General features: G+C 63.5%; 42 protein-coding genes and 1 pseudogene. 15 read left to right on the forward strand and 28 right to left on the reverse strand.

The annotated features are described in order from the left end of the window. The first annotated feature begins 252 nt into the window (after nucleotides 1-252). Complete coding sequence (locus FJ980_RS13720) at nucleotides 253-528, forward strand: DUF1153 domain-containing protein (RefSeq protein WP_006203587.1); 276 nt, start codon at nucleotides 253-255, stop codon at nucleotides 526-528. Nucleotides 529-593: 65 nt separating this feature from the next. Here the strand turns inward: FJ980_RS13720 and FJ980_RS13725 are convergent, their stop codons facing one another. Next, nucleotides 594-1,520, reverse strand: a complete 927-nt coding sequence (locus FJ980_RS13725) for an NADP-dependent oxidoreductase (RefSeq protein ID WP_140543489.1) — start codon at nucleotides 1,518-1,520, stop codon at nucleotides 594-596. A 92-nt stretch (nucleotides 1,521-1,612) separates the two neighbouring features. On the opposite strand from FJ980_RS13725, the gene FJ980_RS13730 reads away from it, so the two are divergent. Then, a complete protein-coding gene (locus FJ980_RS13730) occupies nucleotides 1,613-2,014 on the forward strand; it encodes a helix-turn-helix domain-containing protein (protein ID WP_140543491.1) in 402 nt (133 codons plus the stop codon). An 82-nt stretch (nucleotides 2,015-2,096) separates the two neighbouring features. On the opposite strand, the gene FJ980_RS13735 is transcribed toward FJ980_RS13730, so the two are convergent. Further along, the gene (locus tag FJ980_RS13735) at nucleotides 2,097-2,474 is read right to left on the reverse strand and encodes a flagellar export protein FliJ (RefSeq protein WP_040989842.1); all 378 of its coding nucleotides are present in this window, start codon (nucleotides 2,472-2,474) and stop codon (nucleotides 2,097-2,099) included. A 433-nt stretch (nucleotides 2,475-2,907) separates the two neighbouring features. Between FJ980_RS13735 and ctrA the strand changes: the two genes are divergently transcribed. Continuing rightward, on the forward strand, nucleotides 2,908-3,603 hold the full coding sequence (gene ctrA / locus FJ980_RS13740) for a cell cycle two-component system response regulator CtrA (protein WP_006203583.1): 696 nt from the start codon (nucleotides 2,908-2,910) through the stop codon (nucleotides 3,601-3,603). 132 nt (nucleotides 3,604-3,735) lie between these two features. Here the strand turns inward: ctrA and FJ980_RS13745 are convergent, their stop codons facing one another. Together FJ980_RS13745 and FJ980_RS13750 are read right to left on the reverse strand one after the other, a co-directional pair. Then, the gene (locus FJ980_RS13745) at nucleotides 3,736-4,104 is read right to left on the reverse strand and encodes a response regulator (protein WP_140543493.1); all 369 of its coding nucleotides are present in this window, start codon (nucleotides 4,102-4,104) and stop codon (nucleotides 3,736-3,738) included. Between the two features lie 222 nt (nucleotides 4,105-4,326). After that, nucleotides 4,327-4,956: a histidine phosphotransferase family protein gene (locus tag FJ980_RS13750; RefSeq protein ID WP_095766435.1), complete on the reverse strand. Its 630-nt coding sequence runs from the start codon at nucleotides 4,954-4,956 to the stop codon at nucleotides 4,327-4,329. Between the two features lie 383 nt (nucleotides 4,957-5,339). Here FJ980_RS13750 and FJ980_RS13755 point away from each other — a divergent pair, with 383 nt between their 5' ends. Then, a complete protein-coding gene (locus FJ980_RS13755) occupies nucleotides 5,340-5,876 on the forward strand; it encodes an EipA family protein (protein ID WP_224514585.1) in 537 nt (178 codons plus the stop codon). Between the two features lie 134 nt (nucleotides 5,877-6,010). Continuing rightward, complete coding sequence (locus FJ980_RS13760) at nucleotides 6,011-7,153, forward strand: hypothetical protein (RefSeq protein WP_140543494.1); 1,143 nt, start codon at nucleotides 6,011-6,013, stop codon at nucleotides 7,151-7,153. Between the two features lie 16 nt (nucleotides 7,154-7,169). Here the strand turns inward: FJ980_RS13760 and FJ980_RS13765 are convergent, their stop codons facing one another. The 6 genes and pseudogenes from FJ980_RS13765 to FJ980_RS13790 all read right to left on the reverse strand — a co-directional run bounded on the left by FJ980_RS13765 (nucleotide 7,170) and on the right by FJ980_RS13790 (nucleotide 11,933). Then, a complete protein-coding gene (locus FJ980_RS13765) occupies nucleotides 7,170-7,985 on the reverse strand; it encodes an RNA methyltransferase (protein ID WP_140543496.1) in 816 nt (271 codons plus the stop codon). 54 nt (nucleotides 7,986-8,039) lie between these two features. Further along, the gene (locus FJ980_RS13770; protein ID WP_095766438.1) at nucleotides 8,040-8,378 is read right to left on the reverse strand and encodes a metalloregulator ArsR/SmtB family transcription factor; all 339 of its coding nucleotides are present in this window, start codon (nucleotides 8,376-8,378) and stop codon (nucleotides 8,040-8,042) included. 158 nt (nucleotides 8,379-8,536) lie between these two features. Next, nucleotides 8,537-9,308, reverse strand: a pseudogene (locus FJ980_RS13775) (HugZ family protein). A 37-nt stretch (nucleotides 9,309-9,345) separates the two neighbouring features. After that, nucleotides 9,346-10,533, reverse strand: a complete 1,188-nt coding sequence (locus tag FJ980_RS13780; protein ID WP_140543498.1) for a CaiB/BaiF CoA-transferase family protein — start codon at nucleotides 10,531-10,533, stop codon at nucleotides 9,346-9,348. A 6-nt stretch (nucleotides 10,534-10,539) separates the two neighbouring features. Continuing rightward, nucleotides 10,540-11,301, reverse strand: coding sequence for a 3-hydroxyacyl-CoA dehydrogenase (locus tag FJ980_RS13785; RefSeq protein WP_140543500.1), 762 nt, complete (start codon nucleotides 11,299-11,301; stop codon nucleotides 10,540-10,542). A 26-nt stretch (nucleotides 11,302-11,327) separates the two neighbouring features. Beyond that, the gene (locus FJ980_RS13790) at nucleotides 11,328-11,933 is read right to left on the reverse strand and encodes an N-acetyltransferase (protein ID WP_140543502.1); all 606 of its coding nucleotides are present in this window, start codon (nucleotides 11,931-11,933) and stop codon (nucleotides 11,328-11,330) included. 326 nt (nucleotides 11,934-12,259) lie between these two features. Here FJ980_RS13790 and FJ980_RS13795 point away from each other — a divergent pair, with 326 nt between their 5' ends. Then, nucleotides 12,260-13,246 (forward strand): glutathione S-transferase family protein, encoded by a 987-nt coding sequence (locus FJ980_RS13795; protein WP_140543504.1) that lies wholly within the window; start codon nucleotides 12,260-12,262, stop codon nucleotides 13,244-13,246. Here the strand turns inward: FJ980_RS13795 and FJ980_RS13800 are convergent, their stop codons facing one another. Next, nucleotides 13,247-13,750: an NUDIX domain-containing protein gene (locus tag FJ980_RS13800; protein ID WP_140543506.1), complete on the reverse strand. Its 504-nt coding sequence runs from the start codon at nucleotides 13,748-13,750 to the stop codon at nucleotides 13,247-13,249. It abuts the gene before it with no gap. 170 nt (nucleotides 13,751-13,920) lie between these two features. Between FJ980_RS13800 and FJ980_RS13805 the strand changes: the two genes are divergently transcribed. Further along, entirely contained in the window at nucleotides 13,921-14,856 is a 936-nt protein-coding gene (locus tag FJ980_RS13805; protein ID WP_140543508.1) for a metallophosphoesterase, read from the forward strand. Here FJ980_RS13805 and FJ980_RS13810 read toward each other — a convergent pair. The 4 genes from FJ980_RS13810 to leuA all read right to left on the reverse strand — a co-directional run bounded on the left by FJ980_RS13810 (nucleotide 14,846) and on the right by leuA (nucleotide 20,447). Further along, complete coding sequence (locus tag FJ980_RS13810) at nucleotides 14,846-15,463, reverse strand: hypothetical protein (protein ID WP_140543510.1); 618 nt, start codon at nucleotides 15,461-15,463, stop codon at nucleotides 14,846-14,848. The genes FJ980_RS13805 and FJ980_RS13810 overlap by 11 nt on opposite strands. Before the next feature lie 133 nt (nucleotides 15,464-15,596). Next, entirely contained in the window at nucleotides 15,597-16,400 is an 804-nt protein-coding gene (locus tag FJ980_RS13815) for an alpha/beta fold hydrolase (protein ID WP_140543558.1), read from the reverse strand. Between the two features lie 204 nt (nucleotides 16,401-16,604). Continuing rightward, on the reverse strand, nucleotides 16,605-18,392 hold the full coding sequence (locus tag FJ980_RS13820) for a hypothetical protein (RefSeq protein WP_140543512.1): 1,788 nt from the start codon (nucleotides 18,390-18,392) through the stop codon (nucleotides 16,605-16,607). Between the two features lie 324 nt (nucleotides 18,393-18,716). Continuing rightward, complete coding sequence (gene leuA / locus FJ980_RS13825) at nucleotides 18,717-20,447, reverse strand: 2-isopropylmalate synthase (RefSeq protein ID WP_140543514.1); 1,731 nt, start codon at nucleotides 20,445-20,447, stop codon at nucleotides 18,717-18,719. Between the two features lie 453 nt (nucleotides 20,448-20,900). On the opposite strand from leuA, the gene FJ980_RS13835 reads away from it, so the two are divergent. Together FJ980_RS13835 and FJ980_RS13840 are read left to right on the forward strand one after the other, a co-directional pair. Beyond that, nucleotides 20,901-22,067: an ATP-grasp domain-containing protein gene (locus tag FJ980_RS13835; RefSeq protein ID WP_140543516.1), complete on the forward strand. Its 1,167-nt coding sequence runs from the start codon at nucleotides 20,901-20,903 to the stop codon at nucleotides 22,065-22,067. A 4-nt stretch (nucleotides 22,068-22,071) separates the two neighbouring features. Then, nucleotides 22,072-22,848 (forward strand): alpha/beta hydrolase-fold protein, encoded by a 777-nt coding sequence (locus FJ980_RS13840; protein WP_140543518.1) that lies wholly within the window; start codon nucleotides 22,072-22,074, stop codon nucleotides 22,846-22,848. A 50-nt stretch (nucleotides 22,849-22,898) separates the two neighbouring features. On the opposite strand, the gene FJ980_RS13845 is transcribed toward FJ980_RS13840, so the two are convergent. Further along, a complete protein-coding gene (locus tag FJ980_RS13845) occupies nucleotides 22,899-24,434 on the reverse strand; it encodes an MFS transporter (protein WP_140543520.1) in 1,536 nt (511 codons plus the stop codon). A gap of 146 nt (nucleotides 24,435-24,580) precedes the next feature. On the opposite strand from FJ980_RS13845, the gene FJ980_RS13850 reads away from it, so the two are divergent. Continuing rightward, the gene (locus FJ980_RS13850; protein ID WP_140543522.1) at nucleotides 24,581-25,468 is read left to right on the forward strand and encodes a LysR family transcriptional regulator; all 888 of its coding nucleotides are present in this window, start codon (nucleotides 24,581-24,583) and stop codon (nucleotides 25,466-25,468) included. Between the two features lie 110 nt (nucleotides 25,469-25,578). Here FJ980_RS13850 and FJ980_RS13855 read toward each other — a convergent pair whose 3' ends face one another. From FJ980_RS13855 to FJ980_RS13865, 3 genes are all read right to left on the reverse strand, one after another. Further along, nucleotides 25,579-25,890 carry a putative quinol monooxygenase gene (locus FJ980_RS13855; RefSeq protein WP_140543524.1) on the reverse strand — a complete coding sequence of 104 codons (312 nt, stop codon included), beginning with the start codon at nucleotides 25,888-25,890 and terminating at the stop codon, nucleotides 25,579-25,581. A gap of 51 nt (nucleotides 25,891-25,941) precedes the next feature. Continuing rightward, on the reverse strand, nucleotides 25,942-26,715 hold the full coding sequence (locus FJ980_RS13860) for an SDR family oxidoreductase (RefSeq protein ID WP_181181197.1): 774 nt from the start codon (nucleotides 26,713-26,715) through the stop codon (nucleotides 25,942-25,944). 81 nt (nucleotides 26,716-26,796) lie between these two features. Further along, nucleotides 26,797-27,231 carry a DsrE family protein gene (locus FJ980_RS13865; protein WP_140543528.1) on the reverse strand — a complete coding sequence of 145 codons (435 nt, stop codon included), beginning with the start codon at nucleotides 27,229-27,231 and terminating at the stop codon, nucleotides 26,797-26,799. Between the two features lie 98 nt (nucleotides 27,232-27,329). Between FJ980_RS13865 and FJ980_RS13870 the strand changes: the two genes are divergently transcribed. Further along, nucleotides 27,330-28,427 carry a hypothetical protein gene (locus FJ980_RS13870; RefSeq protein ID WP_140543530.1) on the forward strand — a complete coding sequence of 366 codons (1,098 nt, stop codon included), beginning with the start codon at nucleotides 27,330-27,332 and terminating at the stop codon, nucleotides 28,425-28,427. Between the two features lie 235 nt (nucleotides 28,428-28,662). Here FJ980_RS13870 and FJ980_RS13875 read toward each other — a convergent pair whose 3' ends face one another. From FJ980_RS13875 to FJ980_RS13895, 5 genes are all read right to left on the reverse strand, one after another. Then, nucleotides 28,663-29,610, reverse strand: a complete 948-nt coding sequence (locus FJ980_RS13875) for a cation diffusion facilitator family transporter (RefSeq protein WP_140543532.1) — start codon at nucleotides 29,608-29,610, stop codon at nucleotides 28,663-28,665. Nucleotides 29,611-29,615: 5 nt separating this feature from the next. Further along, nucleotides 29,616-31,805: an anthranilate synthase gene (locus FJ980_RS13880; RefSeq protein WP_140543534.1), complete on the reverse strand. Its 2,190-nt coding sequence runs from the start codon at nucleotides 31,803-31,805 to the stop codon at nucleotides 29,616-29,618. A gap of 238 nt (nucleotides 31,806-32,043) precedes the next feature. Next, complete coding sequence (locus tag FJ980_RS13885) at nucleotides 32,044-33,099, reverse strand: succinylglutamate desuccinylase/aspartoacylase family protein (RefSeq protein WP_140543536.1); 1,056 nt, start codon at nucleotides 33,097-33,099, stop codon at nucleotides 32,044-32,046. A gap of 160 nt (nucleotides 33,100-33,259) precedes the next feature. Continuing rightward, nucleotides 33,260-34,636, reverse strand: a complete 1,377-nt coding sequence (locus FJ980_RS13890) for an FAD-containing oxidoreductase (RefSeq protein WP_140543538.1) — start codon at nucleotides 34,634-34,636, stop codon at nucleotides 33,260-33,262. After that, on the reverse strand, nucleotides 34,633-35,094 hold the full coding sequence (locus FJ980_RS13895) for a DUF4126 domain-containing protein (RefSeq protein ID WP_140543540.1): 462 nt from the start codon (nucleotides 35,092-35,094) through the stop codon (nucleotides 34,633-34,635). Before FJ980_RS13895 ends, FJ980_RS13890 begins: the two co-directional genes overlap by 4 nt. A gap of 133 nt (nucleotides 35,095-35,227) precedes the next feature. On the opposite strand from FJ980_RS13895, the gene FJ980_RS13900 reads away from it, so the two are divergent. Continuing rightward, nucleotides 35,228-35,785, forward strand: coding sequence for a sugar O-acetyltransferase (locus tag FJ980_RS13900; RefSeq protein WP_140543542.1), 558 nt, complete (start codon nucleotides 35,228-35,230; stop codon nucleotides 35,783-35,785). On the opposite strand, the gene FJ980_RS13905 is transcribed toward FJ980_RS13900, so the two are convergent. After that, nucleotides 35,772-36,758 carry a helix-turn-helix domain-containing protein gene (locus tag FJ980_RS13905; RefSeq protein ID WP_140543544.1) on the reverse strand — a complete coding sequence of 329 codons (987 nt, stop codon included), beginning with the start codon at nucleotides 36,756-36,758 and terminating at the stop codon, nucleotides 35,772-35,774. The genes FJ980_RS13900 and FJ980_RS13905 overlap by 14 nt on opposite strands. A gap of 126 nt (nucleotides 36,759-36,884) precedes the next feature. Between FJ980_RS13905 and FJ980_RS13910 the strand changes: the two genes are divergently transcribed. The 3 genes from FJ980_RS13910 (at nucleotide 36,885) to FJ980_RS13920 (ending at nucleotide 39,219) form a co-directional block, all read left to right on the forward strand. Continuing rightward, entirely contained in the window at nucleotides 36,885-37,526 is a 642-nt protein-coding gene (locus FJ980_RS13910; protein ID WP_140543546.1) for a cysteine hydrolase family protein, read from the forward strand. Nucleotides 37,527-37,683: 157 nt separating this feature from the next. Next, nucleotides 37,684-37,899, forward strand: a complete 216-nt coding sequence (locus FJ980_RS13915) for a hypothetical protein (RefSeq protein WP_140543548.1) — start codon at nucleotides 37,684-37,686, stop codon at nucleotides 37,897-37,899. 15 nt (nucleotides 37,900-37,914) lie between these two features. Continuing rightward, nucleotides 37,915-39,219, forward strand: coding sequence for a hypothetical protein (locus FJ980_RS13920; RefSeq protein WP_140543550.1), 1,305 nt, complete (start codon nucleotides 37,915-37,917; stop codon nucleotides 39,217-39,219). A 62-nt stretch (nucleotides 39,220-39,281) separates the two neighbouring features. Here FJ980_RS13920 and FJ980_RS13925 read toward each other — a convergent pair whose 3' ends face one another. From FJ980_RS13925 to FJ980_RS13935, 3 genes are all read right to left on the reverse strand, one after another. After that, nucleotides 39,282-40,961 (reverse strand): formate--tetrahydrofolate ligase, encoded by a 1,680-nt coding sequence (locus FJ980_RS13925; RefSeq protein ID WP_140543552.1) that lies wholly within the window; start codon nucleotides 40,959-40,961, stop codon nucleotides 39,282-39,284. Between the two features lie 314 nt (nucleotides 40,962-41,275). Beyond that, nucleotides 41,276-42,400 carry a DUF2333 family protein gene (locus FJ980_RS13930; RefSeq protein ID WP_140543554.1) on the reverse strand — a complete coding sequence of 375 codons (1,125 nt, stop codon included), beginning with the start codon at nucleotides 42,398-42,400 and terminating at the stop codon, nucleotides 41,276-41,278. A gap of 102 nt (nucleotides 42,401-42,502) precedes the next feature. Beyond that, on the reverse strand, nucleotides 42,503-43,807 hold the full coding sequence (locus FJ980_RS13935) for a DUF6638 family protein (protein WP_140543556.1): 1,305 nt from the start codon (nucleotides 43,805-43,807) through the stop codon (nucleotides 42,503-42,505). Nucleotides 43,808-43,943 lie beyond the last annotated feature (136 nt).

The following is a 43,943-nucleotide window of genomic DNA, read 5'->3' on the forward strand; positions in this document are numbered from 1 at the left end:
TGCTTTCACTGTGCGGCGCTCAATGCCAATGGCCGGAATATAGGTCAAGCGCCACGCATGCGCCAGCTTGCGGCCAAGACGAGTTCACCGGCAAAAATCAAAGCCCGGAGGCCGGTGTTTCAAATTCTAAATGAAATCCTAACCGGGCGTTCACGATCCTTACCTAGTCATTAGGGTTCGCTTAGGCAATTTTTAAAGCTGTGACGGTACTGTGGCGGGGATTGGGTCTTTGAGTTTTTAGTAGAGAGTACGATGACCGATCTGGTTAGACCTAGAGTCAAGTATGTTATTGGGCCCGACGGCAGCCCTCTTACGATCGCCGATCTGCCGCCGACAAACACGCGGCGCTGGGTTATCCGGCGCAAGGCGGAAGTGGTCGCCGCTGTGCGCGGCGGCCTGCTCAGCCTTGAGGAAGCCTGCCAGCGCTACAAGCTCACCACCGAAGAATTTCTCTCCTGGCAGGCATCGATCGACGAATACGGCCTTGCCGGGCTGCGCACCACGCGAATCCAGCAATACCGGCATTAAGCTGCCGGCCGAAACGAGCAAGGGCGCGGGACTCCGCGCCCTTCGCTTTTGAAGCGGCCTTTCATTCAAACAGTCAGCACGACCTTTCCGATGGGTCGGGTCGCAAGGAAGGCATGGGCGGCCGCCGCCTGGTCGAGCGGGAAAGCTTTGGCCACATGCGGCATCAGCTTTTTGGCATCGACCAGCCTGGCGAGTTCGGCAAGGCCCTCGCGATCTGGCACTACAGACATGCGTTCAATGCGGATGTTCCGCTCCTTGGCCTTCGCCCTGGTGGCGTCGTGTACGTCGAGCAGCGACACCAGAACGCCGCCGTCACGCAGCACTTCCAGCGACTTATCTGCGTGGTCGCCGCCGATCGGGTCCAGCACCAGATCGACATTGCCGACCTTCCCGGTGAAATCGTCCCTGGTGTAGTCGATCACCTCGTCGGCGCCGATCGAGCGGACATAGTCGGTTTTGTCCGGACTGGCGGTCGATGCCACCCAGGCGCCGCGCGCCTTAGCGATCTGCACCGCCAGATGGCCGACGCCGCCGGCGCCGGCGTGAACCAGCACGCGTTGTGCTGCCTGCAGGCAACCATGGCGGACGAGGCCTTGCCAGGCCGTCAGCCCGGCCAGCGGCAATGCAGCCGCATGGGCATGGTCGATGGCGGCAGGTTTCGCGACGATCTCGTCCACCGGCGCCGCGGCGAGCTCGGCATAGGCGCCGGCCTGTTTGGGGAAGCGCGGCATGCCGAACACCTCGTCGCCGAGTTTAAAGGCGGTCACGCCGTCTCCGAGCGCCGCGACGGTCCCGGAAATGTCCCAGCCAAGGATGAAAGGCGGTTCGCCGAGCAGCGGATAGAACCCGCCGCGCACGGCGCCGTCGACCGGGTTGAGGCCCGCCGCCTTGACGCGGACGAGCACTTCACCGGGCCCGGGCTCGGGGTCGGGCTGCTCGGCCACGAAAAGGACCTCGGGTCCGCCGACGGAAGTCTGGATAACGGCACGCATGAACGCCTCCTGTTCGAGTGGATGTGCCCGCTATCATTTGGATAGTAATATTCAATTGTCGAGTATGTACCTTTTGTATATATAGGCACCTTATGGATAGCGAAGACAGATCCCCATGCGGCTACGACGCGTTCCGGCGCACCTGTCCGTCGCATACGGTGCTCGAGATGCTAGCCAGCAAATGGGTCTATCTCACCGTCTGCGCGCTGCGGCGCGGCCGGCTGCGCAATGGCGAGCTGGCGCGCAAGCTGGAGGGCATCACGCCCAAAATGCTGGCTCAGACGCTGCGCGTGCTGGAGCGCGACGGTCTCGTGCGGCGCGAGGTGTTCGCGGTAATCCCGCCGCGCGTGGAGTATGAACTGACGGAGCTTGGCTGGAATCTCGCGGGATTGCTCAGCCAGATCCGCTCCTGGGCGGAAGAGCATGCATCCGAAATCAAGGATGCCCGAACCCGGGCGTCGGCCGATCACGGCGAGAAGGCCGCTATGCCGTGAAGACGGCGAAGCCGATTTCTGCCGATTGCCGGTTCTGAAGATGCCGGCAGGTCTCCGGCATGACTGCGACTATGCCCGGCGATCAGCCGATCATGGCGCTGCGGCCGCCCGTTTCGGCCTCGCGGATCTTGGTATCGCGCGATTCCAGCATCTCCGCCTTGGACAGCTCCGCTTCAGCTTCGCCGAGTAATGATTCGGCAGTGCTTCGCTGCTGGGCGAGGTCGCTTTGTGAATTCCTGAGGTTGTCGCGGCGCAAGCGAGCCGCCTTGGCGAAGGTCGGATAGGCGAAATGGTTGATGTCGGTGATGCCGGCTTTTTTCTCTTCGGCGATGATCTGCGCTTCCAGCTCGACGGCCATGCGCTCGAACTCGGCGATCATCATGTCCAGCTGCAAGAGCTGCCGCCGCTTCTCATTCACCTGAAACTGCTTCAGTCGAACGAGGTTTTCACGTGACTTCATGACTCGATACTCCGCAAACGCACACCTGCAATACCGTCCAGTCCGCCCGGAAAGACCTAAGCGCCGCCCGTTTCCCCCGGCTTTCCCCGGGCTATGGGAAACAAAGCCCTAAAGATTTTCGCCGGCGGTAACCATTCGTTTACGGGCATTGTTAATCATACGGGCGAGGACTTAAGGCCGGGTAAAAATTCCGGCTGCGGCGGGAAGCCCGGGCCAGCGAGTCCTTGGAGTCACTTAGGCTGACTTTTTAATGTGGTGCATTAGCGGTTTTGGTCTGTGATTCATTATTAGATTCAAGTGGGTGTAGAAAGGGGTTAAAAAATCTAGTATCGTGGATGGCACGAAATTAGGATTTGTTAACCAGTCGGTGGCACCTTCTGTTCAGGCAATCACTGCTCCGGGTCCCGGTCCGGCAGCAGAAAAGGGGAATGAAATGCGTGTTCTGCTGATTGAAGATGACAGTGCAACCGCACAGAGCATCGAACTGATGCTGAAATCGGAGAGCTTCAACGTCTATACGACCGATCTCGGCGAAGAAGGTGTCGATCTCGGCAAGCTCTACGACTACGACATCATCCTTCTGGACCTCAATCTCCCCGATATGTCGGGCTATGAAGTCCTGCGCACGTTGCGCCTTTCCAAGGTCAAGACGCCGATCCTGATCCTCTCCGGCATGGCCGGCATCGAGGACAAGGTGCGCGGCCTGGGCTTCGGCGCCGACGACTATATGACCAAGCCCTTCCATAAGGACGAGCTGGTGGCGCGCATCCATGCGATCGTGCGCCGCTCCAAGGGCCATGCCCAGTCGGTCATCACCACCGGCGACCTTGTGGTCAATCTCGACGCCAAGACGGTCGAGGTCGGCGGTCAGCGCGTGCACCTGACCGGCAAGGAATATCAGATGCTGGAGCTGCTCTCGCTGCGCAAGGGCACGACGCTCACCAAGGAAATGTTCCTCAATCATCTCTATGGCGGCATGGACGAGCCGGAGCTGAAGATCATCGACGTCTTCATCTGCAAGCTGCGCAAGAAACTCGACGCGGCGTCCGGCGGTCAGAACTACATCGAAACGGTGTGGGGCCGCGGCTATGTGCTGCGCGAGCCGGAAGATATTCGCGTCAGCGCATAAGCGATCCCGGCGATTCGAACGAAAAAAACCCGGCTCAGGCCGGGTTTTTGCTTGAGCGCATAAGCGATCCAGGTGATTCGAACGAAAAACCCGGCTCAGGCCGGGTTTTTGCTTGAAAACGGTTCCGGCGAATCAGGCGGCTATCTTCAGGACGCGAAAGCTTTCGAGCAGTTGCGCACGGTTGAAGGGCTTCAGCAGATAGCCTTGGGCGCCGGCGCGCTTGGCGCGCATGATCGCCGCGACGTCGACCTCGACCAGCGAGACCAGGATCTGCGGCTTGATGGGCGCTTCGATAGCACGGATGCGGCGAATAAGGTCCACGGCCGGGACGTCGGCAAGACCACCGTCGATGACGATGACATCGGGCATGTCGCCGGCGCAAATGTCGGTAGCCTCGATTCCGGTCGAGGCCTCGACGACAATCATGTCCGAGCCGCCAAGAATGCGTTTTGCGACCTTCCTGATGACGCTCGAATCATCGACGAACAGGCAGCGCTTCATGTCCGGGTCCTCTTTGCCATCTGCCGAACCGCAATCTCCGGGTGACCGCAAAGCACCATAGGCCAATCTGGTAAAGAAGCCGAAAAGCCGTTAGGTAAAGTTTTTCCAAACACGGTATCGCGCGGCCTTGGCCCCGCAGCGCGATTACATGGACCGCGGCTGGCATTGCTCAATCGGCGCCGCCAGCAAAAATATCAGCAATAAAAGATACTTCGGTTTTTCTTAGGCAGCCGTCAGCACGATCTCCTCGGCGGTCGCGTGGATCGAGATCGTCATATTGGCCTCGCGCGCCAGAAGCAGCGTATAATAGGGCTGGACCGAATGGGCGTCGATCGGCTCCTCCGGCTTGTGGCCGGAATGCAGTTCGAGGAATTTCGGCGGCACGCGCAGCATCGGGCCACTGGCCGACAGCGAAAAACGCGGCTCGGTTTCGAGACTTTCCAGCGTGACCACAAGCTTGCCGCCGCGCGGTATGGCCGCGTTGGCGACGAGAATGAGGTTGAGCAGCAGCTTGACCTTATTCTTAGGAAGCAGCGCACGGGGGCCGTTCCACAGCAGTTCCGGCTTTTCGTTCTTCAAGAAGGCTATGGCCACGGCCTCGGCATCGCCCGTGTCGATCATCATGCCGGCGGAACCCGCGGCGCCGAAGGCGATGCGGGCAAACTGCAATCGCGCCGAGGCGTTCTTGGCGCTCTGGCGAATGAGCTTCATGGCGTCTTCGTCGGCGCCGCCTTCGTCGAGCAGCTCGAGGCCGTTGTTGATTGCGCCGACCGGCGAAATGATGTCGTGGCAGACACGGCTGCAAAGCAGCGCCGCGAGATCTGGCGCGGAAAGGGTGAAAAGCTCGGCCATCGGCGAAATCCCTGCTTAAGTCATTTGTTCATGGCCGAGCGACCGTCTTCGCGCCTGCCCCCACGAATCACGCTCTTTTCCAAGGCTTTCTGAATACACAGGGCCCGAGCGCGCATCAACAAATCCAAAATCATCGACGGCGAAAATGGTGTGTTCGCGGGAGGAAACCCGCCGCAGCGGCAAAAGCCCAGCCTTCGAACCGCCATCTTCGTGTGGGAGCTTAATGGTTGAAAAAGGATTACGGCATAATTTGCCAGTGATAGCCACCCCGAACGGCCGGCAAGAGCCGCAGGGGTGCGAGGCGTCGGCGAAAGTGCTCCCTGACGGAGATTGGAAGCATGTTTTCCCGATACTACGACCGGACGTTCGTCCGCGTCCTCACCATGACCATCACACTCCTGGCAGCTTTGGTCCTTTCGACCTCGGCATCGCGGGCTCAGCAGTACACCGCTCAGGAAATCGTCGACTCCGGTCATAAATTCTTCGGCGAGACATCCGGCGGCCTGGCCACCGTCGTCGAGAAGATCTTCGCCTCCTACGGCCTGCCCAATGGCTACCTGCTCGGCGAGGAAGGATCCGGCGCCCTGATCGGCGGCCTGACCTATGGCGAAGGGACGCTCTACACCAAGAACGCCGGCGACCATAAGGTGTTCTGGCAAGGCCCTTCGCTCGGCTGGGATTTCGGCGGCGAGGGGTCCCGGGTGATGATGCTGGTCTATAACCTCGACGACATCAGCAGCCTTTATAACCGCTTCGGCGGCGTTGCCGGCTCAGCCTATGTCATCGCCGGCGTTGGCTTCAACGTGCTGCAGAGCAACCGGGTGCTGCTCGTGCCGATCCGCACCGGCGTCGGCGCTCGTCTGGGAGTCAATCTCGGCTATCTGAAGCTCACCGAAAGGCCGACCTGGAACCCGTTCTGATCGGATTGCGCTCGCTACGATCGCTCGGACAGTGCTAATCGCGCCGCGGCAAGCTCTTGCCGCGGCGTTGAATTTCCGCCATGCCAAGCTGGCACAATCCAGCGATTGCCGCGCCGTAAAGTGGATAGCACGCCTTGGTCCAGTCGGTTCTGTTCTTCGTACTCGGTTTCCTTTGCGCCGTTTTTCTGGCGTCGCTGGTCGCGCCGGCGGTCTGGCGGCGAGCCGTTGTCCTGACGCGCAGGCGCCTCGAGGCTTCGCTGCCGCTGACGCCGGCCGAAATCCAGGCAGACAAGGACCGGGTGCGGGCGGAATATGCCATGACGACGCGCCGGCTGGAGATAACCGTCAAGAACCTTCAGGAAAAGGTCGCTGAGCAGCTGGTGGAGATCGGCCGCGCGAACGAGGCTTTGAAGGAGCTCGCGGTCGAGAAAAAGGACAAGAACCAGGCGCTTTCCGATCTGCAGGCCAAGACTGCGGAGCTCAGGCAGCGCGAGGAGGAGTTGCACCGCCTGGCGGAGAAGCACGCGCAGACGGAGCGGGCGTTGGGGAAGCGCGCGCTGGAGTTGCAGAAGCTCGAGCAGATGTATGACGACGCCAGCTTCTCGTCCTCGAACCGGCAGATCGAGCTGGTTGCCCGCGAATCGGAGCTGGAAAAGCTGGCCAGTGACATCGCGTTGCTCAAAGGCCAGCGCAGGGAGGCGGACCGACGCAATCAGGAGGTCGCGTCGGAAAGCAAGGCCGCACGCGAAGCGCTGAAGGCGGAGAAGAAGAAAACGGCCGAGCTGGACAAGAAGGTCGAGCGGCTGCTCGCGACGCTTGCCGACCGCGAGGAAAAGCTCGACCGCCGCGAGAAGGATCTCGCCCGAATGCGCGAACGTTCGAAGGAGAGCGCTGCAACCGGCGTTGCGCGGCCGGCTGCCGGAACGGATGCGAAAGGCGACGATGTCGACAAGGCAATCGCCAGGCTCGATGGCGATCGGGAACGGCTGGAGGCGAGGCTGACGGCGCTGGCGCGCGAGAACAAGCGGCTGAAGGCCGATCTTGCCGCCGCGTCGGGCGCGGCAATGCCCGAATCGGCGGGCGACGCACGCTCCGGCGCCGGTCTCCGCCAACAAATGAACGAACTGGCAGCCGAGGTGGTCAATCTGACGATGAAGCTCGACGGGCCGGACTCGCCTATCGCGAAGGCCTTGGCGGGCGAGGGGCAGCAAAATGGGCGCGGCGTCAGCCTTGCCGATCGTGTCAGGGCTTTGCAGAAGGCCGGTTCGTCCAACTGAACAAGAGGTGTTCCCGCTATCCGGCCGGCGGATCAGCGGCCCTTGAAAAGTGATGCAGCGCGATGGCCGACGCGGCGGCGACGTTCAGGCTGTCGAAATCTTCCGCCATGCCGATCCGCACCGTGTGCAACCGGGCAAGCAGGTCTTGCGGCAGGCCTTCGCCTTCGGTGCCGAGATAGAGCGCCAGCCTGGCCGAATGTGGCGCGGCCCGGATGTCGGTGGTGCCGCTCGGCGATAGTGCGAACTGGGCGAAGCCAAGCCGATCGAGTGTCGCGGTGAACGTTCCGGTGTCGCCGAAGGACGCGAAGGGAACCTTCAGCGCCGCACCGACCGAAACACGGATTGCCTTGCGGTAGAGCGGATCGCAGCACGTCTGGTCGAGCAGCACCGCGTCGGCGCCGAAGGCCGCCGCATTGCGGAAGATCGCGCCCATATTATCGTGATTGGATATGCCGACCAGGACGACGGCCAAGGCACGCCGGGGCAAGGTTTCCATCAGAATCTCGGCGGGTGCCGGATCGCCACGCAAGCCGATCGCCAGGATGCCGCGGTGCATGTGGAAGCCGGCGATCTGGTCCATGACCTCGCCGGCGGCGACATGGACCGGAAAACCCGGGGGCGCCTTGCGCAAGATGTCCTGCACGCCAGCCAGCCTGTTTTCGAGGATGAGGGCAGACTCGGCGGCGAAGCGTCCGCTCGACAGAAGAAGGTCCAGCACGACCTTGCCTTCGGCGACGAAGCGACCATGCCGGCCGACGAGGTCGCGCTCGCGAATGTCGAGATAGGCGGCGACGCGCGGGTCCCGAGGATCGTCGATGGGGATGAGGTTCATCCAAATCTCGCCGGCAAAATTGCCAGCGAGATAAGGGGCTTTGGATGGCGCGGGTCAAGCCCCGGCGCGGCGCAACCGATAAGCCATCTGTGAAAGGTCGCCGTCGCCGAAAATGCCTTCCAGCATGCGCAGCAATTCGCGCACCGCCTCCGATTTGCAGGAATAGTAAATCATCTGGCGGTCGCGCCGGGTCTCGACGAGATCGAGCGCCCTCAGCTTGGCGAGATGCTGCGACAGCGCGGACTGGCTGAGTTGCACCTTCTCGGCGATGGCGCCGACCGACATTTCATCGTCGATCAGGTGAGCCATGATCAACAAGCGCTTTTCGTTGCCCATGAGCGTGAGAAAGGCGGCCGCCGATTCCGCATTGGCGATTAGCTTATTTGAGATCATAGATCCCCCAAGGGTCCTGGCTCATCCAGACGCCAGGGGGCAATGGCGCCTGATTCCACGATGTTCAGATGTCGATAGGCGCTGCTGAATCAGCGCCACTACAAAGGTAGATCATTTCATCTAAATCTCAAGCGTTGCTTTTGCCGGCGCGCGATCAACTATCGCTCTTGCTCGGCCGCACGTCCCGCCCTGGCCATCTCGACAAGCACCGAACGCAATTCGCGCGCGCTTTGCAAAGGCCGGGGAAAGAAAATCCTGCAGGTCGCATCGGGGACGGCGAGATCCATGCCATCGGGGTCGAAACCGGTGACGATCCAGCCGTCGCCTTCGGCGCGGCCGAAATGACGGGCGTAAAGAGCAAGCGCGTCGCGATGATCGATATTCATGTGATCGAGTGCCGGCCTGCTCGCTGCCGGCGAACTCCTCGATAAGGGCGGGATCGGTGATGAAATCGTCACGGTCGAGAAGAAAGGCCTTGCCGAAGCCGCCATTCAGGCTGGCGCGCTCGGGCTCGAGCCGGAAGAACGAGAAGTCGCCGAGCCCGACATAGAGCTTCGCCTTCGGATTGCGGTTGAGATAGCGGCGTTCGGCTCGGATCTGATCGGCAGATCCCCGATCCAGCCGCAAGGCCCGGCATGCCAGGCTGATGCGCGGATGCGCCAGCGGATCGCCCTTGCCGGGCTCGCCAAGCAGCAGCGAACAGCGCGGATCGGCGAGCAACGCACCGGTGTGGGCGGACAGCAGCGAGATCAGGATCAGCGGTGCGCCGTCGATGTCGGTGGCGACGCCAACCCTGCTTGCCAGCGGCGCGCCGGTGCCAGGCTCGATCGCCGCGAGCGCGCCGAAACGTGCCGCGCGGATCAGGGTTTTCGCCAGCCTGATCGCCTCGGCGTCGGTCTCGCGGATGACGTCCTTCTTCGGTTCGGTCACAGGTTCACCCGAGATAAGGTGATTTTGGTTCTCCGGGTTATCGGCCGAGTACACCCGCCTTTGCAAGGGCTGCGATTTCGTCTTCGCTCAAGCTGAAACGGGTCAATATGTCCGCAGGCTCGCGATCGGCGACGTCCGGCGCCGCGGAAAGCGTCTGCGGGTTTTGCGAGAAACGCGGCGCGGGCGCCGGGCGGTCGAACTCGCCGGACTTCACAAAGCTTTTCCTGGCGCGGTTGTGCGGATGGTTCCTGGCTTCGACCAGGGACAGCACGGGCGCCACGCAAGCGTCGGTCACGGCGAAAAGCGTGGCCCATTCGTCGCGCGTCTTCTGCTTGATCCGGCCGGCAATGGCGGCTCGCATCGCGGGCCACGACGACTTTTCATACTGGCTGCGGACAAAATGCTCGTCGAGCGGCAGCAGCCTGGCGAATTCGGCGAAGAAGCGCGGTTCGAGGCAGCCGACGGCAATGTGCCTTGCGTCAGCCGTCTCATATGTATCGTAGAACGGCGCACCGGAATCGAGCAGGTTCTCGCCGCGCCTGTCGCTCCAGAGACCCGCCGCCATGTAGGCGTGGATGGGTGCCGCGAGCATCGAAGCTCCTTCGATCATTGATGCATCGACCACCTGGCCCTTTCCGCTGCGCGAACGCCGGAAGAGAGCGGCGAGCACGCCGGCAATCAGCATCATGGCGCCGCCGCCTTGATCCGCGACGAGGTTGAGCGGTGGCACCGGCGGCGCGTCCTGTCTGCCGATCGCATGCAAAAGGCCCGCATAAGCGAGATAGGTGATGTCGTGCCCGGCACGCCCGGACAGCGGCCCGTCCTGTCCGAATCCGGTCAAGCGGCCATAGATCAGCGCCGGATTGCGCTGCAGAACGGCATCCGGCCCGAGGCCGCGCCGCTCCATCACGCCGGGGCGGAAGCCTTCGACAAGCACGTCGGCCCCTGCCGCGAGGCGCAGCAGCAGTTCCGCGCCCGCCTGGTTCTTCAGGTCGAGCTTCAGGATGGAACGGCCGTGGCGGTCGAGATCGTATTGTTCGGGCAGGCTCAGAAGCGGCTGGCTGGCATCGGCGCGTTCGATGCGCAGCACGTCGGCGCCCATTTCGGACAGCATCAGGGCGGCAAGCGGCACCGGACCAAGCCCGGCCATCTCGATCACTTTCAGGCCGGCGAGCGGCCCGGTCTTTCCGGTGGAAGCACCGGCGCCTGTCGGCGAGCCAGACATCCCCGCTTATTTCGGCGCCATGCGGATAGCGCCGTCGAGGCGGATGGTCTCGCCATTCAACATCTGGTTCTCGACGATGTGGAGCGCAAGCGACGCATATTCGGACGGCTCGCCGAGCCGCGGCGGGAAGGGCACGGAAGCGCCGAGCGAATCCTGCACCTCCTGCGGCATGCCGGCCATCATCGGCGTCCTGAAGATGCCGGGCGCGATGGTGCAGACGCGAATGCCGGATCGCGCCAGATCGCGAGCCACAGGCAGCGTCATGCCGACGACGCCGCCCTTGGAAGCCGCATAGGCGGCCTGCCCGATCTGACCGTCATAGGCGGCGACGGAGGCGGTGTTGACGATGACGCCGCGCTCGCCGCCGGCGAGCGGATCGAGTTTTGCCGTCCGGTCGGCGACGAGGCGGATCATGTTGAAGGTGCCGACCAGGTTGATCTCGATCACCTTGCGGTACTGGTCGAGCGGATGCGGTCCATCCTTGCCGATCGTCTTCATGCCGATGGCAATGCCGGCGCAATTGACCAGGATACGCGGCGGCCCGAGCTTTTCGGCCACTTCGGCGATCGCGGCCGTAGCGCTGTCGCCGCTGCCGACATCGCATCGGACGGCAATGCCGCCGATGTCGGCCGCGACTTTCGCCGCGCGCTCGATGTCCACGTCGAGGATGGCGACACGGGCGCCCTTGGCCGCCAACGCTCGCGCCGTCGCCTCGCCAAGGCCCGACCCGCCGCCGGTGACGATCGCGATCTGGCCGTTCGGGTTCATGCAAGCCTCCCAGGAATCGGATTATGCTACGAAGCGCGCAAAGGAGGCGCAACAGCAACAGGCGGGTCGACAGATGCCTGCCCGGTAGCGGCCGACCGCGCCAGGGCCGGGACAAGTTCCGCAACCCTCGTCATGTTGGCGTGGCAGACCTCGCCGGTAAAGCGGGCGATGGCGCCCGGCTTGATCTCGTGATGCAGCAACCGGTCGAGATCGACCGGGCGTGGCATGGTGATCTGCCCGCGCGGAAAGCGCTTGAAGCCAAGCGGTCCGTAATACGGCTCGTCGCCAACCAGGATAACGGCGGGCGCGCCGGCCGTCCTGGCCGCCTCCAGCGCGATCACGACCAGCTTGCGGCCGATGCCGAGATTCTTGTAGGCGGGGCGCACCGCAAGCGGGCCGAGCATCATGGCGCGTCCGGCGCCCGCTGCCACGCGCGTCATGCGCACCGAAGCGATGACCGTGCCGTCCTTGACGGCGACGAAGGACATCGAGCGGTCATGTCCTCCCGACTCACGGATCTTGTAGGCGGCTAGCACGAAGCGACCCGGACCGAAGGCCTCGTCGTTGATGGCTTCGATTTCAGGGTCATGCGCCGGAGTCTCCGGCAGGTATTTCACGTCGGCAAGGCTCATGGTCTTTGCGTTCCGGTATCGAGGAAGGTCTGCTGCAAAGCGGCAGCGTTCGCCAGTCAACGCTTGTTAAGCGCGGGCGCCCTTTCGTCGTCGGTCGAACCGGATCGAGGCAAAGTCGAACATGGGCGCCTCCGCTAGCATCAATTTTGGGCCGCTGCAATCGGTGCTTTCAGGCTTTCTTTGCGTCCATGACCAACTTATCCGTCTCCGGAGCGGTTGGTCATTTGACGAACTGGTTCGTCGTTTGACGAACTGTTCATCCGCTGAGGGCTTCGCCAACCTGGTCATCAACCTAGATAATATCGAACCACAGGGAGATTTTTCGCATGGGATTGCTGGTTGAAGGCAGATGGCAGGATCGCGCGCCCAACACCGACAGCGGCGGTCGGTTCGTGCGAACGGAGTCGCAGTGGCGCGACTGGATCACGCGCGACGGTGCGCCGGCGCAAGGCCGCACGCGCGGCTTCAAGGCGGAACCCGGCCGCTATCACCTCTATGTTTCGCTCGCCTGCCCATGGGCGCATCGCACACTGATCTTTCGCGTCCTGAAGAAGCTGGAGGGCATCATCTCCGTCTCCGTGGTGCACCATTTCATGGGGGAGAACGGCTGGACCTTCAAAGCCGAGGACGGCGCTACGGGCGACACGCTCTACGGCCTCGATTTTCTGCACCAGGTCTATGCCAAGGCCGATCCGGCATATTCAGGCCGCGTGACGGTGCCGGTGCTGTGGGACAAAAGACAAGAGACCATCGTCAACAACGAGTCCTCCGAGATCATCCGCATGCTCAATTCGGCCTTCGACGAATGGGGCGACGCCGGTCTCGACTTCCATCCGGCGGCGCTACGCGTGGAAATCGACAGGATCAATGCGCTGGTCTATCCGGCGATCAACAACGGCGTCTATCGCGCCGGCTTCGCCACCACGCAGAAAGCCTATGAGGAAGCGTTCGGCGAATTGTTCACGGCGCTTGATACGATCGAAGAGCGGCTTTCGCAGCAGCGCTATCTGACCGGCGAACGCATCACCGAGGCCGACTGGCGGCTGTTCACGACGCTGGTTCGTTTCGATCCGGTCTATGTCGGCCACTTCAAATGCAACCTGCGCCGCATCGCCGACTATCCGAACCTGTCGAACTATCTGCGCGATCTCTATCAGGTGCCCGGCGTCGCGCGCACGGTCAGCCTGCATCACATCAAGGCGCATTATTACGGCAGCCACAGATCGATCAATCCGACGGGAATCGTCCCGGCAGGGCCGGAGCTTGATTATGCCGCGCCGCATGACCGCAACAGGTTCAGGAAGGCGGCGTGATTACCAGTAAGCCGAGTTACGCTCGCCGCCAAAGATCTCCCTTATCCGCTGCAGCGTTGCCGGCGTCGTGCCCTCCGGCAGGCGGTCGATCGGGAAGAAACCCGCTTCGGCGATCTCGTGGTCCGGCAGTTTCGGCGCCGTCTGGCTGAAGGATTCGATCAGATAAAGGCCGACATGGTCGCGCTTGCTGGGGCGGCGGTTGAAGTGCATCGATCTCAGCACCGGCGGAGCGGTCAGAGCGATGTTGCCTTCCTCGGCCAGCTCGCGCGCCAGCGCTTCCTCAAGGGTCTCGCCGACCTCGACGCCGCCGCCCGGCAATTGCCAACCGGGAACATAGGTGTGGCGGATCAGGAAGACTGAGTTGGAGGCACGGTCATAGACCAGGCCGCGCACGCCAAGCGTCATCGGGCGGCGCAGCAGGAAGTAAAAATGGAAAAGCCTTGCCCGCAACCCCGGCCAGCCGGTCTGGCGGAATGCCGCGTCAGGATCGGCCGGGCGATTCATTCAACGATCCCCAAGCAGATGTTCGCGGGTTGCCCCACGAACATCTGCTTGGCTTTCCCTGTTTTTCGCAGGTTCTGGCCGCAAAACCGTGGGACACTTTTGCAGAACCTGCTTGGGCGAACAGCAAACGGTGAGTGGAAAGCCTCGTCGGCGTCGCTTAAGAAGGGGCCATGTTCAGGCTCGCGCATATTTCCGATGCTCATCTGGGTCCGCTGCCCGATGTAACCTATCGCGACCTCGCCTCCAAGCGCGTGCTGGGCTACGTCAACTGGCAGCGCAATCGCCGCCGCCATATGCATGACGCGGTGATCGACACCATCGTCGCCGACATCAAGGCCGGCGCGCCCGACCACCTCGCCGTCACCGGCGACCTTGTCAACCTGGCGCTCGATGGCGAGATCGAGATGGCCAAGCACTGGCTGGAAACGCTTGGATCGCCGCATGACGTTTCCGTGGTCCCCGGCAATCACGACGCCTATGTGCCGGGCGCCTTCGACAAGGTCTGCCGGTCGTGGGCTCCCTGGATGACGGGCGACGGCGTCAACAGTCCGGTCGACCGCAATTCGTTTCCGTATCTGCGTGTGCGCGGCAATGTCGCGCTGATCGGCGTCACCACGGCGCGCGCCACCGCGCCCTTCATGGCCAACGGCTTCTTCATGGAAGGGCAGGCCGAGCGGCTCGCCAAGATCCTCGACGATGCCGCGGAGCAAGGGCTGTTCCGCGCCATCATGATCCACCACCCTCCGGTGCGCGGCGCCGTCCCGCAGCATAAGCGGCTGTTCGGCATCACGCGCTTTCACAAGGTCATTCGCCGGCATGGCGCGGAACTCGTCCTGCACGGGCATTCGCATCTGCCGTCACTGTTCACCATCGGCGCACGGGGCGCCAAGGTGCCCGTGGTCGGGGTTGCCGCCGCGGGCCAGGCGGCCGGCGGCAAACACCCGCCGGCGCAATACAACATCTTCGAGATCGACGGTGAAAAGGGCGGCTGGCGTCTTCGCCTGATCCGGCGCGGGCTGACGGGGCCAGCCCTGCCGCCTGCCGACCTGCAGGCCATGGACCTCGATGTGCCTGCCGGCACGGTGCGCCAGCTCGTCAGAAGCTGATCTTCATCTGCATGATGCGGTCCCAAAACAACGCCAGCGAAACCGCCAGGCCGACAAGAGCGCCGGCGGCGATCAGGCCGAGGCCGGCGAAGAAGGTCGTCCAGCCATTGCGGCCGCTTTCGGATCGGATGGGCGGCTCCGCTTCCTTGACCACGGGGCGATGCAGGCCGCGAACGGCGCTCTCCACGCTCCCTTCCATCATGCGCTGCCGCTCGACAACACGCTCGGCCACGTAGCGCGTCACTGCATCGGCAACGGCTTTCATCTCGGTCGATTCGGCCAGCACCACGCGGCCGACGCGCGTATCCCTAAGGAAACGATAGGTGCGGCGGTCGCGTCCCATGGCGACGTGGCTCACCGCATCGATCCATAGCCGCGGCTGCAGGCCGGACGAGACGGCGAAGTCGAAGCTGTCCATATCGGCCGGGACATCGGCAAAGACCGGGGCAAGCTCGCTCGCCAGCAGATCGAGCCGCATGCGGTGCGCCTCGCGCATGTCGACGACCACGTCATCGCGGTCGGCAAAGGCGTTCTTGACGTCGCGTACGGCATCGGCGAGCTTTCGCGACGGTTCGATCGGGGTGATTTTGTCGCCTGCATCCTTCATGGCGGCTGCCTCACTGTTGGTTAACAGCGAGTTACCACAGTCGCCGGCAAAATGCACTGCCGACGACGACCCGCGCGACTGCCGCGGTCCGACGGAAGCGGGTTACGGCGTTTCGAGATCGGTCCGGGAGAGATCAACCCGCCGAAGCGTCCAGCGGTGGACGCAACCGTCTGCCGCGCCGCCGCACGTTGCGACGCACGATTTCGGCGATCAGGTCAGGAGCTTCCTCGACCAGCATGTGACCTGCGTCAAGGACATGATGCAGATGGAAATGCGACGGCAGCGCCTCGGCCTGCTCGACCGGCAGCAGCGGATCCTCCGCTCCCCAAACGACCATGACCGGCATGTCAAGCATATCCAACTGCGCGCGGGGGATGATCCCTTGCCGGTCATCTCTCGTCATCGCGGCCGCCATGTCGATCAGGGTCTGCAACTGGCCCGGTCGGGTGCGCATCCGGCAGAGTGCATCCACCACGTGATCAGGCGGCACGCTTCGCGGACCCGACATGGCGGCAAGGCTGGCGCGGACCTGTTTCCTGCCGTCAGCTGCGGCGTAGCGGCGCAGCAAGTCTGCGTTGATTTCCGGGCCAAAACCGCCGGGCGCCAACAGCGTAAGCGAAGCCACCCTGTCGGGGTCGGCAAGCGCCATCGATGTGGCGATCGCGCCGCCCATGGAGTGACCGACGAGATGGACCTTGCCCAACCGGCGGGTGGCCAGATCGGCGAGGATGGCTCGCGCGGCCGGCTTGGCGCCGCCCAGGCCTTCGCTTTCCAGTGACTGTCCATGGCCCGGCAGATCATAGGCCAACACTCTCGCCTCCGTCGCCAGCGAGGCCGCGACGTCACGCCAGATATCACCACAGGCTCCGAACCCGTGCAGAAGGACGATCGTCCTCGGACCGGCGCCGCTTTCGACGGCATAAGGGAATGAACGCATGAAAAAATGGGGCGGTGAACAAGGCAGGGGCTTCAAATTGTGGCTGAATTGCTCCCGAACCGGATTGATGGCCAGTAAAATTTTCGCGACCGAGCGCCCCGTCAGGCGCTCGATGCCCAAGAATGTCCTAATATATGGCGGATCACAGCGTCATACTTCGGTGCTCCGGCATTCGTGTGGCCCAAATGAGTGTGGAGAGTTGGATTAGCTCGGGTTGCCGATCCCGGCGGCCCGCAAGGATTGAACCAGCCGATCGGTGAGATCCGCGGGGTATTTGCGATCGACGAATGTCGCGCGCGGGTCGGCGGCGAACTTCGGGAATTGTGCGGTGAGCTCGTTGGCAAGCTCGCCCGCCAGCTTGTCGCGGCCCGAAATCCTGGCGCCGATCAGGCGCGCGGCCAGGTAATGCGACTTTGATGCCGTCGTGCGCAGCGATTCGCTGGCGATGGCCGCCCTTTTCATATCGCCCTGCATGAAGGCTCCCACGAAAAGGCCATAGTCCCACCAAGTCGGATGGCCGCTGAAGGCTTCGACCGCGTGGCCCAGGATTGGCGTTCCCTCATCATATTTGCCGGCGAAGATCAGCCCGTAGCCATAGGCGGCGGCCATGCCGAGGTCGTACGGGTTGAGTTCGTAAGCCTTTCGCATCAATCGGATCGCTTCGTCCGTGTTGCCGAGACGCGAGTTGAGGTAGCCAAGGGCGCGATGCGCATGCGGGCTCATCGGCCCCATCTGGACCGCGCGGTGGGCAAGCGACATTGCCTTTTCGAGCGTCGCTTCCGGTGGATAGGCATAGTGCGCGGTGACGGCTTCCACATGAAGTGCGGCCAGTTCCGCGTAGACAAGCGACGATTTGGTGCCTTCGCCGACCAGCTTCTCCAGGCAGCGATACGCAATTTCGTGCGTCTGGGCGCTCATGTCGAGATAATAGCGGTCGTCGAGCACCAGGCACCCGATCTGGCTGGTCCGGATGTCGCTCTGGTCGATGTAGCTGTAGATCGCGCCGGAAGCGGGAACGGTCAAGGTGAGAAGGCTGGCGACGTTGCCTTCAACCGCGCCAGGGGCGCTCTCGGCTGATGTAAGGTTGCGCGACAGGAGCACCCGCCCGGTCCCGACGCTCTGCAACTCCACCGTGACGTCGCCGGCAGCGGGCCCGGGAACAATTTCGAAAACGAAACTGATCGGATCGGCGGACCGATCACGCGTCGAATCCGCATCGCGCCCGATGAAATCGATGGTGTCGAACCCCGCAAGCCCGGCGCGCAGCGACGACGCGACGCGAGCCGCCTCCGCTCCATCGGCTTTGACTGCGATGTAGATCAGCGGCAGGGAGTCGAATCCGGACTGGGCGGTGCCGGCCAGGCGCGCCGTCTCGACTGTCGCGACAGTGTCGCCGCCGTTGAGGAAGGCATCGCCTTGACGCACGATGAGCACGCCGAGCATGACAATGACCAGAGCCATGGCAGCCCAGAAGAACCGCAATTGCCGCGTGAGCGACTGGGCGGGTGCTGCCGGCGCCATCAACGCTACAGGTTCGCCCGGGGCAGAGGTGTCGAGATGTTCGGTTGCGGCCGGAGTGGCTGCGGCCGAAGCGTCGGGCCGCTGCGCGATGGTCTTGGAGGCGGACCTGGCGTCGCCAGGCAGGCGGATCGCGTTCGGCTCGTAGGACGGGACATAACCGCCGCGCGGGATCGCGATGCGCACCGGCTCGGCGACACCTTCATTGGCGAAATACTGCTCCAGGAGCTCGCGCAGACGACCGGCCTGAACCCTGACCACGGCATCGGTGGAGGCGTCGAAATCGCCGTCCTTGCCGAAGACGTCCATGGCGATGGAAACGCCTTTCAGCCTGTCCGCCTCGCCGGCCTGCTCGCGTTCAACCAGATAGCGTAATAGCCTGCGGGCACGCTCGGATCGTCCGAACGTTTCGCTGGCAAGCAGTCGCTCCAATGTCTCGCGCACTGCGGGGGCGGCAGGCGGGGCATGCTCCAAGTGTCGATCCTTTCGAAGTCGGCACAGGTTAGGGAGCGATAATATAGCGCTCGCGCCGGCGCACAAGGATGCTTCTATTATGTGATCGCGTAAGCCACCGGAAATTCCTCAGGCGGTTAACGAATGGCAGGTTCGCATCCGCTTCTGAAGCGTGGCGCAAGGTGGAATGCGCCAGCTCCATCGCTGAATCAGATCATCCGGCTAGAGCGATTCACCGTTTCACGAACGGTGAACCGCCCAATTTTTGTTTGACCGCAATTCCGGACGGAAGGCTACGGCGAAACCGCCGAGCCTAACCGCTTCACACTTTTCCTGGAATTTGCTCTAGCCCCCGATGATCCGGTTGGCGGCCGAAACGACGGCCTCCAGCGAGGCGGCGACGATGTTGGTGTTGATACCGGCGCCGAACAGCTTGCCGCCCGGATACTCCATCTCGACATAGGAGATCGCCGAGGCGTTGGAGCCGCGCTGCAAGGAATGCTCGGAATAGTCGAGCACCGACATGTCGACGCCGACATGGCGCGAGAGCGCATCGACAAAGCCGTCGATCGGGCCGGTGCCCGAGCCGGTGATGGTCACTTCCTTGCCGTTGTCGAGAATATCCGCTTCGACCATGCGCCGGCCCTTCACCTCGATGTCGGGATAGGTGCGATGGTCGAGGAACTTCAGCCGCGCGCCGGGCTGGTCGACATAGGTTTCGAGGAAGCGTTCGTGGATGCGCCTGGCCGGTACTTCCTTGCCTTCCGCATCGGTGATCGCCTGGATCGCCTGGCTGAATTCAATCTGCAGGTTGCGCGGCAAGTTGAGGCCGTAATCTGCCTGCAGCACGTAGGCGATGCCGCCTTTGCCGGACTGCGAGTTGATGCGGATGATCGCCTCGTAGGTGCGGCCGACATCGGCCGGATCGATCGGCAGATAAGGCACTTCCCAAATTGGGGTGTTGGCCTTCTTCAGAGCTTTCATGCCCTTGTTGATGGCGTCCTGGTGCGAGCCGGAGAAAGCCGTGTAGACCAGTTCGCCGACATAAGGGTGACGTTCCGGGATCTTCAGCTGGTTCGAATATTCGTAGACGTCCTTCATCCGGTTGATGTCGGAGCAGTCGAGCTCCGGATCGACGCCCTGGGTGAACATGTTGAGCGCCAGCGTGACGATATCGACATTGCCGGTGCGTTCGCCATTGCCGAACAGCGTGCCTTCGACGCGGTCGGCGCCAGCCATCAGGCCGAGCTCGGTGGTGGCGATGCCGGTGCCGCGGTCGTTGTGCGGATGCAGCGAGACGATCAGGTTCTCTCTGGCGTCGAGGTTGCGGCACATCCATTCGATGCGATCTGCATAGACGTTGGGCGTCGACATCTCGACCGTCGACGGCAGGTTGATGATCAGCTTGTTGTCGGCCGTCGGCTTCACGATCTCGGTGACGGCGTTGCAGATCTCCAGCGCGACTTCGAGCTCGGTGCCGGTGAAGCTCTCCGGTGAATACTCGAAGCGGTAGCCGCCGCCGGCCTTGGCGGCCATGTCGGTGATCATCTTGGCGGCGTCGGTGGCGATGCGCTTGATGCCGGCGACATCCTTCTCGAACACGACCCGGCGCTGCAGCTCGCTGGTCGAATTGTAGAAATGCACGATCGGGCGGTGCGCGTCCTTCAGCGCCTCGAAGGTCCGCGTGATCAGCTCGGGCCGGCACTGTACCAGCACCTGGAGCGATACATCCTGCGGCACGCCGCCTTCCTCGATGCACCAGCGGGCAAAGTCGAAATCGGTCTGCGAGGCCGAGGGGAAGCCGATCTCGATTTCCTTGAAGCCCATGTCGAGCAGCATGGCGAACATGCGCGCCTTGCGCTCATGACCCATCGGGTCGATCAGCGCCTGGTTGCCGTCGCGCAGGTCGACCGAGCACCAGATCGGCGCCTTGTCGATAGTCTTGTTCGGCCAGGTGCGGTCGGTCAGGCCGACCGTCGGGTAGGATTGGTATTTACGTGCTGCATCCGGCATGTGGCCGGCCGCGCGCTTCCGGCTTTCAGCCTCGCCGGCGCGGATTTCTTCTCGTGCGTTCATCGTCGTTTCTCCCGGCGGCCCGCATGCCCGCTTCAGGCGGATGGGTGGCGAGCGTCGCCTCTACCAAAAATTCGTTCGCTTGATGTGACTTGCCAAAGTCTGGCCAAGGAGCATGCGCCTTGAGCGGCGGTTTCGACCGCCGGGCGCTCCTTCAGCGAACCCGGCGATCGCCGATAAGGCCGAGAAGAAGCAGGGTCGAGGCGAGCGCGCGCGCGGTCTCGCCGGCAAAGCCGGTGCGAGAGGAGGCGACGGAGCGGACGCGCGTGGTCATGCCGGCTCTCTTACAGGAGCGGCCCGTCGGAGGCAAGCGGGACGCATGGATGAATGCCCTTGCCTAATATCGCCGCCGGTGCGGACAGCCTTCCCCGCGCCTCGCAAATGCGCCAGACTTGGTTTCGAAGGCTTGGTTTCGAAAGCTTGGCTGCCGAGCGAAGCTCCGGGAAGGGGTCGCCCATGAATTTCGTGTTCTTCTCGCCGCATTTTCCGGCCAACGGCGCCGATTTCTGCGACCGGCTGAAGAAGGCCGGCGCCACGGTTCTGGGCATCGGCGACGCGCCTTACGAGACCTTGAACGCCAAGCTGAAGGCGGCGCTTTCGGAATATTACCGCATCGCCGACATGGACGATTACGACGTCGTCTTCCGGGCGATGGGGCACTTCATCCATAAATGGGGCCGCATCGATCGCTTCGAGTCGCTCAACGAGCATTGGCTCGAACTTGAAGCCAATATCCGCACCGATTTCAACATCTTCGGCACCAAGCTCGACTTCGTGAAGAATTTGAAGCGGAAAAGCCGTATGCGCGCTTTCTTCCGCAAGAGCGGCGTGGAGACCATCCCGCAGCGCAAATGCTCCGACCGCGCCGGCGCCATGACCTTCATCCGCCGCGTCGGCTTCCCGGTGGTGGTCAAGCCGGATTCCGGCTCCGGCGCCTCGAACACCTTCAAGATCTCCAACGCCAAGGAGCTCGACCAGTTCTTCAAGGACAAGCCGGAGGGTGTAACCTTCGTCATGGAGCAGTTCATAGAAGGGCTGGTGGTGACCTTTGACGGGCTGGTCAACCGCGACGGCGAAGTGGTGCTGGCGGCGAGCCACCGTTACGATCAGAGCATCATGGAGGCTGTCAACCGCGACCGCCATATGAGCTACACCTGCTTTCCCGAGATCAGCCCGGAAGTCGAGGAGGCGGGCCGCAAGATCCTCAAGGCGTTTGACGTGCGCGAGCGCTTCTTCCATATCGAGCTGTTCGAAACCAGCGACAAACGCGTCATCGCGCTCGAGGTCAATATGCGCCCTCCCGGCGCCTGGATGACCGACGCCATCAACTACACCTTCGATATCGACGTCTATGCCGCCTGGGCCGACATGGTGGTCAAGGACGCGGCCGGGGGCCCTTACAAGGGCAAGTATTTCACCGCCTATGCCAGCCGCAAACGCCACATCGACTATTTGCACAGCCATGCGGACGTGCTAGCCGCCCACGGCGACAAGATCGTCCACCATCAGGCTATCGAAGAGGTCTTCAGCCGCGCCATGGGCAATTACGCCTACCAGATGCGTTCGAAGGATCCGAAGGCGCTGCGCCAGGCGGTCGACTACATCCACGCGGAAAAGGCCTGAGCCGATGGACGTCTCCTATCACAAGGACCATGTCCGCAATCTCGGCCGAGACATGGAATACAAGCGCTATGGCCATGCCGGGCGTCCGGTGGTGGTGTTCCCGACCTCGCAAGGGCGGTTCTATCAGTTCGAGGATTCGGGAGGCGTCGCGGCGCTTGCCGACTTCATCGACACCGGCCGCATCCAGCTCTTCACGCTCGACGGCATCGACTCGGAATCCTTCTTCGACAAGCATGCCGACCCGGCGCAGCGCATCGCCCGCCACGAAGCCTATTTCCGCTATGTGCGCGAAGAAGCGCTGCCGGAATTGCAGGCGGTTGCCGGCAAGTCCAACGGCGGCCGCGTTTTGAAGCCGCTGTTTTGCGGCTGCTCGATGGGCGGCTACCACTCATCCAATTTCGTGTTCCGCTTCCCGGAGCTGGCGAGCGGGGTGATCTCGCTGTCCGGCGTCTATTCGGCGCGCGACTTTTTCGGCCGCGCGCTGGAAGGCAATATCTATTTCAACTCGCCGCTCGATTATCTGCCCGGCATCGTCGACCAGAAGCTGCTCGGGCGGCTCAGGGCGCTCAGGCTGATCTTCTGCTGCGGCCAAGGCGCCTGGGAAGAGCGCATGCTGGTCGAGACGCGCGAGCTGGAACAGGTGCTGCGCGACAAATCTATCCCGGCCTGGGTCGACTATTGGGGCGGCGACGTCAGCCATGATTGGCCGTGGTGGCACAAGCAACTCGTCTATTTCTTCGGCCGCTGGCTGGATGACGATCTGATGCACAGGTTGGACTGAGGTGCGTTGATATTCAGGTGAGCCAGGCCGGCAAATGGGTTTCCTGACGGCTAACTCTCCTGGCAGGCCGGGACAGGCGCGACATCTTGTTCCGACGCCGATCCGCGACGCAAGCCGAGGAAGACGACGATGGCGGTGAGCACGGTGATCGTCGCCAGCACGATGAGCAGCCGGTCGAAAGCCGTTTCATAGGCTTGGACCAGGGCACTGGCGTCGGCCAAGTGCAGATGTTGCACCGTTTCGCTGATATTGCCGGTTGCCAGTAGCTGTGCCGCCGCGGCCGCTTCGGCAGGCGAGGCCAGTCCTTGAGCGCTAAGCTGCGTGGCCGTGAAACCGGACAAGGCCGCCATGACGATCGCCAGGGCCACGCCCTCGCTGGCGACGCGGGTGGTGTTGAATATGCCGACCGCCATGCCGGCGCGTTCCTTCGGCACGACGCTGACGGCAAGTCCGTCCATCAGCCCCCAGGGCAAGGCGATGCCGATGCCGATCAAGATCAGCGGGAGCACCAGCGCGTTGTCCGCCACCGGCACGCGACTGAGCCAGACCAGGCCGCCCGCGGCGACGAGGAGGCCCACACCGCAGATGGTGGCCGGGGCGATCCAGCGTGCCGCCTGGCCGGCCAGCAGCGGCAAGATCAGCAGCGGCCCGGACAGGCAGATCATCAATTGCCCCACCTCGATCTCGCTCATCCCCTCGATGCCGATGAAGCGGATCGGCAGGAGCACGAGCAGGACGACGAAGGCATAGGCAGGGGCGGCGGCCAGGAACTGCACGCCGACGAAACGCGGGAAGCGGAACAGTGTCAGGTCCAGCATCGGCCGACGCACCCGCCGCTCGACAATGACGAAGGCGGCAAAGAAGATGGCAGCCACGCCGAGAAGGGCGATAACGAGGGGATTGGCCCAACCGCTCTGGGGCGCCTGCAGCACGCCGCAGGTCAGCGCGGCAAGCGCGATGGTAAAGGTGCCGGCTCCTGTCCAGTCGAGCCCGGTTGCATCCGGGTCGCGCGATTCGGCGACGGCGCGCAGGCCAAGCGCGGCGGCGGCAACGCCAAGCACCGCCACCAGAAGAAAGATCGCGCGCCAGCCGAACGCGTCGATGAGCAGGCCGGAGGCAACAGGGCCGAAGGCAAGGCCGATGCCGAAGCTGGTGCCGAGAAAGCTGAAGGCGCGCAGACGCAATTGCCCGTCGAATTCCTGCGCAAGCGCAGAGGCACCGCCGGCAAAAGCGGCGGCGCCGCCTATGCCTTGCAGGGCCCTGAACAAGTCGAACCAGACGATACCTGGCGCCAGCATGCAGCCCAGCGCGGCAAGGACATAGGCAGCGAGGCCGGCGAGAAAAATCCGCTTGCGGCCAAGGTTGTCGGCCAACGCTCCGGCCGCCATGAGGCCGGCGCCGAAGGTCAGCATGAAGGCATTGGTCACCCAATTGAGCTCGATCGGACTGCCGCCGAGCTCGGCGGCAATGCGGGACAGCGCCACGGCGGGACCGGTGAAGCTCAACGGCATCGTCATGGCAGCGAGGCAAACCGACAGCAGCACGAGCCATCTGCCGGCCGGGCCGGTTCTGGTCATCAAAGTCATGGATTTTCCTATCTAAGGCAGGATTTGCCGACATGCCCTGACTGGCAGCGCCGGCCGCAACGACAAGATAGGGCGGCGGCATTTCCGGCAAAATAGTATTAGACTGCCAGTCATCCCGGAATGAAACGCTCGAATAGGTTTATGCCATGGATCGTCTGAACGGCCTTCTGGCCTTCGCCCGCACCGCCGAGCTCGGCAGTTTCGTCGCCGCCGGACGGGCGCTCGGCATCTCCGCCTCCGCCATCGGCAAGAGCGTCGCCCGGCTCGAGCAGGAGCTCGGCGTGCGTCTCCTGCAGCGCAGCACGCGGCGTATCGGCCTGACCGAGGAGGGCAAGTCGTTCAACGAGCGGGTGCGCCGCATCCTCGACGACATAGAAGAAGCGGAGGCGATGCTGTCGCGGACACGCGAGACGCCGCATGGCCGGCTGCGCATCTCGACACCGATCGTCACCTATCATCTGCTCTTGCCGGTGCTGTCGGAGTTCATGGCCCGCTATCCCGAGATCGAGCTCGACATCGATTTCAACGATCGCATCGTCGACGTTATCGACGAGGGTATCGACGTGGCGATCCGCAGCGGCGAGCTGCCCGATTCGCGATTGGTGTCGAGGCCGGTTGCGCCCTTTCGCATGCTGCTCTGCGCGGCCGCTTCCTACCTCGATCGCCATGGCACGCCCGGCACGCCGGCGGATCTCGCGGCGCATTTCGGGATACACTTCCGCTTTCTCAACAGCGGCAGGCTGCTCAACTGGCCGTTCACCACCGGGAGCGCCGAGCCGCAGATCCGTTCGATGCTGACCTGCAACAACATGGAGGCATTGAAGGGCGCGACGATTGCCGGTCTCGGCATCGCCTGCATGCCCGACTTCCTGGTTCGGGAGGCGCTGCATGACGGCAGACTGCGCACCGTGCTCGACGACCATGTCGATGGCCGCGGCCAGTTCCGCATGCTGTGGCCGTCCAATCGCCATCTTTCGCCGAAGGTCCGGGTCTTCGTCGATTTCCTCCCCGAAAGGCTTGCGGCGGGGCGATAGACCCCGGCAATCCAAACGAAGCTCCGCGGGGATTGTCAGTAGGTCGTGCGTCCGTCAGAGCTTTCGGATCGGGCCTGGATAGCGGGCCACGACATTGGGCTGCCACGACTTCACCCGGCCTTTTCGGGCGCAGGAAGGCCGAAGCCGCCCACGGGATGGGTCTCGATCTGGAATTCGAAGCCGGCGATGAAGGGACGCGCCCTGGCGATCGCCGCCTGGACGTCCGGCAGCTGCAGCGATGCCTTATGGCTCGCCTGGTCGGTCCACACTTCGGTGACCCAGATGGCGTCGGCGTCGGCCGGATCGGTGGCGATGATGTAGCTCAGGCAGCCGGGGAGAGCGCCGGTGCTTTCGCGCAGCACGTCCATGACCGCATCGCGCTGGCCGCGCGCCGCCCGCATCTTGCCGATCAGTCCGTACATGCCCTTGATCTCCTCCAGGTTGCGCGCTGCATCGAGTATGCAGTCGACCGCTCACGGCATCAACTGGCCACCATTGACCTCGATCACCTGGCCGATGATGTAGCCGCTCAACAGATCGGACGACAGGAACAGATAGGCGCCGACGCAATCCTCGGGCGTTCCGGCGCGCCCTTGCGGAATGGTGGCGACCATGGCCTTGATCTGCTCGGCGTTCGAATAGCGTTCGTGGAAGGGCGTCAGGATCGTGCCGGGCGCCACGGCGTTGACGCGGATGCCGAAGCCGATCAGCTCCTTGGCCATGCCGCGCGTCACGTTGGAAACGAAGGCTTTGGACGACCCGTAGAGGCCGGCACCACCGCCGGCGCCGTTGCGGGCGGCGATCGAGGTGGTGTTGATAATGAAGCCGCCCTGGCGCTTCAGCCAGGGAATCGCCTTGCGCGAAGCGGTCAGCACCGAGCGCGCGTTGAGGTCCATCACGGCGTCGTAATGCGCCTCGTCCTGGTCGGCATAGGCGACGCGGCCAAGCATGCCGCCGGCATTGTTGACCAGGCCGTCGAGCCGGCCGAATTGGTTTGCGCTCTCTTCGACGACACGCTCGACGTCGGCCGGGTTCGAGAAGTCGCCCTGGACCAGGAACACCTCGCCGCCATCGTCGCGGATGGATCCGGCCACGGTTTCGGCGGGAGCGCGGCTTGCATTGAAATGCAGCGCGACGCGGCATTTCTGCGCCGCGTAAGCACGGGCAAGTGCCGCGCCGATCCCGGTCGAAGCGCCGGTGACCAGCACCGCCTTGCCGGCAAGATCGGGGATGGCAAGTGTCGTCATGTCGGCTGGCCTCCGGGTTGCCATCCTTCGTAGGCCATTGCCGGCCCGGCCTTCAAGTGTTGGCGTTCAGTGGGGGCGCATTCAGGGCCTGAGATAGACATAGCCCTGATGCTGCAGTTCGGCGAGCTTCACGACGCCGCCCTTGTCGGCAAGCTCGAAGCCCGCCAGCAGGTCGGTCAGCGTGATATCCATGCCGTGCAAGGTGTTGCCGCAGGCTTGCGGCACAAGTCCCTGCTGGACGAGGCCGGCGAAGCGGCTGGAAACAGCGCCGGAAGCGCCCTTGGCCTTGAAGGCGGCCAGAGCCGGACCGTGCACCACAAGCACGATGTCGACGTTGCCGCCGGTGCCCTCATAGTGGTTCTTGATGTTGCCGAGGACGAAGTTGACCTTGTCGACGTCGCTGAGGTGATAGGCGACTTTCAGCCGCCCCTCATGCGTTGCCGCATTTGCCCGGCTCAGGCCGAAAAGGCCCGCGGCGCCAGCGAGACCGGCACGAAAGATGTCACGGCGCAGCATCGTATCCTCCGTTCGCCCGTCCGCTCGCGATTTTTGCATGGTCCAGGCGGCACTCCTAGACTAGCATATCCAAGTCCTGTCGGTGGGAGGAGGATCACATGATATCGAGGACCATGGTGGCGAGGACCATGGCGGTGGTGCTTTGCGCCGCCTTTGCCGCTTTGTTCGGCGCGGCGCGCGCCGAACAGCCGCCCAAGCTTCCCGAGCTCAGCCCGACCGGCGCCGACGCCTGCTTCGGCCGCGTCTACGACACCGCCCATCTCAAGGCGCATCCGCGCCAGAAGGTGGCGCGCATCTTCTTCTTCTACGGCCATGACCCGGTCAGCCGGACGAACGAAGAACCCGCCGCCAACCAAGATACGTCCTATAACGGCTTTCTCACGACAACGGTGCGCGGCGCCAAGAAGCCGGAATGGGCGAGCAGCTGGTGCAACAAGGAGGATCCCAGCGACAAGGCGAGCGGCATCCGTTGCGGCATGGACTGCGACCGGACGCTGGCTTCGCTGAAAGTCGACGACAAGGGGAAGCTTCTTCTGTCCGGCCTGTCGCCAGACGTCTATCTCGACCCGGATTCGGAAGAGCAGCTCGGCAAGGCCGAGTACAACAGGCAGGCGCTGGGCAGCGAGGACGACAATTTCAAGCTGGACCCGATGCCGGCCGAGACCTGCAAGGCGGAGTTCGCGCGCATCGATCCGATCGACCCGGCGCTGGGCGACCCGCTGCGCTTGCGGCTGAAGCCCGATCAGCCCTTCTGCTTCGGGCGTGACTACGACGATGCGCATCTGAAGTCGCACCCCAACCAGCTGACGCAATCGATCCGCGTGTTTCGCGGACCCGTCGAGCTCGCCTCCTTCTCAGCCGGCGGCGATGCCGCGAACTGGCCGGATGGGGCGGATGTCGCCGTTTCGGTGACGACGAGGCAGAAAGGGAAAAAGGTCACGCAGACCTATTCCTGCCAGGGCGAGGCCGATCAGTGGCGCTGCTCGGCCAATTCCAAGATGAGCGATTTTTCCTGCAACGTCTCGCAGAAGGAGATCTTCCTCAAGCGCGGCGTCAACGGCACGATGATGGTCGCGAACCCCAACAATGCGGTGGCGGTCCTCGATCTCTGCTCGAAGGCGGCGAACGGCAAGACCACGTCCGACGACAAGGTTTATCGACTGGAGCCGATGCCGCAATCGGCATGCGCTCCGTAACCTGCGCTTCGTCATTCTATGGCGGAGCAAGGAGCGACGCGACGCGGCGCAGACCATAGAATCCTGTGACTTGGAAGCGCCGCCTCGGTGCAGAATTTTGCTCCGTTGCATGCCTTGGCGAAGGTAACGGCATGGATTCCAGGGTCTTCGCGACGGAGCTTCGCTCCTGCTTCGCCCTAGAATGACGAAGTTGGGAGGCTTCACCGAAACCTCCAAGGCCGCGATATGAACCCTCTCAGGCGAAAGGCACCGCCGCGGTGCCTTTCGGCAGCTTCGCCTCGTCGTCCGGCTCGACATGGATGGTGACGCGCACCGAGGGGATCTCGGCCTTCAGCGCATCCTCGATGCGGTCGCAGATGACATGGCTGGCGCCGACGGTCATGTCGGCGTCGACCACCAGATGGAACTCGATGAAGGTGGCGCGGCCGGCAATGCGCGTCTTGAGATCATGCACCTCGAGCGCGCCCTTCGAATTGGCCGATATGATGTTGCGGATTTGCATGTGCTCGTGATTGTCGACGGCTCGGTCCATCAGCCCGCTCATCGACGAGCCGATGACGTGCCAGCCCTGCCATAGGATGTTGAGCGCGACGATCACGGCAAGCGCCGGGTCGAGGATCTGCCAACCGGTGAGCACGGCACCGACAAGACCGCCGAACACGCCGACGGATGTTACCACGTCGGTCATGATGTGCTGGCCGTCGGCGACAAGCGCAGGCGACTTCGCATTCCGGCCGGCGCGGATCAGCGTCCAGGCCCAGATCGCATTGATGACCGTCGCGACGCCGTTGACGGCAAGTCCTTCCCAAGGCTGTTCCAGCGGGGCCGGATGTTGCCAGGACTGCCAGACCTCGTTGAGGATCAGCAGCGCCGCGACGACGATCAGCACGCCTTCGAGGACGGCGGAAAAATATTCGGCTTTATGATGACCGAAGGGATGGTCCTGGTCGGCGGGCTTGTAGCTGACCTGGATCGCCCAGAAGGCGGCGGCCGATGCGATCACGTTGACGATCGATTCCAGCGCGTCGGAATAGAGCGCCACGGAACCGGTGATGTACCAGGCCGCAAGCTTCAAGACGAGCACGACGAAGGCGACGAGGATCGACCAGAAGGCAAGCCTGGCAATCTTCTCGCGGGTCGCGGCTTTCGCCGCGGCCGCCACCGGGTCCTGCGTCGCAGCCATGGTTCCTACGCGGCCTTTTCCTTGGCCTTGCGCGGCAGATGCGCGACGATGTTTTCGATGATGCGCATGCCGGCATTGTGACCGAGCGTCATGATCGATTCCGGATGGAACTGCACCGCCGCGATCGGCTCCTTGCGGTGCTCGAAAGCCATGATGATGCCGTCCTCGGTCTCGGCGGTGACCACGAAGCCGTCGGGCAGGCGCACCGGGTCGGCGAAGATCGAGTGGTAGCGGCCGACGGTCACTTCCTTGGGCAGGCCCGAGAAAATGATGCCCGGCTTGGACACGCGGATGCGCGACGGCTTGCCATGCATGGGAATGTGCAACTGCCTGAGCTCGCCGCCATAGGCCTCGGCCAATGCCTGCAGGCCGAGACAGACGCCGAAGATCGGCAGGTCGCGGCTGCGCGCTCGTCTGATGGTGGCGGCGCAGTCAAAATCCTTCGGCGTGCCAGGGCCGGGCGAAAGCACGACGAGGTCCGGCTTCAACCGCTCGAAGACCTCCTCCGGCACCGGCGAGCGAACCGTGGAGACGTTGGCGCCGGTCTGGCGGAAGTAGTTGGCCAAGGTGTGGACGAAACTGTCCTCATGGTCGACCAGCAGGATGTTGACGCCGTCGCCGACGCGCGCGGTGGTGCGCTCGGTTCCGGTGGCGTTGCCGGTCTTGGCGTCGCGGATGGCGGAGAGCATGGCGGATGCCTTCAGTTCGGTTTCGGCTTCTTCTTCCTCGGGAATGCTGTCGAAAAGCAGTGTGGCGCCGGCGCGGACCTCGGCGATGCCGTCCTTGATGCGGATGGTGCGCAAGGTCAGCCCGGTGTTCATGTCGCCGTTGAAGTTGACCATGCCGATCGCCCCGCCATACCAGGCACGCGGGCTCTTCTCGTTCTGCTCGATGAAGCGCATGGCCCACAGTTTCGGCGCGCCGGTGACGGTGACCGCCCAGGCATGCGAGAGAAATGCGTCGAAGGCGTCCATGCCTTCGCGCAGCCGCCCCTCGATATGGTCGACGGTGTGGATCAGGCGCGAATACATCTCGATCTGGCGGCGGCCGATGACGCGCACGGAGCCCGGTTCGCAGACGCGCGACTTGTCGTTGCGGTCGACGTCCGAGCACATGGTGAGCTCGGACTCGTCCTTCTTCGAGTTGAGCAGTTTGAGGATCTGCTCGCTGTCAGAAATGGCGTCGTCGCCGCGCTTGATGGTGCCCGAGATCGGGCAGGTTTCGACTCTGCGGCCGTTGACGCGCACGAACATCTCCGGCGAGGCGCCGATCAGATATTCGTTCTCGCCGAGATTGATGAAGAAGGAGTAGGGCGAGGGGTTGATCGACTTCAGCTTGCGCGAGATGTCGGAAGGCTGGGTCTCGCAGCGCTCGTAGAACATCTGTCCAGGCACGACCTCGAAGAGGTCGCCGCGCTTGAAGCTCTCCATGGCGCGGCGCACCAGGTTGGCGTATTCGCCCGGTTCATGGTCGCCGCGCGGCGGGATGCGGTCGGCGGTCTTGAACGGCTCGGCGGTGGCGTCGCGCGGCAGGCCCTCCGTCGAAAAACCCTCGCCCGAATAGTCGTAGCGGTCGGTCCAGGCCTTGGTCGAATAATGGTCGACGACGAGAATCTCGTCGGGCAGGAACAGCACGAGGTCGCGCTGGCTCTCCTTGCGCTCGAGCTTGTGGTCGACAGGATCGAACTGGAAGGCGAGGTCGTAGCCGAAGGCGCCGTAAAGGCCGAGATTGGCGTCCTCGGCGGTCTTGAACAGCGCGGTGATGGCGCGCAGCACCGTGAAGACGGACGGAACGCGGCTGCGCTCCTCCTCGGTGAACACGCGGCCCGGCTTGGCGACATCGAGGCGGATGAGCGTCTTCGAGGTCTCGACGATCGTCACTTCGCTGAGCTCGCCAAGCGCCTTGCCGATCACGGGCAATAGCGCTTCGCCGCGCTTGTTCAGCGCTTCGATGCGCATCGTGCGTCCCCGCGCGGAAATCACCAGCGGCGGATCGATGATGGCCGTATCCCAGCGCGTGTAGCGGCCCGGATATTCGTAGTTGGAGGAGAACACTGCGCCGCGACGCGAATTCAGGCCGTCGACATAGGCATCGATCGCGCCTTCATAGGGCCGGTCGTGCCGCTCGCGGGTGATCGTCACGCCGCCCGCGGTGACGAAACGCTCGGCCCCGTTGTCAAGAACTTTAGTCGTCATTGCCGTCTCCATCAGCGTCTTGGGCAACGGACCCGGGAATGGCGTTAAAAAACAAATGGCCGCCCGGATATTCCGCTGCGGCCACCCTCTTTTTCACGCGCACACGCACGAACAGGCCGCTGTCAGCGAGCCCACCACCAAATGGTCTTGTTCGAACGCATGTTCATGGCGACTCCCATAGCGGCGAATGGAGGTCCATGCAACTGGATTTCACGGCGATGGTGAAAGCCGCTACGCCTCAGTCTTCCAGCGTGCCGGAGCGTGCATCGGTGCTCCTGGCGTCGCCGGCGAGCTTCAGAAGATCCTCGCCGGCGCGGATGATGCGGCGCGCGCGGCGGGTCAGGATGAAGCCCGACTGAGGGGCGAACACTTCCGTGCGGCCGCCGGCCTCGCCGGGCGCGTGGACGATCGTCGCCAGCCTGTCGCCTTTCTTGACGCGGTCGCCGGGTTTGACGTCGTAAAGGATCGCGCCGGCCCTTGGCGAAGGCATCATGTCGATGTTTTCCTGCGGTACGACCGGTCCGGAAAATTTCTCGAATTTCGGCACGGATGAGTCCTGGACGACGCCGCGCACCACCAGCAGGCGGTAAAGCCCGGCGGCATCGGCCGCGGCGAGGGCGGCGTCGACATCGAGTATGCCGCGATATTCGACCGTGGTGACGGCGCGGCGATCGAAGCGCGCGACCCTCGCCGGCACGTTCTGGTAGGGCATGATCGAGGCGCCTTCGAAGGTGCCGGTATCGTCCTCGCTCCACAGCAGGACGGCTTCGGCGCCCATGGCGGCCGCGCAATCGGCCATATGCGGCCACAGGCTGGTGTGGATGTAGAGATAGGCCAGACCTTCGTCGTCGCAGTGGAGGTCAAGCACGATGTCGTTGCCGAGCGAGAGCTGGACGAGCCGGTTCTTCAGCCGGCGATCGGCGCCGCCGAGGCTGACATCCGGCAAGAGCCTTTCGTCGGGCGCGGCAAGCAAGGGAAAGGCGCGGTTGAAATTGGTGCGGGTGCCGAGACTGAAGCGGCCCTGATGCTCGCCGAAATGATATTGGGCGCGGCCGATCGGGTTGCCCCAGGGCACGATGGTGATCGTACCCTTGATGCGGCCCTCGGCCTCGGCCCTGGCGAGCATCGGCACCAGGGCGTCGATGGCGACGACGCCCGGCAGCTCGCCGGCATGCAGCGCCGCCTGCAGGTAAGCGGAAGGAGCCGCCTTGTCCTTGCCTTCGAAGCGCAAGACGGGAAATTCGTAAACGACACCCTCGCTGTCGCCGGCGATGCGTTCGATCGTCTTCTGCATGGGATATCTCCGCGTGAGGAGGTTTCAGCCATGCATTGTTGCGATCGGGCTGTCGAGTGGTCCAGCCTCGCCGGGCTGTCGGGTATCATCGCAATCGCGCTCGCCCGCTTGCTGCGCGGCACGAGGCTTCGCCGCAACGGCCGAACGCCGCCTCTGGACTTTAGACCAGCGGCTTCAGCTCCTGGGCGATGGTCGGCAGCAGCTCCGAGACATTGGGGTGGATGTGCATGGCGCGCGCCAGCGTAGAGATCGGCGCCTTGGCATACATGAGGTCGAGCACGCAGTGGATCGCCTCGTCGCCGCCCGGGCCGAGCACCGAACAGCCGAGGATCTCGCCGGTGTCGGCATCGGCCAGGATTTTCATGAAGCCTTGCGTCTCGCCCTTTTCGACGGCGCGGCCGACACGGGTCATCGGCCGCTGTCCGACCAGCGCGCGGCGGCCGGATTTCTTCACCGCGGCCTCAGTCATGCCGCAGCGCCCAAGCGGCGGATCGATGTAGAGCGCATAGGCCTCGATGCGGTCGCTCACCTTGCGCGGATCGTTGTCGAGCAGGTTGGCGGCGACGATCTCGAAGTCGTTATAGGAGGTATGGGTGAAGGCGCCCTTGCCGTTGCAGTCGCCCATCGCCCAGATGCCCGGCACATTGGTGCGCAACTGGTCGTCGACGACGATATAGCCGCGCTGGTCGACCGCTACGCCGGCCTTGTCAAGGCCGAGATCGTCGGTGTTGGGCGTGCGCCCCAGCGCCAGCAGCACATGCGAGCCGATGGCCGGGGATTTGCCGGCGGAGAAGGTGACGGCGATCCCATTGCCTTGCCTGGCAAAGGCGATGTCGTCCGCGCCGACATGGACGGCGATGCCTTCGTTTTCGAGTATCGATTGGATGGCCGCGGACGTGTCCTCGTCCTCGCGGCCGGTCAGCCGCGGCGCCTTCTCGATCACCGTGACCTCGGAGCCGAAGCGGCGGAACATCTGCGCGAATTCGAGCGAGATGTAGCTGCCGCCGACGACGATCAGATGGCTGGGCAGCACATCGAGATCCATCATCGATGAATTGGTGAGATAGGGCACGTCGTTGACGCCGGGCAGGTTGGGCACCGAGGCGCGGCCGCCGGTGTTGAGGAAAATCTTTGGCGCGGCGAGCAGCGCGTCGCCGACGTGCACCGTGTCGGCGGTGACGAAACGGGCATGGCCGCGATAAAGCGTACAGCCCTTCATCCCGGCGATCCATTTTTCGAGATTGCCGCGGGCGTCGTTGGTGACCTTGTCCTTGCGCGCCTTGATGCGCTTGTAATCCACGCCGACGGGGCCTGAGAGCGCGACACCGTAGTCTGCGGCGCGGCGGGCGAGATGCGCGGCATAGGCGCTCGCCACCATCGCCTTGGTCGGCATGCAGCCGGTGTTGACGCAGGTGCCGCCGATGAGCTTGCGCTCGATCAGCGCAACCTTCATGCCGGCGGCCTCGAGCCGGCCGACCAGCGGCGGCCCGGCCTGGCCGGCGCCGATGACGATGGCGTCGAAGCTCTTTGCGCTCATGCGACCGCCGCCACGATGAGCAACCCGCCGATGATGGCGACCGCATCCTCGATGAAGGCGGCGGGCTGATCCTTGCCGAATGCGGCGGCCAGCCGGCCGCGGACCTCGGCGCCGCCCAGCGTGCCGATCACCGCGCCGATCGCGCCGGCGACCAGGCCGCCGATGGTGGCGCCGGCGGTCGCGCCGATCACCGCGCCGCAGAAGGCGCCGACGACGATGCGGGTGCCGAACTGCGGCGGCACCTTGCGGCTCGGCGTCGACGGCAGCTGGTCGGCGACCAGCTCGACGATGGCCAAGACGGTGAAGATGCCGACGGCGATCCAGTGGCCCATGAAGCTCGCCCAGGTGCCCGCGACCGGAAGCCAGCCGAGATAGGAACCCCAGGCGACGGCGGCGGGCGCGGTCATGGCGCGCAGGCCGGCAATGACGCCTATCAGCAGGGCGAGAATGTAAAGCACGATCGACCCCCTCAAACCGAGACCGTCGCGTGGTCTCGCGACGGAAGGCTAGCACAAGCCAAGCATTTCGCCACGGGGCTTTGTCTCACAATCGATTATGCTTTGGCAGCAGACGAAATCTGGAGGTATCGCCATGACGGCAAGCGAGCGCATGAAGATGGCGGCGGGCGAATGGTACACCTGCATCGACGATGAGCTGGAGGCATTGCGCGTCGCCGCGCGCGATGCGGTGTTCGAGCACAACGGCCTGCCGCCCAGGCAACGCGGCAACATCGCACTGGCCCTGCGGGCGCTGCTCGGCGGGGTCGGCGAGGGGGCTCGCATCGAGGCGCCGTTCCATTGCGCCTACGGGTTTAACATCCATCTCGGCGAGGGGGTCTTTCTCAATGCCGGCTGCACCATCCTCGATACCGCGCCGGTGCGCATCGGCAAGGGCGCCCTGCTCGGCCCCAATGTGCAGATCTACTGCGCCGAGCATCATCGCGAAGCTGTCGGCCGACTGGCCGGACTGGAAATCGCCAGGCCGGTAACGATCGGCGACAACGCCTGGATCGGCGGTAGCGCGGTGATCCTCGCCGGCGTCAGCATAGGCGAGGGCGCCATCGTCGGCGCGGGCGCGGTGGTGAGGCGCGACGTGCCGGCGAACACCACGGTCGTCGGCAACCCGGCGCGGGTCGTCACGCGCCGATGAACGCACCGGCGTTTTGAGCGGTTTTTGAGAATTCACGCCGGTACCGCACCGGCGAGGTCCTGAGCCGCGCGGCAAAGTGCTGGCGCAGCGAGGTGGCGCTGCCGAAGCCGGCTTCGAAGGCCACGATGTCCATCGATTTGTCCGTCTGCTCCAGCAGCCTCTGCGCAAATGCCACGCGCTGGTCGGCAAGCCAGTCGCCGAAACTTGTGCCTATCGACTTCTGGAAGCGGCGCGTGAAGGTGCGGCGGGTGAGGCCGGCCGCATCGGCGACGCTGTCGAGGCTGTGCGGTTCGCCGAGCGCCGCCCGCACCTGGTCGAGAGCGCGCGTGAACCGGTCGGCATTCGGTGTCGGCGCAAGCGGGCGCTCGATGAACTGCGCCTGGCCGCCCTGCCGATGCGGCGAGAGCACAACGTGGCGGGCAAGCCGAAGGGCGGCCTCCGCGCCATAGCGGGCGCGAACGATGTGCAGGCAGCAGTCGAGGCCGGCGGCGACGCCGGCGGAGGTGACGATGTCGCCATCGTCGACATAGAGCACGTCCGCATCGATCGCGATGTCGGGATGAAGCACGTGCAGCCGATCCGTATAGGCCCAGTGGGTTGTTGCCTTGCGCCCGGCCAGCAATCCGGCGCCGGCAATGGCGAAGGTGCCGAGGCACAAGCCGACAATGAGCGCGCCGCGCCGATGCGCGCGCTGCAGCGCGTCCTTGAACGGCGCGGCCAAGGGATCCTCGAGATCCTTCCAACTCGGGATGATGACGATGTCGGCCTCGTCGAGCGCCGAAAGCCCATGCGGCACGACGATGCTCAGCCCCGCATCGGTATGAATGGGTCCCTCGTCCATCGCACAGACACGGAAGTCGAAGCGCGGCAGCCCAAGTTTGGTTCGATCGGTGCCGAACACCAGGCACGGCACGGAGAGGTGGAACGGGCTGATGCCGTCGAAGGCGACGGCGGTGATGATCGGATTCTTCATGGCAAGCATCGCTCCGTTGAAAGCTGAATGTCCCAATTTTTTCGGATGATGTCAATCAGGCCACTTTTTTGGCTCGAAACATCGGCCTAGCTTAGCGCCCATCAACTCGGTCGAAAGGAAACCGCCATGTCAGCACCAGCCACCCAGCCACGCCGCGCGCTTGTCGTCGTCGATGTCCAGAACGACTACAATGGCGGCAATCTCGCCATCCAGCATCCGCCATTCACTAAGACCGTCGCCAATGTGGCGCGCGCCATGGATGCCGCCGCAGCGGCCGGCGTCAAGGTGGTCGTCGTCAAGCAGATGGCGCCCGAGACCTCGCCGATCTTCGCCAAGGGCAGCCATGGCGGCGAGCTGCATCCCGAGATCGCCAGGCGCGCACGCGACCACTATGTCGAAAAGACGCTGCCTTCGGCCTTCACCGGCACGGACCTTGAGGCCTGGCTGCGCGCCAACGCCATCGATACGATCGCGGTCGTCGGTTACATGACCCACAATTGCGATCTGTCGACCATCATCCACGCGGTGCATATGGGCTTTGCCGTCGAGTTCCTTTCGGATGCCAGCGGCTCGGTGCCCTATGCCAACAGCGCCGGCTACGCGTCCGCCGAGGACATACACCGGGTGGTGAGCGTCGTCTTGCAGTCGCGCTTCGCTGCGGTGCTCAAGACCGCCGAGTGGATCGATTGCCTGAAGACCGGGAAGTTGCCCGAGCGCGACACGATCTATGCGTCCAACCAGCGGGCCCTGCAGCGGAACGCCGCGTAACCGAAGCCGTTCAAAAGCAAGGGCGCCGCCAGGATGCGGCGCCTTTTTCTTGGCGCCAAATATCCAGCAAGAGCGTGAGCCATTTCACGGACGCCGTTCCGGTATTTTCAGAAAGTCGCCGCGCATGTGAATAAGCGCGGTTTGCTCGGGGGCTGGATTGAAGGCGCGCGTTGCACGAACCTTGGTCGTCCTGGCCCTCGCTGTCGGCGCGGCGCTGCTGCCATGGCCCGCCTTCGCGCAAGTTCCGCCGCATGCGCCAGGCACGATCTGCTTCACCCAGTTCTTCTGGTGCTGGGCGCAACCGCCCGGGCCGGCCGGCTATCCCTGCGGATGCCCGTCGCAATATGGCTTCGTGCAGGGTTATCTGGGCTAGTCGTCGGGGGGCGCGATGACGACATTCCACGATCCTCTTGTCTCCGGGTTGCTTGCCGACGCCAAGCTGGTTGCCGGCTACGGCCGCTACGGCGTGTTCAAGGACAGTGCGCTCTTCGCCGCGATCGGCGACGCGGAAAAACTCAGTGACGCGAGCGCAAGCCAGCCCGAGGTCGTCAAACTTCAAACGGTGCTCAACGACTGCTCCAGCACCGTGCCGTTTTCAACCCTGGCTGCGCTGCGCACCGGCTGGTCGCCGGGCGACATGTCGCGGCGGACCGCGCTCGCGACCTATTTCCTCATCGCCCTATCGGTGACGATGATGATCGTCATCGGCAAGCTGACCTATGTCTACAACAGGGGCGTCTCGATCAACGCGGAACTGCAGGAGATCGACAACAACGATTTCAGCGCTCGGTTCGGGCAGTCAATCAGGCAAGTCTGGGCGACCAAGAAGCAATTGAGCTCGGCCGCCGCCCAGCAGGCATCGGCGACCGATCTGACGCTTCTGAAGGACGCCTATTACAATTCCGTCGACAGCCTGCATTCGCTCGACCAGCGTTTTTCCTCGTTGCTGGTGCGGGCGCAGGGGTTCATGACGCAAGAGGCGCCATTTCCGCTCTGGGGCATGCAATGGGCCTATTGCAAGTTTTCGGCTTCCCCGGCCAAAGCGGGCGCGCCGCTTGATTTCTCGAACCCCAGGCAGATGGCGATTGACCAGTTCTGCGGCCAGCAAATCGCGCTGGCGCAACAGCAGAGCGGCGCCGCGAGCAGCCAGCCGCTCAAGCAGTCGGATTTCGATTGCAGGAACAACGGCAACACTCAAGGCGGCATGCAAGTCGTCAGTTCTACCGGCGTGGTCGAAGACGTGAGCGCGGATTTCGACGAGGCGACACGCGATCTGCAATGCGAAGGCGTCATCACCATCACGCCGAATTCGATTTCGACGCTGACTTTGCAGGCCAAGACGCTCAGCGAGGTTCTCAGCCCCTATGCGCTGTGGATCCTGCCCGCGCTTTACGGCGCGCTTGGCGGCATCATGTTCCACATGCGCATGATCCTGAACCCGCTTTTGCCCAATCCGCCGCTGTCGCGGCTCATTCATCGCATCGCGCTGGGCGGGCTTGCCGGCATGATCCTCGCCTGGTTCATGGCGCCGGGAACCAAGCTCGGCGGCGAGGTGACCGGCATAGGCTTCAGCCTGTTCACCTTCGCTTTCTTGTTCGGCTTCAGCCTCGATATCTTCTTCGCCATCCTCGACCAGTTCGTCTCGATGTCGGTCGCCGGCATCAAGAAGTTCGGCTCGCCTACGGTGGCGTGAAAGCCGGCGAAGAAAAAAGGGCGCCGCGGTGAGGCGGCGCCCGTGGTCTTTCAACTCGCTGTCTAGAACAGACCCTCGATCTGGCCAATCTCGTTCAAGAAGATCTTTTCCGAAGACGGCGCCTTGGGCAGGCCGGGCATGGTCATGACCTCGCCGCAGATGATGACGACGAAGCCGGCGCCGGCCGAGAGCCTGACCTCGCGCACCGGCACGGTGTGGCCGGTCGGCGCGCCGCGCAGGTTCGGGTCGGTCGAGAACGAGTACTGGGTCTTGGCCATGCAGACCGGCAGATTGCCGTAGCCGGCCTGCTCCCAGGCATGCAACTGGTCGCGGATCGACTTGTCGGCGATCGCCTCGTCGCCGCGGTAGATGCGCTTGACGATGGTGTTGACCTTCTCGAACAGCGGCATCTCGTCCGGATAGAGCGGCGAGAACTGCGAGGCGCCGGATTCGGCGATCTCGACCACTTTCCTGGCGAGGTCCTCGATGCCTGCCGAGCCCTGCGCCCAGTGCTTGCACAGGATGGCCTCGGCGCCCTGCGCCTTGACGAAGTCCTTCATCGCCTGGATCTCGGTTTCGGTGTCGGTGGTGAAGTGGTTGATCGCCACCACTGCCGGCACGCCGAACTGCTTCACATTCTCGATGTGGCGGCCGAGGTTCAGGCAGCCTTTCTTGACCGCCTCGATGTTTTCCTTGCCGAGGTCTTCCTTCTTGACGCCGCCATTCATCTTCATGGCGCGCACCGTGGCGACGATGACCGCCGCCGACGGCTTCAGCCCCGCCTTGCGACACTTGATGTCGAAGAACTTTTCCGCGCCGAGGTCGGCGCCGAAGCCGGCTTCGGTGACGACATAGTCGGCGAGCTTCAGTGCCGTCGTGGTGGCCACGACCGAGTTGCAGCCATGCGCGATATTGGCGAACGGGCCGCCATGCACGAAGGCCGGGTTGTTCTCCAGCGTCTGCACCAAATTGGGCTGCATGGCGTCCTTGAGCAGCACCGCCATGGCGCCGTCGGCCTTGAGGTCGCGGGCATAGACCGGCGACTTGTCGCGGCGGTAGGCGACGATGATGTCGCCGAGGCGCTTCTCGAGGTCCTTGAGATCGGTGGAGAGGCACAGGATCGCCATGACTTCGGAAGCCACGGTGATGTCGAAGCCGGCCTCGCGCGGATAACCATTGGCGACGCCGCCGAGCGAGCAGATGATCTCGCGCAGCGCCCGATCGTTCATGTCCATGACGCGGCGCCAGGCGACACGGCGAGTGTCGATGCCGAGCTCGTTGCCCCAATAGATGTGGTTGTCGATCAGTGCCGAAAGCAAGTTGTGCGCCGTGGTGATGGCATGGAAGTCGCCGGTGAAATGGAGGTTCATGTCCTCCATCGGCACGACCTGCGCGTGGCCGCCGCCGGCGGCACCGCCCTTGACGCCGAAATTCGGGCCGAGCGAGGCCTCGCGGATGCAGATGATCGCCTTCTTGCCGATGCGATTGAGCCCATCGCCAAGGCCGACCGTGGTGGTGGTCTTGCCTTCGCCGGCCGGCGTCGGGTTGATGGCGGTGACCAGGATCAGCTTGCCGTCCTTCCTGTCTTTCACCGACTTGATGAACTCGGCCGAGACCTTCGCCTTGTCGTGGCCATAGGGTAATAGATGCTCGTTCGGGATACCGATCTTGGCGCCGATCTCCTGGATCGGTTTCTTCTTGGCGGCGCGCGCGATCTCGATGTCGGACTTCACTTCGGCCATGACGGCTTTCCTCTGGATTGGGCGGTGGAAGGGACGGTTTTGATCATTTGTGCATGTTCGAAATGCCGCGCGGGCGCAAGGACAAGTTCTAACCCTGTCGCGGCCGCGGCGTCAACTTCCATGCAACTAAGTTTCCTGCAAAGAAAAACTGCTGTTCCCGGTTCGACCCTGTTCGGGTCTTCGGCCCCGGTCGCTTGCGGCGTATAGAAGCCAGAGCCAAGACCGTTCCGCCGTCTCAAAACAGCCGCTGAATACGCGAAAAGCGACAGAGGCAACGGCGCAAATCCACCATCGCAGTGTCGTCTCGAAAGACGCTATTGCGTGAGCACGTTGCTGATCTCGACCATGTTGGAGCGCACGCGCAGGATGTAGAAGCCCATCGTCGTCAGATGCGTCGGCAGGAGCCAGCCATCCTCGCGGCCGTTGGCGATGATGAAGGGCTGGATGCGCAGCGCCGAGACGAATTGCGAATCCATCGTGTCCCAAAGGCTCTGCAGGTGTTTTTCCTTGATCACGTTCTCGAAGTCGGCCTGGGCGCCCTTCATCAGGCCATAGTAGGCGTAGAGCTGGCCATAGGCGAACCAGAAGCGGTCGTCGGCGCGGGTATCGAACCAGCCATTGTTGTGGTTCTCCGCGCGCTCCTTGAGGATGGCCGAGGTGGATCCGATGTCCGAGGAGATGCGGTCGATATATTGCTTCAGATTGTCGGCACGGGCGTCGAAGGTCGCCTGGCAGGTGGCCAGCCGGGCGTTGAAATTCCGCAGCTTGCGCACCGCGTCGCGATAATAGCTCGGCGTCGGCGTCTTGGGGCCGAACGGGTTGAGGCCGAAATACCAGGTGTATTCATCGAACTGCAGATTGCCGCGCGCATCCTGCAGGTCGGCATCGATCTGCGATGTGGTGCGCACGCGGCCGAGATTGTCGGCAAGCTCGGTCGCGGTGCGCCGCACCGCCTGGTTGATGCCGCGCTGGAAGGAGGCCTTGTTGTCCATCCAGGGCGTGTTGTCCCAATCGATGCCGAACAGGCCGAGCTTGTAGAGGATCATCGAGGAGATCCAGGCATTCTGGTTGACGTTGAAGTCCGTCAAATCGGCGGCAACCTGGGCGATCGCCGAGTTGCCGCATGTCTTGGCCGTATCGGTGCCGCTGCCGGCCGAAACCTGCTCGCCCGCCGACACGTTCCGCTTCTCGAACGTGTAGGTGTCGGGATAGTTCGGGTCGAAATTGTTCCACCACTGCGTGGCGTAGAAGAAATTGGCGTAGAGGCCGATCAACACCAGAATGGCAAGGCCGACCACCGCCTTGAGGATCCAGCCGCGCTGGCCGTACCAGCGGCCAACCCACATGAACGGCCACAGGATGAGGCCGATGACGAAGCCGATGCCGCGGCCGATCCATTGAAAAATCTGGGTGACGAAGTTCACGATCGGATCAAGCATGGCTGTGGCACCCCTTAGCATGATGCCAAAAAGTTGCAGACTTTTTGGATAACATCATGCGCCAACACAATAAATTAGAACCAAATGACGGTTCATTTCGTTCTAGTCAGTCAGGCCGTAAAGGCGCGCGCGGAACGCCGCCTTGTCCTTCAAATATGTGGTTTTCAGAACGTCCACAACATGGCTTCGCCAGGCGTCGCTGAAGCCGTCATAGTCCTTGTAGAAGCCGGGCTTGTTGAAGACGTAGCGCGAAACGAAGTCCTGCGGCACGAAATCCGAGATCAGCTGGTTGGTCAGCCAGGCATCGGGATGATCGGGCTTGGCGCGCACGACCAGGAAACGCTGGGGCGGCGGCACATCCTCGATCTTGAGGTGGCCGAGCTGGGCGATCTCGCGCTTGGCGGCGTTGAGGAACGGGAAATTGCCGTCGCTGGCGATCAGGTCGGCATGGCCAAGGATCCAGGTCTGCAGCCAGACCTTGTCGACATCGGTCAGATTGCGGTTGGGCTCGGCATCGCGGATCAGCGCCCGCACGACCATTTCGGCGCGGTGCTCGAGATAACCGGAAGCCTCGATCCAGGAGGCGCGCGGCAGGTCGAGGCGGCCGGTGGCGGCCAGGAAGCCGAACACCTTGTCGGCGTCGTTGATCGACAGATAGCTCACCTGCCAGGGCCGCGAGCGGCGGAAGCCGGGAGCGGCCGGATCGCTGATCACCGTCGTCATATCGGGGTCGACGAAGACATAGAGGCCGCCGAAATGGCTTGTCCAGTAGGCGTTGTGGCGGAAGATAACCTGGTCCGGCACCAGCGCGTTCTCGCGGATGTCGCCGCAGACCTTGGCAAGGTCGACCATGCGCTCAAGCATGGCGTCGTCGCGCCAGGCGTCAGGCTCCTGCCTCAGCCGGTCGACGAGCTTGCCGAGCTCAGCCGCCTTGCCGAGCACATCTTCGGCCGACAACACCTTGAACTCGACCTGGTTGATCGACAGCAGGTCCTCGATGTCGTTGACCTTCGGGACCGAGTCCTCGATCTCGCCGTAGATGACGTCCTTGATGGTCAGCGCGTCGATCGCGCGCTGGTTCTTTGACATGAACTCGAACATCAGCTGCGAGGTGTTGGAGAAGGCGGTGTGGACCACCGGCAGGTCGATCTGCGACGGCGTCAGGATGATGAAGCGGCGGTTGACCTCATTGGGGTCGAGATAGTCGTAGTCGCCGCATTCCTCGGCGATCTCGGGCGAGAAGCCGGTGCGGTCGATCTGGAAGCTCTCAAGCTTGGTGGGCTCGAGGCCGAAAGCGGCAAGCGCCTTGTTGTAGCGCTGGATGAGGTGCGGCTCGTCGATAGTGAGCAAGCGGCCGTAGATCAGCTCGTTGTCGCGCAGAAGGTCGGGCTTTTTTATTGCGCTCATCTTCCCTTCTCCCCGTTCACGGGGAGAAGGTGCCCGAAGGGCGGATGAGGGGCGCGAGCTCTCCTTCTCCCCTTGTGGGAGAAGGTGGCCGCGAAGCGGCCGGATGAGGGGTGCTCCAGGGAATGCCAGCGTCTCA

It is taken from the genome of Mesorhizobium sp. B1-1-5, from assembly GCF_006443065.1.
In the GTDB taxonomy this organism is placed as follows: domain Bacteria; phylum Pseudomonadota; class Alphaproteobacteria; order Rhizobiales; family Rhizobiaceae; genus Mesorhizobium.

Excerpts from the sequence above, each read along its gene's own strand:
- FJ980_RS13745 (WP_140543493.1), bottom strand. The coding sequence starts at position 4,104 with ATGAAGCGCTGCCTGTTCGTCGATGATTCGAGCGTCATCAGGAAGGTC.
- FJ980_RS13735 (WP_040989842.1), bottom strand. The coding sequence starts at position 2,474 with ATGAAGTCACGTGAAAACCTCGTTCGACTGAAGCAGTTTCAGGTGAAT.
- FJ980_RS13790 (WP_140543502.1), bottom strand. The coding sequence starts at position 11,933 with ATGAGCCTTGCCGACGTGAAATACCTGCCGGAGACTCCGGCGCATGAC.
- FJ980_RS13935 (WP_140543556.1), bottom strand. The coding sequence starts at position 43,807 with ATGAGCGCAATAAAAAAGCCCGACCTTCTGCGCGACAACGAGCTGATC.
- FJ980_RS13855 (WP_140543524.1), bottom strand. The coding sequence starts at position 25,890 with ATGTACGGACTGATCGGCAAGATGCGGGCGGCGCGCGGCCAGCGCGAT.
- FJ980_RS13920 (WP_140543550.1), top strand. The coding sequence starts at position 37,915 with ATGACGACATTCCACGATCCTCTTGTCTCCGGGTTGCTTGCCGACGCC.
- FJ980_RS13755 (WP_224514585.1), top strand. The coding sequence starts at position 5,340 with ATGACCATCACACTCCTGGCAGCTTTGGTCCTTTCGACCTCGGCATCG.
- FJ980_RS13845 (WP_140543520.1), bottom strand. The coding sequence starts at position 24,434 with ATGACTTTGATGACCAGAACCGGCCCGGCCGGCAGATGGCTCGTGCTG.
- FJ980_RS13900 (WP_140543542.1), top strand. The coding sequence starts at position 35,228 with ATGACGGCAAGCGAGCGCATGAAGATGGCGGCGGGCGAATGGTACACC.
- FJ980_RS13865 (WP_140543528.1), bottom strand. The coding sequence starts at position 27,231 with ATGCTGCGCCGTGACATCTTTCGTGCCGGTCTCGCTGGCGCCGCGGGC.
- FJ980_RS13800 (WP_140543506.1), bottom strand. The coding sequence starts at position 13,750 with ATGAATCGCCCGGCCGATCCTGACGCGGCATTCCGCCAGACCGGCTGG.
- FJ980_RS13785 (WP_140543500.1), bottom strand. The coding sequence starts at position 11,301 with ATGAACCCGAACGGCCAGATCGCGATCGTCACCGGCGGCGGGTCGGGC.
- FJ980_RS13930 (WP_140543554.1), bottom strand. The coding sequence starts at position 42,400 with ATGCTTGATCCGATCGTGAACTTCGTCACCCAGATTTTTCAATGGATC.
- FJ980_RS13765 (WP_140543496.1), bottom strand. The coding sequence starts at position 7,985 with ATGAACCTCATCCCCATCGACGATCCTCGGGACCCGCGCGTCGCCGCC.
- FJ980_RS13840 (WP_140543518.1), top strand. The coding sequence starts at position 22,072 with ATGGACGTCTCCTATCACAAGGACCATGTCCGCAATCTCGGCCGAGAC.
- FJ980_RS13835 (WP_140543516.1), top strand. The coding sequence starts at position 20,901 with ATGAATTTCGTGTTCTTCTCGCCGCATTTTCCGGCCAACGGCGCCGAT.
- FJ980_RS13905 (WP_140543544.1), bottom strand. The coding sequence starts at position 36,758 with ATGAAGAATCCGATCATCACCGCCGTCGCCTTCGACGGCATCAGCCCG.
- FJ980_RS13885 (WP_140543536.1), bottom strand. The coding sequence starts at position 33,099 with ATGCAGAAGACGATCGAACGCATCGCCGGCGACAGCGAGGGTGTCGTT.
- FJ980_RS13725 (WP_140543489.1), bottom strand. The coding sequence starts at position 1,520 with ATGCGTGCCGTTATCCAGACTTCCGTCGGCGGACCCGAGGTCCTTTTC.
- FJ980_RS13860 (WP_181181197.1), bottom strand. The coding sequence starts at position 26,715 with ATGACGACACTTGCCATCCCCGATCTTGCCGGCAAGGCGGTGCTGGTC.
- FJ980_RS13795 (WP_140543504.1), top strand. The coding sequence starts at position 12,260 with ATGGGATTGCTGGTTGAAGGCAGATGGCAGGATCGCGCGCCCAACACC.
- FJ980_RS13910 (WP_140543546.1), top strand. The coding sequence starts at position 36,885 with ATGTCAGCACCAGCCACCCAGCCACGCCGCGCGCTTGTCGTCGTCGAT.
- FJ980_RS13880 (WP_140543534.1), bottom strand. The coding sequence starts at position 31,805 with ATGACGACTAAAGTTCTTGACAACGGGGCCGAGCGTTTCGTCACCGCG.
- FJ980_RS13875 (WP_140543532.1), bottom strand. The coding sequence starts at position 29,610 with ATGGCTGCGACGCAGGACCCGGTGGCGGCCGCGGCGAAAGCCGCGACC.
- FJ980_RS13720 (WP_006203587.1), top strand. The coding sequence starts at position 253 with ATGACCGATCTGGTTAGACCTAGAGTCAAGTATGTTATTGGGCCCGAC.
- FJ980_RS13750 (WP_095766435.1), bottom strand. The coding sequence starts at position 4,956 with ATGGCCGAGCTTTTCACCCTTTCCGCGCCAGATCTCGCGGCGCTGCTT.
- FJ980_RS13805 (WP_140543508.1), top strand. The coding sequence starts at position 13,921 with ATGTTCAGGCTCGCGCATATTTCCGATGCTCATCTGGGTCCGCTGCCC.
- FJ980_RS13870 (WP_140543530.1), top strand. The coding sequence starts at position 27,330 with ATGATATCGAGGACCATGGTGGCGAGGACCATGGCGGTGGTGCTTTGC.
- FJ980_RS13730 (WP_140543491.1), top strand. The coding sequence starts at position 1,613 with ATGGATAGCGAAGACAGATCCCCATGCGGCTACGACGCGTTCCGGCGC.
- FJ980_RS13810 (WP_140543510.1), bottom strand. The coding sequence starts at position 15,463 with ATGAAGGATGCAGGCGACAAAATCACCCCGATCGAACCGTCGCGAAAG.
- FJ980_RS13770 (WP_095766438.1), bottom strand. The coding sequence starts at position 8,378 with ATGATCTCAAATAAGCTAATCGCCAATGCGGAATCGGCGGCCGCCTTT.
- FJ980_RS13780 (WP_140543498.1), bottom strand. The coding sequence starts at position 10,533 with ATGTCTGGCTCGCCGACAGGCGCCGGTGCTTCCACCGGAAAGACCGGG.
- FJ980_RS13850 (WP_140543522.1), top strand. The coding sequence starts at position 24,581 with ATGGATCGTCTGAACGGCCTTCTGGCCTTCGCCCGCACCGCCGAGCTC.
- leuA (WP_140543514.1), bottom strand. The coding sequence starts at position 20,447 with ATGAACGCACGAGAAGAAATCCGCGCCGGCGAGGCTGAAAGCCGGAAG.
- FJ980_RS13925 (WP_140543552.1), bottom strand. The coding sequence starts at position 40,961 with ATGGCCGAAGTGAAGTCCGACATCGAGATCGCGCGCGCCGCCAAGAAG.
- FJ980_RS13815 (WP_140543558.1), bottom strand. The coding sequence starts at position 16,400 with ATGCGTTCATTCCCTTATGCCGTCGAAAGCGGCGCCGGTCCGAGGACG.
- ctrA (WP_006203583.1), top strand. The coding sequence starts at position 2,908 with ATGCGTGTTCTGCTGATTGAAGATGACAGTGCAACCGCACAGAGCATC.
- FJ980_RS13890 (WP_140543538.1), bottom strand. The coding sequence starts at position 34,636 with ATGAGCGCAAAGAGCTTCGACGCCATCGTCATCGGCGCCGGCCAGGCC.